This window comes from Pseudomonas sp., from assembly GCF_035277045.1.
GTDB lineage: Bacteria > Pseudomonadota > Gammaproteobacteria > Pseudomonadales > Pseudomonadaceae > Aquipseudomonas.
This window is the reverse complement of record NZ_DATELE010000181.1, coordinates 1-53,748: the sequence shown is the minus strand read 5'-3', so window position 1 is coordinate 53,748 and position 53,748 is coordinate 1. Positions and strand designations below refer to the sequence as shown.

Sequence of the window (53,748 nt, the reverse complement as noted above, 5' to 3'; positions counted from 1 at the left end):
GATGGGCAGGCGATGCACCAGCACATTGAGAAAGCTGCCCACGAGCAGGCCGAACACCGCTGCCATCGACAGGAAGAACAGCGGCTGGTCGGCCAGTAGAGTCCACAGGTTCATTTCAGATCAGGTTACCCAGCTGGAAGATCGGCAGGTACATGGCGACCACCAGGCCGCCGACCACGATGCCAAGGACCAGCACAATCGCGGGTTCCAGCAGGCTGGTCAACTGCTCCAGCGATTGGCTGACCTGATCCTCGTAATGGCTGGCCGCGCGCCCGAGCATGGTATCGAGCGTGCCGCTGCTCTCGCCGATCGCGCACATCTGCACCAACAGCGGGGTAAAGGCGCGGTCCTCGGCCATCGCCAGGCTCATGCCCTGGCCATTTCCCATGGCCTGGCGCAATCTCAGCACCGCCTGCTCGTGCAGCGCATTGCCGCTGGCAGCCGCAACCGTGGCCATGGCATCGAGCAAAGGCACGCCCGCCGCGTAAGCGGTCGCCAGGCTACGGGAAAAACGCGCCAGCGCGGCGTGGCAGAGCAGGGGTCCGAAGATGGGCACACTCATCACGCGGTGCAGCAGCCATAGACGGGCCGAGGGGTGACGCTGGTAGAGCCACCGCGTGCCGAACACCAGCACGGCGATGACCAGCAGCAGAGTCCCGGCGTGACGGCCCAAGGCGGCGGAGAGATCGATGACCCACTGGGTGAACGCCGGCAGCGCACTGCCAAAGCCTTCGAACAGCGACTGGAAGCGCGGCACCACTTCCAGCAGCAGCAACGCCGACACGCCGAGCCCTGTCAGCAACAGCAGCGCCGGATACATCATGGCCTTGCGCACCCGTTTGCGCAGCGCCTGGCGCTGCTCAAGCATGCCGGCGAGCTGTTCAAGCTGCAGGTCGAGCGTGCCCGACTGCTCGCCCACCCGCACCAGGTTGCAGTACAGCGTATCGAACCAGCGCGGCTCGCGTTGCATGGCATCGGCCAGGTTCTGCCCGGCGCCCACCTCGCGCTCCAAGTGCGCCAGCAGCCGCGCCGTGCTGGCGCTGCAGCCACTGCGGCGCATCACCTCGAAGGCCTGCAGCAACGGCACGCCGGCCCTGAGCAGCGTCGCCAACTGACGACTGAATCCCGCCGGATCGGCGGTTTCCCGGCCCAGCGTCAATCGCCAGGGCGTGCCGCTGGCAACCTCCAGCCGCGCCACCCGGATCCCCTGGCGCTGCAACCCCGCGCGCACGAGCGCCGACGTCCGCCCTTCGCTGCGACCCTTCACCCGCGCACCGCTGGCGTCTGTGCCTTGCCAGGCGTACTGGCGTGTTCCATTGCTCATGCAGAAATCCTTTCCGCCGATTGCGACAAGCCCCGTAACAGCTCCGACAGGGCGCATTTCCAAGCTGCTCACTAGAGTAGTTCCCGCGACGACGGCGCAGCGTCCGGCAGGGTGACAAAAGGTGTCTGTTCAGGCCTACTGCGCGCCTGCCGCCGGTGCGTCGCACATTGGCCCACGGCACACCCGTATCAACAAGGAAAGCGTGAATGAAAGGGCAACGCGGCATTACCCTGATCGAACTGATGATCGTCGTAGCGATCATCGGCATCCTGGCGACCATTGCCATCCCCATGTACACCGACAACCAGTCGCGCACCAAGGCCGCGGCTGCCCTGGTCGAGATCTCCGCGCTCAAGACCGCCATGGACCTGCGCCTGAACGAAGGCAAGGACGTGCCCGACGTCGCCGCCCTCGGCGGCAAGCCCGCCACCGCCCATTGCGCCACCACCGCCAGCGGCGTGGCCGCCAGTGGCACCGGCAGCATTGCCTGCACCCTCGTCGACGCCCCCGGCAACGTCCTCGGCAAGACCCTCACCCTGACCCGCGCCAGCACCGGCTGGACCTGCACCAGCAACCTCGAAGCAGACCTCGCCCCCGCAGGCTGCAAGGCGCCATGAGGCAGCGGTAATAGCTGTTAGGAAACAGGGGTTTGCGTAACGGCCACGGCAGTGGTACGTTTCGCAACACGCCGGTGTAGCTCAGTCGGTAGAGCAGCGCACTCGTAACGCGAAGGTCGCAGGTTCGATTCCTGTCTCCGGCACCATGCATAGCCAAAGCCCGCCTAGTGCGGGCTTTGTTGTTTCTGGCCGGTTCGTGGGATTTTCAAGCGTTTGGGGCCGCCAAGTGGGGCGTGAATTCGAGTTGGCGATCCGCCATTTTCGACTTAGGGTTGCGGGGGTTTAGAGATAGTGGTTATCTGGTGTTCAGCTTTTGTCCCGTGTTTACGGGGGGTAAAGCGGAAATTTTAGAGATAGTGTCTTTGCCCTTTAGAGATAATTTTGAGATGGCCACGTTTTCTCATCACGACCTCCAACTGCTGAACCCATCCTTCGATTCGCCCCTGGTCGACGTGTTGAGCGAGCTCGAATTTCTTCGCAGGTTGCGATTGGAAGGCGATAGCCCACCGCAGGTCTTTTTCCAGCTGAAGGCGATTTTCCACACGCTTGAAAGCCTGGGGTCTGCACGGATCGAGGGCAACCACACCACGCTCGCGGACTACATCGAGAGCAAGGTTGAAGGGAAGGCTGAAAGCACCGACCAGTTGCTCGAGGTTGCCAACATCGAGAAGGCAATGGACTACATCGAAGAGCTGATGAAGCCCGGCGTAGAGCTGACCGAACACACCATCCGGGAGCTGCACGCCATGACAGTGCTCGGGTTGCGCCGCGAAGGGGACAGAACTCCGGGTGCGTACCGTGAAGGGCCTGTCAGGATATCCCAGTCCGATCACGTCCCCCTTGACGCATTGCTGGTGCCCCAGTACATGCAGGAGCTCGTCAGCTTCATCAACCAGGACGATTCGCCTAAATACGCGCTGATGAAAGTCGCGCTGGCGCATCATCGTTTCGGGTGGATTCACCCATTCGGCAATGGGAATGGGCGAGTGGTGAGGCTGCTCACCTATGCGCTGCTGATGAAGTACGGCTTCAATGTGAACGTGGGTGGAAGAGTGCTGAACCCCACCGCAGTGTTCTGCAACGATCGAGAGAACTACTACGCCATGCTCGGGACGGCCGACACCGGTACGACCGCAGGACTGGAGGCATGGTGCATCTACGTCCTGGAAGGCATTCGCGACGAGCTTGAGAAGGTGGATAAGCTCACCAAATATGGCTATCTCACGGAATGTATCCTGTCGCCTGCGGTGACCTTTGCACGCAGTCGAGAGTGGATCACCGAGGCCGAGGAGCAGATCCTGGCCTGCGTGATAAAGCTGAAGGTGGTGAAATCAAGTGATATTGCCCAGGTGGTTCCCAAGCTCACGCCCAGCCAGCGTACTTACCAGATCAAGAAGCTGCTGGACCAAGGGATGCTTCTTCCGGTGAGCGCGGGATCGCGGCAATACACGATAGGGTTCTCCAACAACTACCTGATACGCGGAGTGATCAAGGCATTGCGAGAGCAAGGGTTCATCCCCGAGCCGCTTGATAAGCCGTAAGTAGGCATTTTTGGTTCAGCCTGTGCAGGTCTGCCCCACCATCCTCATCTACCTACGACCCTCCAGCCGCATGACTCCGGAACCCCGCACACATTCCTGTGGGAGCTGGCTTGTCCTGCGATGGGCCGCGCGGAGCGGCCCCTTGATCAGGCACTGCGGTGTGTCTGATTCAACTCCGTCGTACCTGATATCGCGGAGCCCATCGCAGGACAAACCGGCTCCTACAAAGCCCATCGCCGGCGCCCCGGCAGGCCCGCAAGGGCGCCGCCCGATGACTCCCCCGGTGATGGATGCTCTCTAATTTCATGGACCTCGTGCGCCAGCTGCACCGTACCTCGCTGTCCTGCAGCAACCTATCCGCTTGGCCAAATTTTGCGCCAACCTACGCCCGTCTTTTTTTTCTGGAAAGAGACGGGCACTTCTACCACTGCTGCAGCCCTTATCGCACAAGGCTTTGCGGCATTCCCCCTCGTGACAATCGGCGTGACAAACGCCGATGTCACCAGCAACAGCCATGTAGATGATGGTGCCGCAGACCAAGGAATGGACTGCACCTGACTGACAGTCAGGCATGCCCCGGTCATCGCATTGCTGCGTTCACCCGGCTCAGGATCTTCAGGCGCTGGTTTAGTCAGCCAGCACTGCCTCCACCCGCCCACCGGTAACGGTGTTCAGGAGGCCAGATCATGAGATGCCCTTGCTCCCGGACGTAAGGAGCCGCCAGTCCCGCGTAGTGGACATTCCCCACAGGTCGCAGGGGCCTTGATCCCTGATAACACTCAACATTCTTGGCGGGATGACGTGGGGCGAGGATCGGAGATCGGATGATGAGGTGACTGACATGGCATTGGTGGGTAGACGCGATGGCCGCAATTTCGGTTACGGCAGGCAATTGAGCTACGCAGGGCCGCAAGCGCTGAAAGACATGTTCGGTGGCGGTCATTACGGCACGGTCAAAGCGCACTGTGATCGGTGGCTGGCATTCGTTAGGTGGTGCCGGTCGCTCAGAGGCTTGGTATCAATGATGCGCGGCAGGGAGGTTAGATGAAAATTGCTATCTGAATTGCCTAAGTAGGGTGCATCGAAGGGGAAATATAGATAATGGCTTTTAAAAGCTTCGCTGTTTATTTTATACGCTTGAGATATTGATCGGCTGCAACTCTACAATGGTAGTATTTTATAAGCATAGCTTAAGTGAGTCTGCGATTGCCAATATCGAAAAATCAAAGTAATATGGTCGAGATGGCTAAAGAGGTGTCTCGCACATGGAAGATTCAAGGGCAAAATATATTACTGTTGATGGTGATGATATAGGCCAAAAAATAGCTAGTGCCTACATTAAGAATGACTCGTCAGAATTGGTCAGGATTAATGAGTTGGTTTGTGAGGCAACAAGTAGGATCTCTGATTTTTTGACCGTCCACGGTTTTGTAATATTATTTTGCGCTGCAGATGGTGTTGCGGGATTTTGTAATGAAAAAGCACCATCAGATGAATTTATTTTTGAATCCATAAAGTCCTTGGTTGGCTCCGAACTAAAATTTTCAGCCGGAGTCGGCAAAGACCTGCGGGAGTCATACGTGGCTCTGCTTTCAGCCAAAAGCAGCGGAAAAGGCCGCTTGCATAATTTCGAGAAGCTAGATCTATATGTTTAAAGTCATAAGCTTCTCTCGTCTAATTAAATATGTTGCTATTCTTACCACATTTATTAGTCTAGGTGTCTATGAGTGTGCTCGGGAATATTGGAAGGATGATCTTGCGATAGTAAAGATTCTCAGTATCGCACCATGGGTTGTTCTGCTAATAATACTATCGATAACCACTGAATTTGTTTCGCGAAAGTTATGGAAGATTTCTCGATGGTTCAATAAGTCTCTCTTCCCCGATATAAACGGAATGTGGAAGGGGGAAATAGTAACCGAGTCGGGGGGTAAGATACCCGCTAGGGCAAGAATTACTCAGACTTTACTTTATACCCGTATAGATTTACATACAGACACGTCTAGGTCAATTACTCTTGAAACTACGCCGGCGTTTGAGGGTGGGCAATATATGCTTTACTACCTATATAGAGCCATCCCTCAAGACTTGACTCGTCCCCCATATACTGGGTCGACAGTGTTTTATGTTCGTGTTAAAGATACGTGGAATGAAAAATATCTTGAGCTGTCCGGACATTATTTTACTGATAGGAAAACCATTGGAAGGATTCGATTAAGACAGGAGTCGGATAGTACTAAAGATGATGGGTCGTTCTATTAGCGGTGTAGTGAAAGTACACTCATCAGTAAGATTTTTTCGATAGAGCTCTTGAGTAGGCCAGCCATGCATTGAGCACGCGTTAGATAACTTGGATTAGGCATTCCTGATGACCGACGCCAAGGCTTTCTAAGCGGTGCGTTGAGGTTCTAGGAAGCCTGATAAGTAGCTGGTACGGCGCAGCTTGGAGATCCTCAGATTGACGTTGCCCTAGTGGTTTCGCCAGAGACAATTACGGTAGCTGTCACAGAATTTTTTTATTTGGCTTCTGAAATCGAATTGCATCATGCGAATGGTGACAAAAGCCTAAGTACACACCCATGAGTTATTACGTAGCACTGCAGTCAGAGTAAGGTGCATTCTTTGAGAATATGCACTCTAGACTCAATCAGTATCCCGAAATAAAACGTTTGGATACCTCCAATAATCACAATTAAAGGCGCATTGTGGATTTTTGAAAGTCTCTTCCAATCGCCTACGTCGATACTTGATGGGGTTGGGTGGTTTTCAGGATGGGTATGCCACTCACCGATGTAGTTCTCCTCACCGTTGGAAGATTTGAGTCGATTTTCTGCAATTTCTTGATGACCATTGGGATGCCGCGTGAATCTACAACGGCTCCGAATATCCTTAATTTGAGGGGCAGTCGCAAAGGTGATTTCAAAATGCTCCCCTCTGCGTTTTCCCATGAGGATACCTCCTGCTTCACAATCATCTCGACCCGACTGGCGATAGCTGGATATTAGGGACAAGACCTCTTCGGTCACCAATACCAGGCGCTTAGAGTTTGGTTCAATTAGTGATTTGTGGCGCATGCGGGGCACTTAAGGTTAGGCGTCGGTGAGATGGGTTTGACGGTTTTTCCACCCTCATAGTCCAGTGTGATGCTCCTAAAGCGTGGGTTAGGCTTACCCTTGGCCCACCCAACCGCTAAATCGGTTGCTAAGGCCGCAGCATGCATAGCAGCTGTTGCAGAAAATGGCACAAGCCAGTCCCCACAGCTTCCGGCGGAGTTCTTAAGGGTCATCTCATACTCTTTCCGCATTACAGAAGAGGCGCCGCCTGGGACGTTATAATCCAAGCAATTTAGGCATGCATACTTGCTGTTTGAAAAAAGGTAGGCTTGCGCACCGCAGCCTGCACCTGCTACCCAGGCAAATACAATTGGGGCATTAAATTTTTCTTTTAGCTTGAGCTCGTTCAAATATAACGAAAGCGCTTGGTTTCCTGTAGCGTCAATCACCAGATCTATCCCCGCCATCCCTGCTCTGATCACATCTTGGTCTGTAACCTCTGCAAGTTTTATTCTTGGGTAGCAGCTGATTAGTTGCTGCTTCAGAGCACTGGTTTTTTTACGCTCCAGGTCGCCGAAGCCTAATACGTGACGGCCGATGTTTCCCACTGACAGTGTATCTGGGTCAGAAAGCATCAGTGTTCCGCCTAGAAAGCCAGCGCCACTCTTTGCGAGGAGATCGGCCAGGTGACCACCGATTGCACCACATCCGATCAAAAGCACAGTCTTACCTGCAAGACCGGATTTTGAGTCAGGCATGTTGCGCGTTAGCCATGATCCTGGGTCAGCAGGAATTGGCTCAAGTCTGGTAACTGTGGCGTTGTCAGCCTTGGACCTAATCGCTTTCTTCCCAGCTTGATCAGTTTTTTCTGAAGATCTAAAAACTGAACGCATGAAGTCAGCTGCATTTCGGCACGGTAGCATTCTTCTGACATATTCAATGTCGATTAGAACGCAGCAACTCGTGTTTGGAGCTCGAATGAGTAGCAGAAGCTTGTCTAATTTTTGCTCGAAAGCGTCTTTGACGGAATCATAAAGGCCCTTGACCGCAGAGTTTTTGTCACTAAGCAGCCATGTTTTGAGATCGGTTAGTGTCTTGGGAGGCCACATCGAGGCCATGGCGCCGAGCGGTTTGTCAGAATCAACTACCCTCATCTTCAAGGAAGGCCTTGCAATCTCGAATCCCCAGCGAGAGTACAAACTAAGAAGTTCGGAAGCGTCTCGGCCTAGCAAGAACAAACTGTCGCTTTCAGGGGTTTTGGGGCGCTCTAGCAGAGCAACGTCCGTGAGGAGGCCGGGTTTTGTCTCCTCTGAGATATCGATAAGGAGCGGGGTTCCGGACCAGTAAACCGGAAATTCGTCCTGAAAGTCTGTTAACGCGCTACCATTTGCGAGTCTTTCCAATAGCTGTTCAGCAACTTCTAGGCAGCCTAAAACGGCGCCCCCAAGGTTGTGTCGAGGAAGGTAGGCTTGGTCGTCGCGCAGGTAGCACAGATAGCCTTTATGATTAATATGAGCACAGACCTGCGGTATTTCGGTAGGGCGTTCAAGCAGTTGAATGGCAGGCAGTTGCTTGAAGCTCTTGTCAAAGATAACAAGGTGAATTGGGATCCGCCGTCCTTTAAAGGAGATGGTCCCGGCATACCGAGGGCCAAGGGGGCTTCTAACCTGCGTGAAGCCTCTTTCCGTCAGAGCCGAGTGAACGGAGCTTAAGTCTGTCATCAGCCCGCCGTAGCTTTCCCAAGCGGGGGAACTGCAGCGGTTTTCTGGGCAGGCTGGCTCTGAACTGTCGATTGCGTCACTCGCTCCGGATCATTTGGGACTCGATTTCCCAGTAGCTCGATCAAAATCTCACATGCTTTAGATGGAACACCACAGCTGTCGATCGCATATTCAAGCTGGTCGGCAAAGTGTTCGATTCTGGAGATGACGTCTTCTCTAATACCTTTATTGTCCAGCCGTTTCGCTAAATCTTCCTGCTCGTCCAGAGGTTTGTCTGTGGTGGCTGGGTTGATAACTTTCCCTCGAAGAATGTCCGGTAGCCTCTGGAGCACCTTCAGCAATGCAAGGTCATCCCTCTTGTCGATTGCGATATCGAAAGCAGCATCCGCGGCAACCATCAGCAGGATCGACTTCGGGTCATCCTTGTCCCATTTCTGGAAGTCACGCCAAGCCTTCAGATAGCGCATAACGCGACGAAGCTGTTCGCCCTTTAGCTCAACCTGCTCAACCACCCAGTCGCGTATGGGGCGAGGATCTGAATTTTGCCATCCGCGATTTTTGGTGGCCATCAGCACACCTTCAGTTGGCATTAGGTCCCAATCTTGCTCGTCAGCACGCTCTTCCGAGTCAGCGCTATCTAGGGCAAAACTCTCCATTCCGAAGCGATACATTTCCATGCTTGCTTTTACAAGTGTCTCGAACTCGCTATCGGAAATGCTGTAGACGGGAACATCGATATGCTTGTCGCTGTCGATGACCAAGCGGGTGCAATTGTCATTACTCGTGTCAATTTCCCACCCTTTATCATCCGCAAGCTCCGAGAGGACCTCCTCTACTGCCTCAAAGAGTAGCGCGCTCATCTGAGCCGGTGGCTGGCTTTCAATGTAGCTAAATGGTAGGTAGGCGCCGTCATCTAGGTCAGCCTGTTGAGGAGCGCGGCAAGGGGCATTGAGCGTTTTGTAAGCCCACGACCCTTGGGTGAAGAACCTGGGTTCAGGCACGTCAATTTGGCCCTGACCTGCGTCTTCCGCTTTCTTCTGGATCCGCTTTGGCAGTCGCGCTTTTAGACGCTGCCGGATGTCAGTGCGTGCACTGAGCATGAGCTTCCGTTCTTGAGGGTCAAGAGTCAGATTGTCGAGGAAGGCCACTCGGCCTTCGACCCGCGTATCAAGCAGGCTGTGCAGATTGAGGCTCGGCATCAGTGGCGCTCTCCCTAGAAAAGGTGCAATGTGCCATCATGATATAGGTCAAAATTTAAAGAGTTCAATAGCTTGCGAGGACTAAAATGTACGCTGTTTTCGGATTGAAAAAGGTTCTCATTTTCATCACCGGTCTCGTTGTCTTGGTGATCATAGGGCTCATGGTGAAGGAGTCCCCTACCAATTTTCTTGAATTTGGCAAGACAGCTTGGAAGGTTGCTTCTGGTGTTGTAACCGCTTTAATTATTGCTGGAAGTATTCCATTTATATATCGGAGAGTCTGGAGGCTCTACGAATTCGTTTTTAAAGATGCATATCCTGACCTGTCGGGTGAATGGAAAGGGACTATTGATTCAAATTATTCGGTGCACCGTGCCATCCAATCAGCAGCGTCATCGCCTAATGAGAGTTTGAATCCGCTGGATCCTGTGCAAATTGATGCTATACCACTTGAGGCTTTCGAGGCGAAGTTAACAATTAGAGCAAGTCTATTGAAGATAAATGTTTTAATGGAGGTGCAAGGTTTAACCGATAGGTCTGACTCTTACAGTATTGCCGCCACCCCAGTGGTGGCGAAAAATGATGAGCCGCACCGGCTTGTTTATATTTACAAATCTAAGCATTTCAAGAAGGCTGCTGACGACGAGTCGAATCATACAGGGGCCGCAGAAGTTCAGCTGAGGCGCAACTCCGATGGATCTATACAGATGATTGGCTACTACTGGACAGCAAGAAATTGGCGCCGGGCAGGTAACACTGCTGGAATTTTGAACTTTGTTCGGGTGGACTGAACCGGAGAGAGTCATTTTCGCTAATATAGTGTTCGGGGCGGGGCGCCGATTGACATATTTGGTACCGGGTTTTTGATTGCTCAGCGATGCTCTATTGCGCAGAAGATGTACAAATGACTACCCTCATAAATATTAGCGCATTCGCCGCAGCTGTTTTCTAGATAAAGAATTCAGATGGCAGATACGTTATCCGGAAGAAGTTGGTACAGGAGCTCGCAACAAGCAGCGAAGCTAAATTTTTGAGGTTGGGTAGCGCTGACCTTACGTCATTCAAGACATATATCAGCATGTGCTTAATTTTCTAATTTTGGATAAAAGGCCTTAAGAAAGGAGCAGATTGACCTGGCTTGTTTAACCGGAGCTGGTGAAGGCTAAACATTCGGATGAGGAGCAGACGTACCAATGTTGAGAGGTCGGATGCTTCTTGGGGGCTGTTGTCACGGGACAGGCCCACTTTTCCGTCGAAGGGTGTCTTCTGCTTTCCGCTCGAAGTGCTTGAGGGCGGCTGACGAGCCTGCGGCGGGGCCTTAGGCGACCTTTCATCATTCTGGTAGGAGTCCAAAAGCGCTCCGTCACCTTGCGATTGCCTGAGGATAATTTTAGAGATAAACGATCTTACCCTTAAAAATGATAAGCATTAAATTCAAAGACTTTAGCGTTGACTCGACTCCTGTCTCCGCACCATGCATAGCCAAAGCCCGCCTAGTGCGGGCTTTGTTGTTTCTGGGTTGTTCGTGGGATTTTCAAGCGTTTGGGGCCGCCAGGTGGGGCGTGAATTCGAGTTGGCGATCCGCCGTTTTCGACTTAAGGTTGCGGGGGTTTAGAGATAGTGGTTATCTGGTGTTCAGCTTTTGTCCCGTGTTTACGGGGGGTAAAGCGGAAATTTTAGAGATAGTGCCTTTGCCCTTGAGAGATGATTTTGAGATGGCCAAGTCTATTCTTGGGGCCTACCGCTCATTACGCTCCTGAGACACCGCTTCATGGCGGCGGTACGTGGGACACTCTTCTGTGTGCCGGGCTCCTTTCGTCCCGGTCGGCCAACCTGCGTACCGCTGCCGCCTGACATGATTTGCATTCGCTGACAGGTATCGCAAGCTTGCGCTCCTGCCCCCCACCCGCTAAATTGCCTCAGTCACTGTCAATCCAGTGACCGGGTGTAGGAACCCGTCGGACAACTTGGCGCACGTAGCGCCCCACCACGATTGCAGGCGCTTTTTTTGTGCCCGCAGTTTCGTGTCATGGCGGCTGTGTGTGGGCAGGCTTCGGCCTGGCCGGGTTCCAAGTTCCCGGTATTCCTACCCCATGCACAGCTGCCACCCAATCCCGTAGGAAGGATCGTGGCGGCTCCAACCAAACTTGGAGTTCCATGCATGTTTACCCTGATTCTGTCCGAAATCCGCGCATCCGCTCTCCGCCAGTTCTCTGGTCACGGGAGCTGCGCATGACTGACCATTACCAGCTCAACCGCCTTCGAAGCTATGTCTGCACCATGGAATTGCTGGCCGAATCCTTGGTAAACCACGACGAGCACCTCGAAAACGATCCCGAACCCCAACTCACCTTCCGCAGCACCGCAGGTATCCATCAAGCGATCCGAATCATCAGCCGTCTTGCAAGTGAACAATGCGGCAAACTCCTGGAGCGGGACGAGCAAGGCCGTTCAACCGGCGCTCCGAACACTCAGGCGCAGCGTCCGGAGGTATGAGCATGGATCATGAGCAGAGCCTGAAGTCACTGTTCCAGCACGACCCCAACCGCTGGCACCTCCTGGATCTGGTCTGCGCACTGGAGATCCCCGACTGCTGGATCGGTGCGGGCTTTGTACGCAATGCCGTCTGGGACCATCTGCACGGCAGGCCTCCGTCCGCACCCTCTGGCGACGTGGATGTGCTGTGGTTCGACCCTGATCAGGTGGACCCGGCCATAGACCGGCGTATGGAGTGGGTGCTGCAAGAATGGGCGCCCGGGATCAACTGGTCGGTGAAGAATCAGGCGCGTATGCATCTGCGTAATGGAGACGCGCCTTACACAAGCACTGCGGATGCCATGTGCCATTGGCCTGAAACGGCCACGGCGGTGGCGGTCAGACGCTCGGCGTCAACGCCGTGCGAAGTGTTGGCACCGCTGGGGTTGGAGGATTTGTTCGCCATGGTCATCAGACCGACCCGGCATTTCGCGTTGCACAAGCGGGAGGTCCATGAGGCGCGGGTCAGCAACAAAGGCTGGCTCGAACGCTGGCCGCTTTTACGCTGTGTTGATAACGACTGACGTCGCCTCTGACCGCTTCAAGAGGGTATCGGGGTGACACTCAGATGCACCGTTTTTTCGTACCTGAACGTTGCCGCCAGATCCTGGATCGACCACAGTCGTTACTGCGAACAGAAGCCGCCAAGCACGGTCGAAACGACACCTTCAATATTGGATGGATCCTGATCAATATCTGTTTGTATGGTAGCCCTGTCGTTGGCGATGCAGTTGGCTGGCTGCACCGAGTACCGCTACATCGACCCACAGACCCCGGAAGGCTTGGCCTGTAAGCACGAGCTCGATGCAAACGTGAGTGCGTGTGAAACCTGGTTCAAGGGGCAGCAGGAGGGGTTGAACAGCCTGCGTGAAACCCAGGCGAGCTTTGCGCAGCAGTGTGAACACTTCAACAAGAACAACACCCCCAATGCCTGCCCGCCAGCGCCGAGCCCCAGCACGGTAAGCAGCCCTTGCCGCAATGGCTATGCCGAGAAGTACAGGGCGTGCGGTGGCCGGATCGAGAAGGTCGAAAAGTAGGGCCACGCATCTTCCATCCTCTCGTCAGCCCTGAAATCGCCGAGTGGTTGCCTTTCCTGGCTTTGTGAAAGATGGAGGTCACTTTCCATAGGCGCGATAGCTTGGGAGCTGCGGTAGAACGGACAGTCAGAATTTCTCAGGAATGCGCCTGAGCGGAAAATCCGGCTCGTTATAACCACCTGGTTTCTGCCGCCTGGGCAATGTCACTTTCTCGCGGGGCACCGTCTTGTAGGGGATGCGGCTGAGCAGGTCGGAAATGATGTTCAGGCGTGTCCGTCGCTTGTCGTTCGAGTCCGCCACCAGCCACGGCCCATGCTCGGTGTCGCTCGCCTTGAACATCTCGTCACGGGCCCGCGAGTAGTCATACCAGCGCCCGTATGACTTGAGATCCATCGGCGACAGCTTCCAGATCTTGCGCCCATCCTCGATCCGCGCCGCGAGGCGCCGGGTCTGCTCTTGCTCGCTGACCTCCAGCCAGTACTTGAGCAGTATCACGCCTGACTCCACGATGGCGCGTTCCACCAAGGGGACTGATTCAAGAAACTTGTGCGCCTGTTTTTCCGTGCAGAACCCCATCACGCGTTCAACCCCGGCGCGGTTGTACCAGCTGCGATCGAAGATCACCACTTCGCCGGCCGCGGGCAGGTGCTTGAGATAGCGCTGCATGTACATCTGGGTTTTTTCGCGATCGGTGGGGGCGGGCAACGCCACCACGCGAAACACACGCGGGCTCACCCGTTCGGTCAGTGCCTTGATCGTGCCGCCCTTGCCCGCGCCGTCGCGGCCTTCGAAGATGACACAGACCTTGATGCCTTCCAGCTTGACCCATTCCTGCAGCTTGACCAGCTCGACATGCAGTCGGCGCAGCTCGGCCAGGTACTCTTTGTTTTTCAGCTTGGGACGGTCAGCGGAATCGTTGTCGAGGACGTTCTGCTTTTTCTTAGCCATGACGAACCTCACTGATTCAAGTGATCAGACTGAATGTTAGCTGCTCTGCAGCGGCGGCGCCGGATCGCCAATTCGCGCATGGCACATCCGAGCATGGTGGTGGTCCTCTGCGTGGTCAAAGGAGATAACCAAGGCAGCTGCTGGTCGAAGGCAGGAAGCAACCCGCAGCAATGCACGTGTTGCTTTGCGTGCTATTTTGCGTAATATAGAGCGTATTAAGACTGAGGGGCCGAAAAAGGTCTTTTTCTCAATATCTGGAAATAGGTTGGAAATGACGGAGGGTGACCAGTGACGGCATTATTAGCGCGCGCTGAGCAGGCGGTCTCTGCGACGGCGATGGCAAGAACGTTTGGTGCACGTCTGAAGGAGGTAACGAGCGGGGAAGCAACCCACCTCGTTATTTTTAAAGACAATGAGCCCGCGGCGGTGCTTGTAGGTGTCGAAGCTTACCAAGCCATGCAGGATGAGCTTGAGGACCTGCGTGCCGAGCGATTGGCGTCCGAGCGTTTGCTCACCTTGGACGAAGCAAACACTGTGAGTCTCGAGGATATGGAAGCTCGCTTCAGGTAAAAGCAGAATGGTCTGGACAGTCAGGTATCACCCCGAAGTAGAGCAAGATCTGTTGCAGTTAGGGCGTGCTGAAGCTCGAAGAGTTCTGAAGGTGGTCCGCGAGCGCATTGCCCAAGGAGAGCCTGACAAGCTTGGGAAGCCCTTGCGCGGTGTGCTGGCCGGCTGTCGGAGGATCCGTACGGGGGATGTGCGGATCGTCTATCGGATAAATGGCACCGAGATCATCCTGGTTATTTGTGTCGGAGCCCGACGTGACGATGAGGTCTATGAGGCTGCCAATCGGCGCGTTTGATTACATACCATCCCGCTCTGCACACCGCTCCCTCCCTCAATCCGCTACCATTGCGCCTCATTTCAAACGGGCATCCTTGCCCGGTCTGACAAGGAGGTTATGGATGTCTTCGCTTGAAACTGGGTATGCAGGTCTTCGTGCTGTATTCGCCTTGGTGGGCGCCGTCGCTCTGGCTGGCTGCACCGCGTTGCAGGGGGATCAATACCGGTTTCCGGAATCTGGCGAGCCTTCGGCAACGATCAGGATGACCTATGAAAAAGGCATAACCCTGCAGGCTTTGAGCTTCAGCGACTCAGGTTGCTATTCGGGCTGGACGGCGATTCCACGCAAGGGCGATCACTTCGAAGCGCCGGTGGTGCCGGGCAAGCCATTGGTGATTACCTTCTGGCAGGAGGCGGCTCGCCAGACTTGCAAGCTGCCCTTCAAGCTGACGCCGCAGGAAGGGGCGGTCTATACGTTGAAGTCGCGTTCGAGCATGACGGTCGAGAAGATTATTCCGCTGTATGACACCTACAGGTACGCGTGCGGGCTTGAGCTGGTCAAGCAGGAGAATGGGAAGGAAACCACTGAGGTGGTGAAGCCGTTGACGGTGAATACCGGGTTTGCTTGCATGCGGTTTGAGGGGTAAGGATGCGCGGCTTCTACCATGGCGGGCAACGCTAGCGCATGCAGCGTCTTAGTAGGCGCGCCGCTTTCGAGGTTTGAGCTGGAACTGTGAGAACTGGTTTGTCTAGGCGCCGATCCACAAAGGTCCTGGCCCAGCAGGGATCTAAAGCTGCAGGGTCGGGACGGGCCTCTTCACTGACCTTATGACAGTGAGCCGTGAGACCGGAGTTTACGTGGGGGATTCGTCACCCACGTTGTAACCCAAAGGGGAGATGTCTTCTTGAGCCCTTTCGAAGCGCCGCACGGTAATTAACTCACCGACCTTCACCTTGCGGCGTGGCTTTGCCTTGCCTACAAACTGCCTGGTACCGTCTTGAAAGACACGAACCAGGTTCCCGGCATCGACGCACAGTACACCCTGCGGGCTTACCGCAAGCGCTCGGCAGTGGGCGATGTGCGTAGCTATCAAGGCTTGAACCGGAATCTGGCTTTCCAAGGCATCCAGCTCAAGGTCTGAGACGGCGTCGGGCTTTACGATCATCAGGGATCTCGAGATTGGGTATTGCGCACTTGTGGCTCGATGATAGCGTCGATAGGGATTACCGCGGCATATCTCGGAGCTCCCAGGCTGCGAAATATTTCGGTTTCGCAACTTTGGGAAGTATCCTACAAGGAATGCTGAATTTTCCCGTTGCGGGGACAATGCTTCAGGGCTAACTTTTCCGGGTCGTCATCTTTGACGATCGGGTGTGAGAGCCCGTGTAGATGTTACAGCAGATGTTATGGCAGCTGTGCGCGGGCAGACTTCGGTCTGGCCGGGTTTCCTATATCTACCGGTCTCTCACCCCGCGTACGGCTGCCACCCTCATCCTGTGAGAGGGATTTGGGGGACAGCTCCTGTTAGATATAGGAGTTACGTCATGAAAAAGATCGTCCCCGATCCACCCCACCACATCATCACCACCCCGCACTACACTCTCCACAGCCACCTGACCCCTCACGACTCCCTCGTCTACGCCAGCGAACTCCTGCGCGGCGTTTACGAAACCACCGATGAATATTGCCGCGCGCACTTCAAGGAGCCCGGGCAGGGCATGCTGGTGAATGTGTTGCACTGTGCCGAAACCGCGCAGGCGTTGATCGAGCATGCGCTTGCCAAGATGCAGGCCGCCGAGCATCAGGAGGTGTCGGCATGAGCGAATCAGCGAAGACTGCGGGTGTTGCCAGTTTCATTACCACTGAGGATCCGCCGATGGATTTGTTTCGGATCAATCCGGGTGTGCCCTGCGATTATGCGCTGGAGCAGATTTCGACACTGTTGGGTTGTGTGAAGAAGCTGCTGCATGCGGGTATCGTCGATGGCGATGGCGACATGCTGTGTGCTGCGTATTACTTGAGCGAGTTTGCGAAGGCGATCATTGATGATGTGGAGGTAGGGAGGATGAGGAGCAGGGGGGCTTTGAAGGCTTAAGGGCTCCTGGATTGGACCGGCGTTGCGGGGGTTTACCCTCCAACGCCGGCGTTCCCTGCGTGCATCGTGTGCACTGATGCATTTGTGGACCGGCGAGGGCTTTGCCCTCGAATCGCGGCACAAGGCACGCTCCCACAGGGCCCGGCTATGCCGGGCCGAGAGGTGAGTAACCAGGTTGAAGACAGTTGCTCCCACAGGGTCCCGGCTATGCCGGGCCGGGAACCGAGTATTTCGGTAGAAGAGAGTTGCTCCCACAGCACGTCCTAGCCGTGGTGCCCGAGCGCCAGGCGCATCTTCTCCAGCCTGTCCTCTTGCCCACCTGGCAACACGCACGGCAACAGGTCTTCGACCCACGCAAACCCGACCTTGTCATACAAGGCCCGCGCCGCGTCGTTGGACTTGAGCACCGTCAGTTCGATCGCCTCGAACCCGAGCCGCTTCCCATGCTCGATCACGGCATGCAGCAGCAGGGCACCGTAACCACGACGGCGGTAGCCGTGCTTGACCTGCATTCCCAGTACCCCGACCAGCGGCCTCGCGCCCTTGCGGCAGAAGCTCTCCGGGTAGGCTTCGGCCGAAGCGATGATCATGCCGTCCTGTTCGATCACGTACAGCGGCCAGTCATGGGCGACCACCTGGCCCAGGGCGCGGGCGACGGCGTGCTTGGGTGGGGGCGTGGCGCGTGCCGAAAACAGCCCCTCGCCGTTAACCTCGCAAAACAGGTCGTAGAAACTCTCCAGGTCATGGAGGCTGATCGCGCGCACGTGCATGAGGGTTCACCGTTATCCGTAGCGGTCCGCCGAGAGTACCTGACCTGACGGACTGCGCAAAAGCGGGTAGCGCAACGGACGCGGCCCGCTACAGTAAAAACGTGCCATCCAACCGGAGCTGTCACCATGCGCAACCTGATCGCCATCGCCTTGCTGCTGGGCAGCACGGCCGTCGCCGCGGACCCCAAGTGCACCACTGCCGAGCGCAGCACCTGGCAAGACCAGGAGCAGTTCCAGGCAAAGCTCAAGGAACAGGGCTACCGCATCAACAAGTTCAAGGTCACCAAGGGCAACTGCTACGAGATCTACGGCTTCGACAAGGATGGCCGCAAGGTCGAGATCTACCATGACCCGGTCACCGGCAAGGCGGTCAAGACCGAGATCGAGGACTGATGCCCGGCGCCACGGTGCGCCTCTGGGACCCGCTGCTGCGTGTGTGCCATTGGTCCCTGGCGGTGGTGTTCTTCGCCAATTACTTCTTCAACGAAGAAGGGGATGACTGGCACCAGTGGCTGGGCTACTACGCCTGCGCCTGTGTGGCGCTGCGCGTGGCGTGGGGGTTTGTCGGCCCCCCGAGCGCGCGCTGGGCCGACTTCTGGCCGACCCCGGCGCGCCTGCTGGCGCACGGCCGGGCCGTGCTGCGCTGGCAGCCCTTCCACCGCATGGGTCACACACCGCTGGGGGCGCTGGTCATGGTGCTGATGATGAGCTGCGTGGCCGGGCTCGGCCTGACCGGCTGGCTGTCCCAGGAAGTCGACGCGCTGTGGGGCGCGGACTGGCCGATGGATATCCACAGCTTTCTGGCCAATGCCTTGCTGACGCTGGTGTGCATACATGTGCTGGCGGCCATCGTCGAAAGCGTGCGCCTGCGCGAGAACCTGCCGCTGTCGATGCTCACGGGGCGCCGTCGTCTGCGGGACAATGACCCCCATCCCTGAACGCCCCCGGCTTTTGAACCCCGCCATCAACCCGTAAGATGTGTCGGAAAGCGTGTGGGTGTAGTCTCACCTTCTACTCAACGGCACGCCGCCTGCCACGGCGCGTGTGCCATGCCTTAACACCTGAAGAGGTACAGACATTGGCCATCATTCATCCTAAAGTCCGCGGTTTCATCTGCACCACGACTCACCCGAAAGGCTGTGAGCTCAATGTCCGTGACCAGATCGAAGCCACCCGCAAACTGGGTGTGCGCGAGGATGGGCCGAAGAAGGTCCTGGTGATCGGTGCTTCCAGCGGCTACGGCCTGGCGGCGCGTATCACCGCAGCCTTCGGCTTCAAGGCCGACACCCTGGGCGTGTTCTTCGAAAAGCCTGGCACCGAGACCAAGTCCGGCACCGCCGGCTGGTACAACGCCGCGGCCTTCGACAAGTTCGCCAAGGCTGAAGGCCTGTACAGCAAGTCGATCAATGGCGACGCCTTCTCCGACGAAGCCCGCGCCAAGGTCATCGAACTGATCAAGAACGAAATGGGCGGTCAGGTCGACCTGGTCATCTATTCCCTGGCATCCCCGGTGCGCAAGCTGCCGCAGACCGGCGAACTGGTGCGCTCGGCGCTCAAGCCGATCGGCCAGCCGTACAAGTCGACCGCCATCGACACCAACAAGGACGGCATCATCGAGGCGTCGATCGAGCCTGCGTCCGAGCAGGAAATCGCCGACACCGTCACCGTCATGGGTGGCCAGGACTGGCAGCTGTGGATCGACGCCCTGGCCGACGCCGGCGTACTCGCTGAGCAGGCGCGCACCGTGGCCTTCAGCTACATCGGCACCGAGATCACCTGGCCGATCTACTGGCACGGCGCCCTGGGCAAGGCCAAGCAGGATCTGGACGAAACCGCCCAGCGCCTGGACAAGAAAGTCGGTGGCGGCGCCAACGTCGCGGTGCTCAAGTCGGTCGTGACCCAGGCCAGCTCGGCCATCCCGGTCATGCCGCTGTACCTGTCCATGGTCTTCAAGATCATGAAAGAGAAAGGCGTCCACGAAGGCACCGGCGACCAGCTCAACCGCCTGTTCCGCGAGCGCATGTACCGTGAAGACGGTGCGGCTGCCGACGTCGACGAAAAAGGCCGCCTGCGCCTGGACGACTGGGAACTGCGTGACGACGTCCAGGATGCGTGCAAGGCCCTGTGGCCTGATGTGACCACCGAAAACCTGTTCGAGCGGACCGATTACGCGTACTACAAGCACGAGTTCCTCAACTTGTTCGGATTCGAGCGTAAGGACGTGAACTACAACGACGACGTAGAAACCGACGTACGGTTTGATTGCATCGAGTTGTAAGCAAGTCCATGACCGTGCAGGCCTTTTTAGTGTCCGCACGGTCCACTTTAGCGGGTGTTAATCCTCTGTAACAATTTTTTCGCTGGCGCATTGCCATAAGGTTCATGCGCTGATCTATACCGCTCTTATTGGCTTGGCACTGTCGCCACGGCTTGGGAGGGCAGTATGGATAAACTGAAAAAAATAAAAGAAAGACTCAGGCAAAAAGGCCTGCGCCGCACGCTTGATACCCTGGTTGAACGTTATGTGTTCTTCCATTGGGAGCTGCTCTGGATGGAACGCGACCTGGTCACCCCGGTTGCACCGCACACCCTCAAGGACCATCCCCCGGTCCAGCGGGTCGAGATCACTACCCGCAACGCCGACGCCTTTGCCCGGCATTTCGGGGACCGCGTCGAGACCATGCGCGAACTCGCTGCCGAAGGCCACACCGGCCACATGTACCTGGACGAGCAGGGCGATGCCATTGCCTTCATCTGGGCCAGCGTGCGCGACTACCATGACCGCCATTACTACGGCTGCACCTTCCCGGTGAAGCCTGGCGAGTTCTTCGAGTTCGGTGGCGAGATGATCCGCCGCTACTTTGGCAGCCGGCTGTCGGCCGATGCGCAGGTTGCCCTGTGGAATACCATGCACGCCAAAGGCTGCAACAAGGTCGTGGATGTGGTCGAGACGCACAACGTCCCGGCGATGAAACTGCACTTGCGCATGGGGTACCACGAGCAAGGCCGGGTAACCCACGTGTATGGACTGTTCGGGCGCTGGAAGTTCTTCCGCGAAACCCGCTATCAGGGCTCACGGCTGGACGTGCTGCGAAAGGAGCGCGCACTGCGGGTCGTGCCCACCCCTGAAGGGGCGGCCTGAGCACACCCCTCACTTCATTTCGCCAACGTACCGCCGATGACCGGAGCCTCGGCGGGTCCGATGGTCTCTCAGCCAAGCCGCTTGAGCGGCTGCTCCGCGAATTTCACCCCGGCGAGCCCATGCGCGATCAGCGCGCGGATATTGCCGTGGTCAGTCCCTTCAGGCGTCGCCACCACGCTGCGGTAGTGCTCGCCAAATGCCTGCAGGGCTTGCTGATCGCTCAACCCTTCGAGCAGGGCCAGGCCCAGGGTCTTGCAGGACCCTTCGTTCTGTCCGGCGGCATTCTCCACGCCGCCATTGCTGAACGCTTGCGGCTGGTAGCTGTAGTGAGCGGCGACAAACGCCAGGGTGTCGGCAAAGGCATGTTCGCCGCTGGCGAGGCTGTTACGCAGGGTATCGAGATCAGACACGAGGTTTTCCTTGGTCGAACGCCGCTTGCTGCTCGGCGCTGGCTTCTTTCTGGTATTGGGCTTTCCACTCGGCGTAAGGCATGCCGTACACCACTTCGCGGGCGTCATCCAGGCTTACGTCGATCTGCCGGTCATCCGCCGCGGCCTTGTACCACTTGGACAGGCAGTTGCGGCAGAAACCGGAGAGGTTCATCAGCTCGATGTTCTGCACGTCCGTGCGGCCGCGCAGATGGTCGACCAGGCGCCGGAACGCGGCGGCTTCGAGTTCAAGCTGTTCTTGAGGGGTCATGGGGTTCTCTCTCAGGCAATGCGGTTCTTCAGGTGGCGGCCACCGTTGATGACCACCTGGCTGCCGGTGCTGTACTGGCTGTCGAGCAGGAACCTCACCGCTTCGATCAGCGGGCGGGCGCCTGGCTCGAATTCCAGCAGGGCTTTTTTCAACGCCTGTTCGCGGTACGCCTGGTCGCCGTCTTCCTTGAACATCAGCAAGCCGGGGAGGATACCGTTGACGCGCACCGTGGGGGCGTATTTTTCGGCGAACGACAGCACCATGTTCTGCAGCGCGGCCTTGGTCGCCGCATAGCCGATATGGCTTTTGCTGCCGCGTGACGAGGTCTCGTCGCAGATATGGATGATGTCGGCCTTTTCCACCCGCGCCAGCTGCTCGCCGAGCGCCAGGTTTAGGTGGTAGGGCGCCTCGACGTGCAGGCGGAACATCGTCTCGAGGTTGCCTGGCGCGTCGTCCAGCCACAGCGAGGCGTTGTGGATGATCGCGCGCAGGCCATCGTAGTTGCGTTGCAGGTGTTCGATCAGGGCCAGCCGGTCGGCCTCAACGCACAGGTCGGCCTGGAACGGGATGATGTTCGGGTGCGGCGTTTGCGTGCAGATGCTGCGGCTGGCACTGACCACCGTATGGCCGGCCTGTGCCAGTTCGAGGGCCAGGGCCAGCCCGACACGCTGGCTGGCTCCGGTAACGAGAATTGGGCTGTTCATGTTCGGGCGGTCGACTTCTACGGCTGGGCGTGAATGCCCAAAGCATACCCGAACTCCAGCGCCTTGCGCGCCCTTGCTCAGCGGCTGCGCAACCCGCGCGCGCGGTCTTCGGCGGCGACCGGCGTAGCGTTGAGCCACGAGGCCAGCAGGCGCGTAGACAGCGGGATGAACAGGTACACCATCACCGGCGTCAGCCCCAGGGTACTGAGCAGGATGCGCGGCACCAGCTCGAGCGCGCCCAGCCAGTGGCCGAACACCAGGTTGAACAGCAACGACACCGGAAAGAACGCCAGCCAGATCGCCACGGCCTGTTTCCAGCGCGGCGGGCGCTGCACCAGCGGCGTGCCGAACCAGCCGTTCATGCTGCTGACCCGCTGCTCGTGGGGGCGCTCGAACAGGCCGTTGCCGCGTTGCAGCCAGGTGCGCCGTGACGCCGAGTGTTCCCAGGCGTGCAGCGTTTGTTCGCTGGTGAAGCGGAAGATGATCTGGAACTCGTCGCCGCCGGTGGGCGGGGCGAGGATGCCCGAGCCGAGGTAGCCGGGAAAGTCGGTGGCCAGCTGTTCGCCTTCATGCAGCCAGGCCAGCAGGTCCTGGTAGCGGCCGTGCGCGGCGCGGCGCGAAACCATCATGGTAACGGGTGGGGTAGACATCGTGTATCTCCTGGCAACGGAGGCATGGCGGGTAGCCGGCCTCGTGTACGCCGCCCGGGGTGATGGGCGACGCAAGCATGCATGCAAGAATCGGGCGCGGAGTATGCCGTGGATTTCGTGTGCCGTCAGTGCCAGCGGATGAACGCACCGACCGCTGCCATGCCCCCTGGCTGGATAAGCGCGTAGAATGCCGTTTCCGTACACAGACAACACGGGTTTCTGGCAATGAACGAACAGGCAACCGTCTCACTCGTCGTCAGTGATCTTGACCATGCGTTGCTGTTTCCGATCCGCGAGGTCTCTCGGCTCACGGGCGTCAACCCGGTCACGCTGCGCGCCTGGGAGCGCCGTTATGGGCTGATCCAGCCAAAACGCACCGAAAGCGGGCACAGGCTTTACTCGCAGGCCGACGTCGACGACGTGCACAGCATTCTTGGCTGGCTCGACCGCGGGATTGCAGTGAGCAAGGTCGGCCGCATCCTCGCGCGCGACCGTGCCACCCTGGTGGCCGGCTCGAGCGCCGCAGGTCCCGAACAGCACGCACGCTGCCAGGCCCAGGTACGCGAAGCGGTACGCGCGTTCGACGGCGCGCGGCTGGATCAACTGTACGGCCAGGTGTTCGCCAGCTATGCGCTGGAGCAGGTCTTCGAGGCGGTGTTCATGCCCGTCTGGTTGACCCTGCGCCGGGAGCGCGGCGGCTTTGGGCTGACCAGCGAATGGCTGTTCCTCGACCACTTCCTGCGCGCCCGCGTGCTGCAGCGCTTGCACCTGGTGCGTGAGTCCCGGGGCCGGCGCGTGCTGCTGGCGCCGCTGGACGAACACGTGCCGGAGCTTGAACTGCTGATCGCCGGCCTGCTGCTGGGCAGCGATGATCTTGCGGTGACCGTGCTGGCGCCGGGGCAGCCGCTGGATGAGCTGTCGCTGGTCTGCGAGCGGTTGGCGCCCGAGGCGCTGGTGCTGTTTGCCAATCGGCCACCTACCCTGGGGCTGGGCAGGCGCCTGGGCCGGCTCGCGTCAGGGCTGGAGTGCCCGCTGCTATTGGCCGGCGAAACCGCCGAACTGGCCCAGGAAAGCCTGGCCGGCACCCAGGTGGCGTGCCTGGGCGCGGGCGCGGCGCACATGCGCCGTGGCCTGCAGCAAAGCCTGGCGGGTCACCTGGATACCTGAGTGTGCAGGTCCGGGTGCGCGCGGCGGTGGGCCTGGAGAATGTACTCACGCAGCCGCTCGGTCTGCACTGGCAGGCTGCGGCTCAGGTCGTAGGCTGCCAGGCGCGGCCCGATGCTGCGCCGCAGCGCCCCGCGAATGGCGATCGGCTGCACGCCCTCGGCGGCGAAGCGCAGGTTGAACTCCGGCGGCGCCTCGGCCAGGCCGCGTAGTTCCAGCAGCACGCCCTTGAAGGAAATATCGCGCACCCACAACCCGCTGGGCTGGTCTTGCCCGTCGAGCAGCTCCACCGGGCTGTCCAGCGAAAGCCGCCACGGACGCAACGTGGGGCCATCCTCGAAGATATCGGGTGAACCCAGGTGCAGGTGCAGGGCGTGGAACTCGTCCTCGACCAGTTGCAGGGGAAAACTCAGTTGCTGGTTGTTGTAGTGAGCCAGCAAGGTCACCTGCTGATCTGCCACCAGGCGGGTCAGCAGGTCCTTGAGCTTGCGGTCGCCATTGAGCAGCAAGCCCGACATCGGGTCGGACAGGTTCAGGTGCGGCGAATGCTGCATGTCCTGGATGAAGTCCAGTTCATCCTGGCTGAGGAGGGCGTCTGCTTGCATGCTGGAACTCTAGAAGGCTGGGCTTTTTTAGCGCGGCGGATGCGATGAAGGAGAAGGGCCGGAGGCGTCCTGCAATGCCGCGAGCTGAGTACGCAATTGCGCCAGCTCACGTTCCAGTTCCACCTGCCGGGTCACGTCCTTCTGGATACCGATGAAATAGGTGCGCTGGTCGGCAGCATGCCGGACGGGGGTGATCGACAGTTCGTTCCAGAAGGCGCTGCCATCCTTGCGGTAGTTGCGCAGCACTTCCCGGCACGGCCTGCCATCGGCCAGGGCACGGCGAATACGCGCGCGGCTCAGCTGGTCACGGTCATCGCCCTGCAGGAAGCGGCAGTCCTGATAAAGGATCTCGCTGGCCGTGTAGCCGGTGAGGCGTTCGAAGGCTTCGTTGACATAGATGAGGATGGTGTCTTCACCTTCCTGCTCGGCGACCACGATGCCGTCGTTCGACGCATCGATCATGGATTGCAGCAATTGCGCGTTGATCATGTAGGGGCCATGCACGGAAGAGACGTTGGTATTAAAGACCACGGATGCGGCCTTTTGCCACTGACGGATGCTAGTATCCTACGTTTTCACTCCGTTTCGGAATTCTCTGATGAAAGTCGTCATTCTTTCAGGCTCGGTGTATGGCACGGCCGAAGAAGTTGCCCGTCATGCCGAGTCCCTCCTCAAGGCCGCGGGCTTCGAAGCCTGGCATGCCACCCGCGCTACCCTGCAAGACCTGCAAGGCTTCGCCCCGCAAGCTTTCCTGGCCGTGACCTCGACCACCGGCATGGGTGAACTGCCCGACAACCTCATGCCGTTGTACAGCGCCATCCGCGACGTATTGCCAGCCGAGTGGCGCGGCCTGCCGGGCGCGGTGATCGCCCTGGGTGATTCCAGCTATGGCGACACCTACTGCGGCGGCGGCGAGCAACTGCGCGAGCTGTTCGCCGAGCTGGGCCTGAAGGAGGTGCAGCCAATACTGCGCCTGGACGCCAGCGAAACCGTCACCCCTGAAACCGACGCCGAGCCTTGGCTGGCCGGGTTTGCCAGCGCGCTGAAGGGCTGATCAGGCCGCGCCACGGCGTGGCTACGGGCCGGCGCGCAGGGCACAATGCGACCGCCCTATGCCGCCTGACCCACAAGGTCATCAAGCTGGCTGCCAATGCACTCCTCCCTCACGTGACAGCTGTCTAGACTGAAGCACCAAGAGAGAGCACATAGATGTGCCAGGGTGAGTGCAATGACCGCAGCCACAGCCTTGCGTGATTCCTTCGATGACACACTACCGGGACGACTCTGATGCCTTTGGCCGAAATTCCATTGTGCGTCTGGCGTACCCGGGGGCAGAATTTTTCTTTCCGGGGCCAGAGCATCCGCTACTGGACCGCAGGGCAGGGCGAACCTCTGCTGCTGATCCATGGCTTTCCGACCGCCAGCTGGGACTGGCATTACCTGTGGGCACCGCTGGCCCAGCGCTTTCGGGTCATTGCGTGTGACATGCTCGGCTTCGGCGACTCGGCCAAGCCCCTCGATCATCAGTACAGCCTGCTGGAGCAGGCCGACGTGCAGCAGGCGTTGCTTGCGCACCTTGGCGTGCACGAGCCGGTGCATCTGCTGGCCCATGATTACGGCGACAGTGTCGCCCAGGAACTGCTGGCGCGGCATCACGAGGGGCTGGCCGACGTGGCCAGTTGCGTCTTCCTAAATGGTGGCCTGTTTCCCGAGAGTTCACAGCTGCTGCTGATCCAGAAGCTGCTGCTCAGTCCCTTGGGTTGGCTGGTCGGGCGCACGTTTGGACGGGATGATGTGGTGCGCAACATTATCCAGTTGTACGGCCCATGCACGCGCCCGAGCGAGAGCGCGCTGGATGACTACTGGAGCCTGGTGGTGTCCAACCGGGGCACGCGGGTGCTGCACAAGCTGATCGGCTATCTGCCGGAACGGGTGAAGCACCGTGATCGCTGGGTGGGCGCCTTGCAGCAGGCAGGTATACCGTTGCGCCTGATCAACGGAGCGGTCGATCCGCATTCAGGCGCGCACATGGCCGAGCGCTATGAGCAGCTGGTGCCAAAGCCCGATACGGTGCAGTTGCCAGGTATCGGTCACTATCCGCACACCGAAGCGCCGGTGCAGGTGCTCAGGCACTATCTGGCGTTTCGTGAACAGCCGTTGAGTTACCTGCCGCAGAAGGTTGCCTGGTCCTGAGCTCGCACGGGACCCTAACGGTTTTCCACCGCCCATAAAAAAGGCCGCTGCAAACGCAGCGGCCAACTGAGACGTCAGATCAAGGAGCTTCAAAATCCACGTCGGTGAACCTTGCAGGCGCGAATGGCGGGGGGAGTGCCCTTCGTGCCGTGCCAGTGAGTTCAGAATAAGCGCTTGATCCAGCAGGAAAAATAGCCGGTTGTGACATTCACTTTTACCCGTCGGGTAACAGTGCCGTCAGGGCGTTTCGAAGCCCATACGCCAGCTGGTGGCCTGCGCTGCTGCCAGCAAGCGTTCCGCCGCGGGGCCTTGTTCGTCCGCATGGAAGATCGAGGTGGGCCCGACCACGGTCATCACCGCGGCCACCTGGCCCATGGCGTTGAAGACCGGCGCCGACAAGGCGTCCACCCCCGGCATCAGCAGGCCGTGCACATGGTGCAGGCCGCGCTCGCGAATGCCGGCGAGCAAGGGGGCGTAGTGCTCTGCCGTCTGTCCCAGGTGCGCCAGCTCACTGTCGCGCAGCTCCACGGTCTCGCGCTGCGGCAGGTAGGCGGCGAACACCAGGCCGGTGGATGAACTCAGCAGCGGCAGCACTGAACCGATCTGCGTCACCACCGTCACCGCGCGCACGGCCGGCTCTATGCTCACCACCGTGGCGCCCAGGTTGCCCCACACGGCGATGAAACAGGTCTCGTTGAGTTCATCACGCAGTTGCGACAACGGCAGCGCGCCCACTTTCAGCACGTCCATTCCACCCAACGCCGCCAGGCCGACCCGCAAGGCTTCGCGTCCCAGTGCGTAATGGTTGGTGGCCGGGTTCTGCTCGGCGAAACCGCTGGCGATCAGCGCCTGCAGGTAGCGGTGCACCTTGCTCGCCGGCATGTCGACGTGCTCGGCCAGGCGCGACAGCGAGGTGGAAGGCGATAGCTGCGCCAGGGCCTTGAGGATGTCGGTACCGACTTCCGCCGAGCGGACCTTCTGCTTGCCATTGTCGGCAGGGGGGCTGGCTTTGGTCATGGCCGGGGCATCCTGGTCATCGAGTGGGGGCGTCTTTGTAACTTGACGTGTATTGATAATCAAATTACGTTATTCGTAATCTGATTACGACAAAAACAACGCCGGCTTACCCCAAAGCCCGGAGGCGCAGATGACCCTCGACACCCTCCCTGACTACCTGTGCGGGTTTGGCAACGAATTCGCCAGCGAAGCCTTGCCTGGCGCCTTGCCGGTGGGGCAGAACTCGCCCCAGAAGGCGCCCTACGGCCTGTACGCCGAGCTGTTCTCCGGCACCGCCTTTACCATGGCCCGAAGTGAAGCGCGCCGTACCTGGCTATACCGCATCCGCCCTTCGGCGCTGCACCCGCGTTTCGAGCGACTCGAGCGTCAGCTGGCCGGTGGTCCGACAGGGGCTGCCACGCCTAACCGGTTGCGCTGGAACCCACAGCCATTGCCGACCGAACCCACCGATTTCATCGACGGCTGGGTGGCCATGGCGGCCAATTCGCCAGCGCAGACCCCGGCCGGAATAACCGTGCATGGTTACTGCGCCAATCGCTCGATGCAGCGCGTGTTCTTCAATGCCGACGGCGAGCTGCTGCTGGTACCGCAGCAGGGTCGCCTGCGCATCGTCACCGAGCTCGGCGTGCTGGAGATCGAGCCGCAGGAAATCGCCGTGCTGCCCCGCGGGCTCAAGTTCCGGGTGGAACTGCCCGATGGCGAGGCGCGTGGCTACATCGCCGAAAACCATGGCGCGCCGCTGCGCCTGCCCGAGCTCGGCCCCATCGGCAGCAATGGCCTCGCCAATGCCCGCGACTTCCTCACCCCCGTGGCCCGCTACGAGGAGCGCGGCGGTCCGGTGCGGCTGGTGCAGAAATTCCTCGGCGAGCTGTGGGGCTGCGAGTTGCAGCACTCGCCGCTGGATGTAGTGGCCTGGCACGGCAACAACGTGCCCTACAAGTACGATCTGCGCCGTTTCAACACGATCGGCACGGTCAGCTTCGACCACCCGGACCCGTCGATCTTCACCGTCCTGACTTCGCCGACCAGCGTCCCGGGCCTGGCCAACCTCGACTTCGTGATCTTCCCCCCACGCTGGATGGTGGCCGAGAACACCTTCCGCCCGCCGTGGTTCCACCGCAACCTGATGAACGAATTCATGGGCCTGATCCACGGTGCCTACGATGCCAAGGCCGAGGGCTTCCTGCCCGGCGGTGCTTCGCTGCACAGCTGCATGAGCGCTCATGGCCCGGACGCCGAAACCTGCACCCGCGCGATCGGCGCGCAGCTGGCGCCGCACAGGATAGACGACACCATGGCCTTCATGTTCGAGACCAGCCAGGTGCTGCGGCCCAGCCGCCATGCCCTTGAATGCCCGCAATTGCAGGCCGACTACGACAGCTGCTGGGCGACCCTGCCGAGCACCTTCAACCCGAACCGGAGCTGACCCATGAACCAGACCGCCATCGCCCGCAGCTGGGTCGAACACGCCAACGACCACGGTGATTTTCCGCTGCAGAATCTGCCGCTGGGCATTTTCAGCCGCCCTGGCGAAGCGCGGCGCTGCGGCGTGGCCATCGGTGACGCCATCCTCGATCTCGAAACCGTGCTGGCTGCCGGGCTGCTCGACGGCCCAGCCCGGACCGCGGTCGAAGCCACTCGTGGCGGCGCGCTGAATGACTTCTTTGCCCTTGGCCGCGGGCCGCGCATGGCCCTGCGTGAGCGGCTGCAAGTCCTGCTCGGGGAGCACAGCGAGCACCAGGCCGAACTCAAGGCCGCGCTGCATCCGGCCAGCGAGTGCCAGATGCACCTGCCCGCACGGGTCGGCGACTACACCGATTTCTACGTCGGCATCCAGCACGCCACCAATGTCGGCAAGCTGTTCCGCCCCGACAGCCCGCTGCTGCCCAACTACAAGTACGTACCGATTGGCTACCACGGCCGCGCCTCCACCCTGCGCCCATCGGGCACCGAAGTGCGCCGGCCCAACGGCCAGACCTTGCCCGCCGGCCACACCGAACCGGTGTTCGGGCCCTGCGCCAAGCTGGACTACGAACTTGAACTGGGCATCTGGATTGGCCAGGGCAACGAGATGGGCGACAGCATTCCCGTGGCCGAGGCGGGCGAGCATATCGCCGGGCTGTGCCTGCTGAACGACTGGTCGGCACGGGACATCCAGGCCTGGGAATACCAGCCGCTGGGGCCGTTCCTGTCCAAGAGTTTCATCACCAGCGTCTCGCCCTGGGTAGTGACGGCCGAGGCGCTGGCGCCGTTTCGCTGCGCCCAGCCCGCCCGCGCCGAAGGCGACCCTCAGCCGCTGGCCTATCTGTTCGATGCCGACGACCAGGCCAGCGGCGCCTTCGACATCGAGCTCGAGGTGCTGCTGTGGACCGCGCGCATGCGCGACGAGGGCCTGCCCGCCCATTGCCTGACGCTGAGCAACAGCCGCAGCATGTACTGGACCGCGGCCCAGCTGGTCGCCCACCACAGCGTCAACGGTTGCCAGCTGCAGCCCGGGGACCTGTTCGGCTCGGGCACGCTGTCAGGTGAGGGGCCAGGATCGTTCGGCAGCCTCCTGGAGATCACCGAGGGTGGCAAGCAACCTGTGCACCTTTCCAGCGGCGAGGTGCGCACCTTCCTGCAGGACGGTGACGAAATCATCCTGCGCGCCCGTTGCACGCGCGAGGGCGTGGCCAGCATCGGCTTCGGCGAATGCCGTGGCACCGTCCGCGCGGCACGTTAGGAGGGCAGGGCGATGGAGCTCTTCACCTATTACCGTTCCACCTCGTCCTACCGGGTGAGGATCGCCCTGGCACTCAAGGGCCTGGACTATCAGGCCGTGCCGGTCAATCTGCTCAAGGGCGAACAGCGCGCCGCCGCTTTTCTTGCGATCAATCCCCAGGGTCGGGTACCGGCGCTGCGCACCGACGACGGCCAGCTGCTGGTGCAGTCATCGGCCATCATCGAGTACCTGGATGAGGCGTATCCACACCCCTCGCTGCTGCCCAGTAGCGCGGAGCAGCGCGCCACGGTGCGCGGGGTGGCGGCGGTGATTGGGTGCGATATCCATCCGCTGCACAATGTCAGCGTGCTCAACCAGCTGCGCCAGCTCGGGCATGACGAAGCCCAGGTCACCCAGTGGATTGGCCATTGGATTGGCCAAGGCCTGGCGGCGGTGGAGCAGTTGATTGGCGATCGGGGGTTCAGCCTTGGTGGTACGCCAGGGTTGGCTGACCTTTACCTGGTGCCACAGGTATACGCGGCCGAGCGATTCAACGTCGACCTGAGCGGCTATCCACGCATCCTCAGGGTCGCGGCGCTGGCGGCGCAGCATCCGGCGTTTGTCCAGGCTCATCCCGCGCACCAGCCTGACACGCCGGTTCAGTGAATCGAGCGGGTCGGCGCCGGTAGCTGCCCCAGGCGTTCACTCAAGCGCAGCCGCTGGATCGGGTCTTCGGTCAACAGCAGGGCATGCTCCAGGTCGAAGCGCTCGGCCTGGGGGCAGTCCAGGTGCTGGTACAGAGTGGCGCGGGCCATGTAGTCGCTGACCACCGCCGGCCCAAGCTGCATCACCCGCTCGGCATCGACCAGTGCGGCCAGGTCGTTGTCGTTGCTCGAATGCAGCTGGCGCAGGTTGCGTGACAGGCGCTGGAGCATCTGCTTTGGGCTGGCCGTGCGCAGGTGCTCGGCGGTCAGCTGGATCTGCGGACCGAACTGCCGGCCGAGCAGATCGCGGCAGTCGGCCGGATAGAGCCGGCGTCCGCCGCAGGGGTCCAGCAGGTGGTCGGCGCCGGGTACCCGCAGCAGAAAATGGCCAGGAAAGTTCACCCCTTCCAGCGGGATCGACAAGCACCTGGCGAGCTCCATCACCAGAATCGCCAAGGCCAAAGGCTGGCCCCTGCGGCGTAGCAGCACCTTGTCCAGCAACGCGGCCTGGGGGCGCAGCGGATGGTACTCATCCTGCTGGAACCCCAGGGCGTTGAGCTGGCGCAGCAGCGGCTGGGCCAGCTCGGCGACGGGCAGCATCGGCAGGGCGGCGCTGATTTCCTGTCGCAAGGCCTGGACCCGGGCGAGATTGGCGGAGATATCGACGCTGCGATCATGCTCGGCAGCGATCCAGAGGGCAGCTTCCAGCAGGTTGACAGGCTCGCCTTCCAGGCAGGCCAGACAGGCTTGGCGTGGGTTCATGGGGATCTCCGCTCTAGCTTTTGTTGTAGCTTGGGCGCGGGTTTTCGTCCAGTGGTCCGTCAAGGCCGGGCGTCTTCCCGGGCCGTGCCTATACTGACAAGAGACTCATCGGGGGAGCCCGTCGATGTTCGCGCTCATGCAAAGCACCCGCACCCAATCCATTCACCTGTGGACAGACCCGCCCACCGGCCTGAAGGCCGTGGTGGCGATCCACAGTGAACACCTGGGCCCCGCCATGGGTGGCTGCCGCTACCTGCCCTACGCCGATGACGCCAGCGCCATGACCGATGCCATCAGCCTGGCCCAGGGCATGAGCTACAAGGCGGCGCTGGCCGGCCTCGCTTATGGCGGCGGCAAGGCGGTGATCATCCGCAACCCCCATGTCGAAAACCGCGCGGCGCTGTTCGAGGCCTTCGGGCGCTTTGTCGATACCTTGCAAGGGCGCTTCATCACCGCCGTGGACAGCGGCACCTCGACCGTGGACATGGACTGCATCGCCCAGTCCACCCAGCACGTCACCAGCACCACCGCCTCTGGCGACCCCTCGCCGCACGCGGCCATGGGCGTGTTCGCCGGCATCCGTGCCACGTCCATGGCGCGCCTGGGCAGTGACAACCTCGAAGGTTTGCGGGTGGCGGTTCAGGGCCTGGGCAATGTCGGCTACGCGCTGGCCGAGCAGCTGCACGCGGCAGGCGCGGAGCTGTTGGTCAGCGACCATGACCCCGGACGGGTACAACTGGCGATGCAGCAGTTCAACGCCCATCCGGTGGCCAACGAAGCGCTGATCAGTACCCCGTGCGACATCTTCGCGCCGTGCGGGGTAGGGCCGGTGCTCACCGGCCAGAGCGTGATGCAACTGCGCTGCGCGGCCGTGGCTGGCGCTGCCAACAACCAGCTGACCACGCTGCAGGTCGCCGACCAGCTGGAGAGCCGCGGCATCCTGTACGCGCCGGACTACGTGATCAACGCGGGCGGGCTCATCTATGTCGCGCTCAAGCACCGTGGCGAAGACATCGGCACCATCACCGCGCACCTGGCCCGCATCCCCCTGCGCCTCACCGAGGTGTTCGCCCACGCGCAAGCCGAACGGCGTTCGCCAGCCCGCGTGGCGCAGATGCTTGCCGAACGCCTGATCTACGGTTGAACCGCGTTACGAGTCCGAGCTGCCGTCGAGCAGTTCAGCCAAGGCATCGGGCTGGCTCTTGAAGGCCCGCGCGAATACATCGCGGTTCTTCGCCATGTAGATACCGGCTTCTTCCACCTGCTGTTCGCTCAGCGAAGGCACGGCCTTTTGCAATACCTCGGCCAGCCGTTCGGCCAGTTCGAGCATCTTGTCGTGACGGTCTGCTTCGGCCTTATCCATGAACAAGCGCTCCGGGTCGCGGCTGCTGCGGTATACCACTTCGACGGCCATTCATCACCTCATGTGCCTTTATGCTGGTTGATCAGTGTTTAGCTGTATTTATATACAGTATTCCGGATTCGTCCCCCGCCTGCAAGCCGCTGATGGCGATTTATCCACCGGCGGCCCCGTCATAGCGTAGCCGCGACGTGCCTTGCGGCAATCGGTCACCTTCTCAGGAACGGGGCCTGGCCCTTTAACTGCATGACACAAAAGCCGTCACCTGCGATGGCGCATCATCCTTCACGTCGTATCGGGAACCTGTAGAACATGAACATCAAATGGGCTGAAAAGCTGCGCAAGGGCCTGCACGGTTCGGCCGACTCGCTCGGCAACCTGTGCGTGGAGTCTTTCCATTACCTGGCCTTGTTCGGCATCGGCGGCATCACCGCCTGGGCCGCCGTGGTGACCTTCTTCGGCATGCTCGACAAGGGGAGCGTGAATGTCGATGACATCCTGCTGCTGTTCATCTACCTGGAGCTTGGTGCCATGGTCGGCATCTACTTCAAGACCAACCACATGCCCATCCGCTTCCTGCTCTACGTGGCGATCACCGCGCTCACCCGCCTGCTGATCGGCGACGTGTCGCACCACAAGGCGCCCGATGTGGGGCTGCTGTACCTGTGCGGCGGCATCCTGCTGCTGGCGTTCGCCATCCTGGTGGTGCGCTACGCGTCGTACCGCTACCCCTCGGCCAAGGTGATCGATGCCAGCGGACAGGAGCTCGAAGAGGGCAAATAAGCGGGGCGGTAGTTAGTTAGCGAACGTGAACGCGCGATGGGCAGTTCAATGGCCGGGCGTGCAAGGCCATGGATTCGCGGCGCGGCGCCGCGGGGGCTGTACGTTTTGGAAAGGACAACGACATGACTCAGACCGGAGCTTACGAGCAGTTCATCCACTCGGTTCGCCTGCGCCTGGCCGACAGCCTGCGACAGCACGGGCTGGACCCGGACCAGGTGTTCATCAATGAAATCGAAGACGTGGTCGGCCAGCAGGTCATCAACTCCAGGAGCCTGGTGCTGGAAGCCGTGGCCTGGGTCGAGCGGGGCGAGGAGCCCACGTATGATCCAGGGCTGTTCGGCGTGTTCAGCGCGCCGCACTCGTTCGAGCAGGAGCACCGGGTGGGTACCCTGCGCCTCTCGGACTTCGAAAGGATGATCCGCCTGATGCTGGACGCGCCGCCCGGCGCGTAGGGCTCAGGCAGGAGGCAGGGACCCGCAACGGGTTCCTGTTGAAGACCTGGCCAAGGACGCGAGCATTTCCACCGCGTTGTCGCCTTGCTCGATCGCCATGCCGAAGCGGATGCTCTCGATCAGCCGTTGCAGGCGGACCGGGTCGTTGCGCTGGGCTTCGGAAATCAGCCGTTTGGCCACCACGCCATCGTCGTTTGAAAGCGTCAGCACGATACTGCCATCCAGCCGCTCGATGCTGAGGTTGACGCGGTATTGCGGCGCGAAGGCATCGCTGATCATGTCGAAGGGATTGGTCATGGGAGGGGCCGGGTCGGTCAATGTATGTGCAGGAGTTGACCGGGTATCGGAGGATGGGTTCAGGCAGGGCGACGAGCTGTGGCGTGGTTTCAAGGAATCGCCGCGGTACTTGCCGGAAGCCGGCTTCAAAAAGGTCTTTTCAACGGGCCACGAAAAAGCCCGGTGCCTGGCACCGGGCTTTCTGGATCACTCTTCCAGTTCGCGCTCGGGCTCGCTGTGGGGCAACACGCTGCGCTTGCTGCGCAACTTGCCGTACAGGTGATCCAGCGCGTTGTTCAGTTTGGTGGCCGCGCCTTCGACCGCTTGTTCCAGCGAGGTGGCGGTGTGGTTCACGGACACCGGCTGATGCCCTTTGGGCCGCGCCTCCAGCTGGCAGCGCTTGTCGTGCGGACCGGGCTTGGCGCCGTTCTCGTCGCGCAAGTGAACCTCGATGCGGGTAAGGTCCTCTTCAAATCGTTCGAGCGTGCTTTCCACCGTGCTGCGAACCCACTCGTTCAGTCGTTCGTTGCCTTGGATATGGTTGTCGCTGTTGACCTGGATCTGCATGATTCAATCCTTATTCAGCTAGCTCGAAAGAGGCAGGCCACGGCTGTTGCAGCCTGTGGGAAAATTTGCCTCTTGACTCTAAGGTCAGGCAATCGACCGACGATTTCAACCCCTGGGCAAATATAAATTTCTTGTAGCAAAAACCCGGCGGATGCCGGGCTTTTGCTGTCGCACCTCAGAACGCGACTGATGTCTGCAGGTACAGCGTGCGTGGCTCGCCCACGTACTTGCCCTTGTTGTTGTCGTCGAAAGAGCGTGTGTAGTACTGGCGATTGAACAGGTTTTTCACGCCCACCGCGACGTTCAGGTTCGACAGCGCCGGGCCAAAATCGTAGGCCGCGCGGGTGCTGACCAGCATGTAGCCAGGGATGCGCCCGGTGCTGCCATCGGCGCTCTCGCCATGGGTATTGGCATTGTCGGCAAACTGGCTGCTCTGGAAGCTGCTGTCCAGGTCCAGCTTCCATGGACCGTCCGTGTAGCCCAGGCCCAGGGTGCCCTTGTGGCGGGACGAGAAGGGCACGCGGTTGCCCTTGTTCACCCCGTCCTCGCGAATGGTCGCGTCGACAAAGGCGTAGGTGGCATAGACGTCGAAGCCCGCCAGCGCGGGGCTCAGGCCATCAAGGGCGTATCTGATGCTGGTCTCGACGCCTTGATGGCGGGTTTCGCCACGGGCAATCACCGAGTCGTTGGTCTGGTTGCTCTCGTACTGATTGTCGAAGTTGATCAGGAAGGCCCCGATCTCTGCCTGCAGGTTGCCATTGTCGTAGCGGGTGCCGACTTCCCAGGTGCGCGCCTTTTCCGGTTTCACCTCGCCGCTGCTGACCCGGTTGGGCATCTGGCTGTACTGCACGCTGCCGAACGAGCCTTCGGTGTTGGCGTAGAGGTTCCAGTTTTCGGTGAGGTGGTACATCACGTTCAGCGCGGGCAGGGCGGTGTTGTAGTCGCCCTGGTAGCGCTGGCCGTTGAGCTTGTTGGTCTGCTCGGAGTCGATCATCTCGTAGCGGATGCCCGGGGTCAGCGTCCAGCGGCCGATGTCGATGCGGTCATCGAGGAAGATCGCATGCGCCTCGGTGCTGCCGCGGGTGTCGCGGTCGTTGGTGCTGCCGGTGGTGGGCAGTTGCCCGGTGCTGGTCGGCTCGCGGTACCTCAGCTCGTGGCCCGCTTCGCTCACGTAGCGATAGCCGATGCCCAGCTCATGCCAGCTGTCGCCCAGCGCCAGGCCCTGGGAGAAGCGGGTCTCGATACCGCGCACCCAGTATTCGCGAGGCGAGAGCGAGACGAAGTTGCCCTGGTCGAGGTAGCCGCTGCGCAGGGTCTTGGTGAAGAAGCTGTTGACGCTGAACTGGCGAGCGTCTTCCTTGTAGTCGTAGCCGACGTTGAACATGCTGCGGCGACCCCAGAACTTGTCGTTCAGACGGGTCGACTGATAAGGGTCGGCGGCGTAGTCGGCCACGTTCAGGCCGCCAGGCATCTGCGCCTCGCCGTCGTAGTACTGGGCCATGGCATGCAGGCTGTTGGCGTCGTCGAGTTGCAGCTTGCCCTTGAGGATCAGGTCATCGATGCGGGTGTCGCTGTGTTCACGCCAGTCCCCGCCACGGGTGCCGGAGTAGAGCAGGGCGCCGCCCAGGCCGTTGGCGTTGGTGCCGCCGACCAGCAGGTTGGCGCTGTTCTTGAAGCCATCGTGGCTCGACGAGGGGCTGATCTGGTTTTGCATGCCGGCCTTGAACGTCGCCTCCTCGGGGATCGCCCGGGTCACGAAGTTGACGATGCCGCCGACGTTCTGCGGACCATAGCGCACCGCGCCGCCGCCGCGCACCACGTCGACCGCGTCCATGTTGCCCATGCTGATCGGGGCGAACGACAACTGCGGCTGGCCATAGGGCGCGAACGGCACCGGGATGCCGTCCATCAGCACGGTCGAGCGCGACGCCAGGCGCGGGTTGAGGCCACGGATGCCGAAGTTCAGCGCCATGTCATGGCTGCCGGTGCCGTTGTTTTCCGGCGCGTTGACGCCGGGAACACGGTTGAGGACCTCGCGGGCCGTGGTGGCGCCACTGCGCTCGAAGGTCTCGCGGCGGATCACGTCACGCGCGCCGGGGTGCTCGAAGACATTGTCCTGCTGCGCCTCGCCCAGCCAGTCGCCCACCACGGTAGAGGCGCCGAGCTCGACCGCCGTCCCTGCCTCGCCCACTGGTTGCAGGCTGTAGGCGTTGTCCGCCTCGGCGCGCGCCGTCAGGCCGCTGCCGCGCAGCAGCGTGTCGAGCCCGTCGCGCGTATTGTACTGGCCGTCCAGACCGGGGCTGAGCAGGCCTTGGGTCAGTTGCGAGCCAAACGAAACCAGCACCCCGCTTTCCCGGCCGAACTGGTTCAGGGCGTCTTCCAGCGAACCGGCGGCGATGTGGTAGTGCTGCAAGGCCTGCTCGGCGGCCTGGGCGCAGGGCAGGGCGGCGGTGAGGCTGGTGGCGAGCAGCAAGGCATGGGCGAGGGGGCGCAGAAGCATGTACGGGGTCCTTGGGAAGGGGGTTCTGCCTTGTCTGTCACGCGAGAAGGGAAAAATGGCTCAGGGGATTGCAGAAAAATGTGTAGGACTGTCAGCTGCACCGCGCTCCTGAGCCAGGCAGGACCATCAGACCCGCGCCTCCACATTCACCCAATACCGCGTAAACCGCCGTACCCTCACCGGCAGCGCCACCTCCAGCATTTCGAGAATCCGTTCACTGTCAGCCAGCGGATAACTCCCGGAAATCCGCAACCCGGCCACCTGATCGCTACACCCAAGCTGCCCGCTGCGATATCGCGAGAGCTCCGCCAGAAAATCACCCAGGCGCATCTGCGAAGCGACCAGCATGCCGTCGACCCAGGCACCGGTGTTTCGATCCGCCGCCGCAATGCCCTGCCACCCGCCCTCGGCGAATCGCGCCTGCTGTCCGGCAATCAGCGCCTGCCCGGCAACGCTGGCCGTGCCGCTGTACACCGATACCCGGCTGAAACGCTCGAACTGGCGCACGTTGAATCGTCCGCTGCCCAGTTGCATGACGCCTTCAGCCGTACGCAAGGCCAGCGGCCTCAAACCATCCGCCACCTCCAGCAACAACTCTCCCTCGATCAGCCGCACCTGCCGCATCTGCCCATCGAACCGCACGTCGGCGGCGCTGCGGGTATTGAGGTCCAGCGTGCTGCCGTCGGCCAGGCGCATGCGCCGACGCTGCCCGACCGGGCTGCGGTAATCCGCCATCAGCCCCGGCAGCGGGTTGTGCTGTTGCAGGCCAAGGCCGGCCGCGCTGGCAAACCCCACCAGCAGCAATGCCTTGAGTGCCCGGCGGCGGGCAGGCGATGGGGGTGCCTGCAGGGTCGCGTGCACCACCGGCGAGACCACGCCGCGCAAGCGCTGGTTGACCTGCTGGATATGCGCCCACGCGCGCTGGTGCTCGCTGTCGGCTTGCAGCCACTGGGCCAGCGCCTGCTGATCGGACTGGCCGAACGCATCGCCCTGGGATTCGATCAGCCAGTGCACGGCCTGCTCGGCCACCTGGGGAGAAAACGAGGTGTTCACAGGGCGAAATAACAGCGCAGGGCCGCCTTGTTGAGGTAACGCTTGACCGTGGCCAGGGAAATACCGAGCTCGGCGCCGATCTGTGCATGGCCAAGGCCGTCGACCTGCGCCAGCAGGAAAGCGCGCTTGACCAGCAGGGGCAGGCCGTCGAGCAGCCGGTCGAGCTCCAGCAGGGTCTCGAAGATGATGGCCCGGTGCTCTTCCGAGGGCGCCAGGTCTTCAGGAACGCTGGCCAGCGCCTGCAGGTAGGCACGCTCCAGTTCCTGGCGGCGGAAGTGATTGCACATCACGCGCTTGGCGACGGTGGTGATGAACGCGCGCGGCTCGATCAGCTGCGGTGCCTCGCGCAATTGCAGCAACCGGACAAAAGTGTCCTGGGCCAGGTCCGCCGCGCTGTGTGGGCAACCCAGGCGGCGACGCAGCCACTGGGTCAGCCAGTTGTGATGGGCGTGATAAAGGCCTTCGACCGAGGAAGAAAGGGCACTGGGCACCGTAGGACACTCCGGCGCCTTCTAGCGCAACTGGAAGCAATAATTGTTCGCATTGTATTGGCGAACCTGGCGTCTCGGCAATCCTTCGGAGGGACAAGGCAGGCACACGTAATGTCACTTTGCTTATGCGAATTGAAATCATTACTATTGCACCCTCATTTTTCGGACCCCTTCGATGAAAAGCAAAAGTGCCGGGCTGCCCGTCAGCTATCGTCTGGCCGTGACCTCGCGCAGCCTCGCTGCGCTGCTGGGCGGCTACCTGCTGGCCTCGATGGCGAGCATCTGCATCGCCTTTCTGGCGCCGCTGCCAAAGGTCGATGCCGTGCTCACCGGCATGATGCTTTCGTTCGTGTTCTATCTGCTGGCCTTCATCTGGTGCTTCGCCTGCCGCAGCGCCTGGCGCGCATGGCTGGGCGTGCTGCTGCCGAGCCTGACGCTGGCGATGATCAACGGCCTGGCCTACTGGATGAAAACCCCATGAAAGAAGGCTTCCGCCAGGCGATGGCCTGGCTCCACACCTGGACCGGCCTGATTTTCGGCTGGCTGCTGTTCGCCATTTTCCTGACCGGGACGATGTCGTATTTCAAGGACGAGATCAGCCACTGGAGCCAGCCGGAGGTACGCAGCTATCCGCTCGACCCGGCGGCGAGCCTCGGGCTTGCCCAGCAGTACCTGCACGCCAATGCAGGCAAGGCCAGCGGCTGGTTCATCCGCCTGCCCAGCGAGCGCGAGCCGGCGCTGAATGTCGGCTGGAGCGAGGGCGGCGGTGGCCGCCGCGGTTTCACCAACAAGGAACTCGATGCCCGGAGCGGCCAGGTTGTCGAGGCACGCGACAGCCGCGGCGGCGACTTTTTCTACCGCTTCCATTTCCAGCTGGAGATGCCCCATCCCTGGGGCCGCTGGCTGTCGAGCTTCTGCGCGTTCATCATGCTGCTGGGGCTGGTGACCGGGATCATCACCCACAAGAAGATCTTCAAGGAGTTCTTCACTTTCCGCCCGGGCAAAGGCCAGCGCTCCTGGCTCGACGGACACAACGCCATCGGCGTGCTGGTGCTGCCCTTCCACCTGATGATCAGCTACAGCAGCCTGGTGCTGTTCATGTACATGGTCATGCCGGCCGGCATCATGGCCAGCTATGACAACCCGCGCAGCTATTTCAGCGAGCTGTTCGGCCAGTCCGAGGCGCCCAGGCCGGCAGGCATCGTCGCGCCGATGGCCTCCTTGCCCGCGCTCTATGCCAAGGTCCAGGAGCAGGCCCCTGGCGCGCGTCTGGGCTGGATCGAGGTACAGAACCCGGGCGACCAGAACGCACGGATCAACTTCACCCGTGGCGCGTCCGATGGCATCGCCTCCCGGGGCGGTAGCTGGAGTTTCGATGGCGTCACCGGTGAGCTGCTCAAAAGCAGTGCCGGGCAAAGCGCGGCGATGACCACCTCCTTCACCATCGGCGGCCTGCACATGGCCCACTTCGCCGGGCCCTGGCTGCGCTGGCTGTACTTCCTGTTCGGCGTGGCGGGCACGGCGGTGATCGGCACCGGCCTGGTGATGTGGCTGGGCAAGCGCCAGCTCAAGCATGCCAAGAGTGCAAGCCTGCCCACCGAGCTGCGCCTGGTCGAGGTGCTCAACATCGCCAGCATGAGCGGCCTGCTGCTGGGGGTGGCGGCGTTTTTCTGGACCAACCGCCTGCTGCCGGTGGCCATGCAGGGACGCGCCGACTGGGAGGTCAACAGCTTCCTGCTGGTGTGGGCGCTGTCGTTGCCGCACGCCATGCTGCGCCCGGGCCGCCGGGCCTGGGCCGAGCAGTTGGGGCTGGGCGCCCTGGCGTTCGCCCTGTTGCCGCTGCTCAATGCCCTGACCACCGGCCAGGGCCTTGACCACTCCCTCGCGGTGGGCGACTGGGCCATGGCCGGCTTCGACCTCACGGCGTTGGCGGTCGGCCTGTTCCTGGCCTGGGCGGCCAGCAAGATGTTGCGCGACCCGAAGCCGGCTGCCAAGCGCGTACCGCGCGCCGCCAAGCCCATCCCTGAAACCCTGGCCGAGCCCGAGGTGAATTGATGCTCAGCAGTGCCCTGATCGGTTTTGCCGGCTTTGCCGCCCTGTGCCTGGCCATGGAAAAGCACTTCAATGACCTGCTCAAGCGCAAGTCGACCTTGCCCCAGCGCCGGAGCCTGCGGGTTGCCGGCTGGGCGCTGTTGCTGCTGGCGCTGGTGCTGACCGTGCAGCAGCGCGGCTGGGGCCTGGGGCTTGTGGAGTGGATCGCGGTGCTGATGGCCGGGGTCACGCTGTGGGTGTTCCTGCTGCCCTACCAGCCGCGGCTGTTGCTGGGCCTGGCCGCCGTCAGCCTGGTGCTCGGGCCATTGCTGGCTGTGCTGCCTGGGTGAGCCGTTGAGCGAGCCGCGGTCCCTTCCCGAGCCTGGCCTGGATGCCGAGGGGGCAGGCGGCCGCGCGCTGTTCGTGCAAGTGTTCCTGGCGCAGCGGGCGCGGATGGAAGCGCTGGTCAGCCGACGCGTAGGTTGCCGTGCCACGGCATCCGACCTGGTGCAGGAGCTGTTCCTGCGTTTCTGGCGCCGCCCGCAAGTCAAGGTCGAAGCCCTGGACACCTACCTGCTGCGCTGCGCCGGTAACCTGGCCATCGATCACCTGCGCAGCGAAGGCAGCCGGGTACGCGCCGCCGAAGGGCTGCGGACACTGGACGCCGCCGCGGCGGTCCAGGCGCCGGAGCATGTCCTGGAAGTCGATCATGACTTGCAGCGAATCGAAGCCGCCTTGCTCGGATTGCCGGAGCGTACCCGGCAGATCTTTCTGCGCAACCGGATCCATGGCCATACCTACAGCGAGATCGCCGAGGCCCTGCAACTGTCCCGGAGCGCCGTCGAAAAGCATATGATGCGCGCCCTCCAGGCGTGCAAGACAAGCGTCGCCGAGCCCGCCTCATCACCGCGCCGGGCGCTGCGCTACGCGGCTGCCTGCCTGGTCCTGGTGCTGGCGTGGGGCACGGCGGCGGGTTGGCACCCTGGGTTCTGGCTGCAGGACCTGCAAGCCGACTACGTCAGCAACGAGCGCGTCCGGCAGGTCACCCTGGCCGACCGCTCCCAGCTCACCCTCGATGCAGGCACCGCGCTTGCGGTCGACTTCGAGCATGGCGAGCGGCGCGTGCGTCTCTTGCGCGGGGCTGCCTATTTCCAGGTCACCCACACGGGCGAACCGTTCCTGGTCGAGGCTGGCGGCGGCGAAGTGCGGGTGGTGGGCACCGCGTTCGAAGTCCGCGAGCAGGAGGATGGCGCCCAGGTCACGGTGCTCGGTGGCCGGGTGGCGGTCACGCCGTCCGCCGGGCAGGTGCCACGACTGCTCACCGCCAACCAGCAGATCGCCTATGCCCACGGCCAGGCCGGTGAAACGCTCACCGTCGACAGCGAGGCGCGGCTGGGCTGGCGCCAGGGGTGGCTGAACTACTACCAGGTGCCGCTGAAGACCGTGGTCGAGGATTTGCGGCGGTATTACCCAGGACGGATCCTGCTGCTCGATGCAGAGCTGGGCCAACGCAAGGTCAGTGGCAGCTTCCCGGTGGATGACCCGATGGCCGCGCTGGATTCGCTCGGCGCGGTGCTCGGGTTCGAGCGGCAGACGGTGTGGGGGCGGGTAACGGTGTTGCGGTAAGGCAGGCACCGCGCGAATGGTTTTTTTTCAATCCCCAGGTGAGGTACCTCACCTGCGCATCCGTGTAATGCACATCATCACCGTTCACAGGTCAGCGTTCATGAAGTCCCCCCTCTCAGCCGCGCGTTGCGTTTCTCTCCTGCTCGGCGTTTCGACCCTTGGCGCGTTGGCCTTGGCGCCCATGGCCAGCGCGGCGCAAGTCCACGACCAGCGGTTCAGCTTCGACCAGCCAGGCCAGCCGCTGGTCCAGGCGCTCAACGCCTTCAGCCATGTCACCGGCCAGAGCGTGGTCTACACCTTCGCGCTGCCAGGCCTTGAAGCGCCCGCATTGAGTGGCAGCCTCAGCGCCGAACAGGCCCTGCAGCGATTGCTGGGCAGCAGCGGCCTGACCTGGCAGCGCCTCGACGCCCGCACCTTGACCCTGCAGCCACGCGACGACTCGTCCGCCCTCAACCTGCAAGCCACCACCATCAGTTCCCAGCAGGACGCGGGCTACAGCTACCAGCCGCCGACCACCGCCTCGATCATGCGTGGGCAAGGCCCGAACCAGGACATCCCCCAGGCCATCAACGTGGTGCCCGCCCAGGTGATCCGCGACCAGGCCCCGCGCAACCTCGACGATGCACTGGCCAATGTCAGTGGCATCACCCAAGGCAACAACTTCGGCGGCACCTCCGACACGGTGATGAAACGCGGCTTTGGCGACAACCGTGACGGCTCGATCATGCGCGATGGCATGCCGATCGTGCAGGGCCGCGCGCTCAATGCCACCGCCGAGCGGGTCGAGGTGCTCAAGGGCCCGGCGTCGCTGCTGTACGGCATCCAGGACCCGGGCGGGGTCATCAACGTGGTCAGCAAGCGCCCGCAATTGCAGTCCTACAACGCCCTGACCCTGCGCGGTTCGAGCTATGGCAGCGGCAAGAACGGCAGCGGCGGCGGCTTCGACAGCACCGGCGCGATCGGCGACAGCTCGCTGGCCTACCGCCTGATCGTCGACCACGAAGACGAGGACTACTGGCGCAACTACGGCGTGCACCGCGAATCGCTGGTTGCCCCGTCGCTGGCCTGGTATGGCGAGGACACCCAGGTACTGCTGGCCTACGAGCACCGCGAATTCCTCTACCCGTTCGACCGGGGCACGGCGATCAGCAATGTCACCAACCACCCCCTCGACATTCCGTCCACCCGCCGCCTGGACGAGCCGTTCAACGACATGGAAGGGCGCTCCGACCTGTACCAGCTGGAAGTCGACCATCAGTTGGCCGATGACTGGAAACTGCACCTTGGCTACAGCTTCAACCGCGAAACCTATGATGCGAGCCAAGTGCGCGTAACTGGCGTCAACGATGCCCGTGGCACATTGAACCGCAGTATCGACGGCACCCATGGCGCCATCAGCACTGACCGCTTCGCCACGATCAATCTCGCCGGCACCCAGGAACTCGGCGGCATGCAGCATGACCTGCTGGTGGGCTACGACAACGAGTACCGCAAGGTCTACCGGGACGACCTGATCCGCCAGACCAGCCTTTCCACCTTCAGCTACCTCGATCCGGTGTATGGCCAGGAAGTCGAAGGCACCACGGTGCGGGCCAGCGACAGCGCCCAGACCGACAAGCTGCGCAGCGACTCGGTGTTCTTCCAGGATGCGATTCATCTGGATGAGCACTGGATTCTGGTGGCCGGTGCGCGTTTCCAGAAATACGACCAGCTTGCCGGACGCGGCCGCCCGTTCAACACCAATACCAACACCCATGACCAGGCCTGGGTGCCGCATGCGGGGCTGGTGTACAAGGTCGACGAGCAGCTGTCGTTCTATGGCAGCTACACCGAGTCGTTCAAGCCCAACTCCAGCATCGCGCCGCTCACCGGCGGGCTGGTGCTGGATTCGGCGATCGCGCCGGAAGAAGCCAAGTCGTGGGAGCTGGGCGCCAAGCTCGACATGCCCGGCGCGCTGACCGGCACGCTGGCGCTGTTCGATATCACCAAGCGCAACGTGCTGGTGTCCACCCTCGACAGCGCCAGCGGCGACACCCTTTACAGCAATGCGGGCGAAGTCCGTTCGCGCGGCGTGGAACTCGACCTGACCGGCCAGCTCAGCGAGCGCTGGAGCCTGATCGGCAGCTACGCCTTCACCGACGCCGAAGTGACCAAGGACCCGGATCTCAAGGGCAACCGCCTGCAGAACGTGGCCCGTCACAGCGGTTCGCTGTCGGCGGTGTACGACCTGGGCACGCTGTTCGGCGGCGACCGTCTGCGCCTCGGCGCCGGTGCCCGCTATGTCGGCGAGCGGGCTGGCAATTCGACCAACGACTTCGACCTGCCGGGCTACACCGTGGCTGATGCGTTCGCCAGCTACGAAACCCGCCTGGACGAGCACAAGGTGCGCCTGCAGCTCAACGTCAAGAACCTGTTCGACAAGACCTACTACAGCTCGGCGGTGAGTCGCTATGTGGTTGCCATCGGGGATGCGCGGCAGGTGAGCCTGTCCAGCACCTTCGAGTTCTAGTGGGCAAAGGCCGCGCGGTACTCGCCGGGGGTCGCGCCTAGCGCCTGGCGAAAGCGGTTGCTGAAGTGGCTGGCGCTGGCGAAGCCGCACGCCAGCGCCACCTCGCCCAGTGGCAGTCCGCCCAGGCGTAGCAGCTGGCAGGCCCGGTACAGGCGCCGGGCGAGCACGTACTGGTGGGGCGGCAGGCCGAAGCTTGCGCGGAACATGCGCGCGAAGTGGTATTCGGACAGGTTGCAGCGCTCGGCCAGCTCGCCCAGGGTGAGGGCCTGGTCCAGGTGCGCTTCGATGTACTCGCCAAGCTGGCGCCGCTGATGCGGGGCCAGCCCGCCCTTCAGGCGCAGCCCTTGGCGCAGACCCGCCTGGCTCAGCACCGCATGATCGACGATCGCGTGGGCCAGACTGCTGGCCAGCAGGCGTTCGCCAGGCTCGTTCCAGTCCAGGCCGATCAGCTGGCGAAAGCGCCGCGCCTGCTGGGCATCGTCGATGAAGGTCGCTTCGGTCAGCTGCATCTCCCGCGGTTCGCGATCGAGCAGGCGCACGCAGCCGAGGGCGAACTGCTCCTCGCTGATGTACAGGTGCGCCAGGCGGATTGCCCCGTTGACCACCCAGTTGGACTCATGGCCCGCGGGCATGATGCACAGCTTGTCAGGCCCGCCCTTGTCGGCGGGACGCTGGCGACGGAAGGTCCCGGTGCCATCGTCGATGTAGCACGACAGGGTGTGGTGGCTGGGCGCCTGATAGTCACGGGCGTCATCACGGTTGCGCCACAGCGCCGCGGCCAGGCCATCACCCAGTTGCGCGCTGTGCTCCAGCCGCGCGTGGGGCGAGGCGTGCATGGTGTTGAAGACTTGCAACTGGTGGAGTGAAGTCATGGGCGGGTCCTCTGGCGCCTATCCTACTGCGGTTGAGACGGGTGTGGAGGGGCAGGACGGGTAAAAGCGCAAGTTTGTGCAAGCGGGGTGGGTGAGGCCTGATGGAAAGTGGGGGCATCAGGAGCTGGGGCGCGAAGCGGCCCTGAAACAATCGAGCCACCCAGGAACCCTCCACCATGAACCTCTCCCTCTATCTCCTCACCGTGCTCATCTGGGGCACCACCTGGATCGCGCTCAAGCTGCAGCTGGGCGTGGTCGATATCCCGGTCTCGATCGTCTACCGCTTTGCCCTGGCCGGATTGATCCTGTTCGCCATCCTGCTGCTCACCCGGCGGCTGCAACCCATGGACCGGCGGGGCCACCTGATCTGCCTGGCCCAGGGCCTGTGCCTGTTCTGCGTGAACTTCATGTGTTTTCTGACCGCCAGCCAGTGGGTCGCCAGCGGCCTGATCGCCGTGGTGTTTTCCACCGCCACCTTGTGGAACGCGCTCAATGCCCGCGTGTTCTTCGGTCAGCGCATCGCGGCCAACGTGCTCGGCGGTGGCGCGCTGGGACTTGCGGGGCTTGGCCTGTTGTTCTGGCCGGAGCTCGCAGGCCACGGCGCCAGCCGCGAAACCCTGATCGGCCTGGGCCTGGCACTGCTCGGGACTCTGTGTTTCTCGGCCGGCAACATGCTCTCGAGCCTGCAGCAGAAAGCCGGCCTCAAGCCCATGACCACCAACGCCTGGGGCATGCTGTACGGCGCGGGCATGCTCGGCGTGTATTGCCTGGTGGCAGGCATTCCCTTTGCCATGGAATGGAACGCCCGCTACATCGGTTCGTTGATGTACCTGGTGATCCCGGGATCGGTGATCGGCTTCACGGCCTACCTGACGCTGGTCGGGCGCATGGGCCCGGAACGGGCGGCCTACTGCACGGTACTGTTTCCTTTGGTGGCGCTGAACGTTTCGGCCTTCGCGGAGGGCTACCAGTGGACAACGCCCGCCCTGACGGGGCTGGTGTTGGTAATGCTTGGCAACGTGCTGGTGTTCCGCAAGCCCGCGCCAAAGCACGCCAGGCCTGCGCGGGGTCCGCGCTGGGTCTGAACATTCGATGGTCGCCGCCGCATCGCTGTCTACACTTGCCGGGCACACTCAGCACGCAAGGGAACAGCCATGTCGACACCGGCACCGTGGGCCAGGCACCTGTCGCAGCGCGAGGTGCAGGTGCTGTGCCTGCTGGCGGTGGGCCTGCACCTGCTGCCGCTGCTGCTGGCCGACCATTTCTACATCGATGACAGCTGGCGCTCGCAGATGGCCGGCAACGGCTGGACCCAGGAAGGCCGGCTGCTGTCCGACTGGCTGTACGCCGGCCTGAGCTTCAGCGCCAGCGCGCCCAATCTGTTCCCGTTGCCGCTGCTGATGGCGGCCAGCGCCGTGGCCCTGGCCTTGGCTCGACTGGTCCGGCATTACTTTGTCGCGCCCCAGGCCAGTGCGGTGCTGGTGGTGCTGCCGCTGTGGTACAACCCGTTTTTCCTGCAGAACCTGTCCTACCAGTATGACGGCCCGGCCATGGCGCTGGCGATGGCGGCCGGGGTGCTGGCGATCACCCTTGAGCCGTCGCGCAGGCGCAACCTGGTCTACGGCGCGCTGTTGGTCGCGGCTTCCGTCAGTTTCTATCAGGTCACCATCAACCTGATCGGCGGCTTGTGCTGCCTGGAGGTCATGCGCCAGGTGGTGCAAGGTGCGGACGCGCGGCAGGTGGTCCGGCACGCGACAGGGCGCCTTGCCCAACTATTCGGCGGCTGCCTGCTGTATGTGCTCGGCGGTTTCCAGCTCATGTCACCCGTACGCACGCAACTCCTGGCGTTCGATCATCTGTGGCTTGCGGCGATCGGCCAGCGCCTCGGGCTGATCGCCGAACGGATCGGCCTGCTCGTCACCCCTGGCACGCTCTGGTTCAGCCTGGTGCTGCTGGTGCTGGCGGCGCTGGCGTTGACCGGCGAAATCACACGGGTAGTGCGCGGCGATCAGAGCCCTTTGTCCAGACTGGTCCTGTTGTCGGGCCTGTTGCTGCCCGCGCCGCTGGTCCTGCTCCTGATTCCGGGGCTCACCCTGCTGTTCGCCGACTTCAACGATGGGGCGCGCACCTTGATGGGGCTGGCCACGCCGATGGTGCTGGTGCTGCTGCTTGCCCATCGCCTGCTCGACAACTGGAGCCCGCGCCTGCCCGGGCTGCTGGTGGTGCCGCTGCTGTTCATGCTGTCGTTTTCGTTTGCCTACGGTCGGATCCTGCTGGTGCAGAAAGAATTGCAGCAGTCGCTGGCGTTCTCCCTGGCTCACGACATCAGCTCACGGCCGGCGCTGGCATCGGCGCCGCGGCTGTATCTGCTGGAGATCGGCTCGAGCGGCCAGTGGCTGCCGGCCGCGGCGGGTTCGTTCAAGGTCATGCCGGCGCTGAGGTACGTGCTCAATATCAACTTCCTGCTGCTGCCCGAGATGCTGCCCCGGGTGGGCCTGAGCAACTTCGCGTCACATGCGCCGCTGGATCGTCAGCAGGTTGAAGCGCGCAGCCCCACGCCGGTGATCGACAGCAAGTTCTACGCTATTCATCTGGTCGACGGCATCGGCTATGTGCTGATGAAAGTGCCGCGCGACCCGGAGACCTATCGATGGTGAGCTTGCGGCGTCGGCCTGATCGAAGGTCCGGTTCGCTGTGGGAGATTCCAGGGTCGAGTTCGATCCAGATCGGCGCGTGAACGCACGGTTTCCCATCGCTGTCATCCTTGGGACGAGGACGCCATGAACATTACCCTGATCGTGCCGGTGTACAACGAACAGGCCACCCTTGAACTGTTCTACCGCGCGGTGCGCGAGGAGCCCTCCCTGGTTGGCCTGGAGGTCGAGATCCTGTTCGTCAACGATGGCAGCAGTGACCGCAGCGAGGCCATCTGCGCCGAGCTTGCCGCGCGGGATGACAAGGTGGCGGTGGTCAACTTCTCGCGTAACTTCGGCAAGGAAGCGGCGCTGTTCGCTGGGCTGGAATACGCCGATGGCGATGCGGTGGTGCCGATCGATGTCGACCTGCAGGACCCGATCGCCGTTGTCGCGCAGATGGTCGAGCGTTGGCAGGATGGCGCCGACGTGGTCCTGGCCAAGCGCCGCGACCGCTCCGGCGACACCCGTTTCAAGCGCTGGACGGCCAGCCTTTACTACCGCCTGCACAACCGCATCGCCTCGACCCACATCGAGGAGAACGTGGGTGATTTCCGCCTGCTGGACCGCAAGGTGGTCGCCGCCATCCGCCAGTTGCCCGAGCAGCAGCTGTTCATGAAGGGCGTGTTGTCGTGGGTGGGTTTTCGCACCGAGATAATCGAGTTCAACCGGGCGCCGCGGGTCGCCGGGTCGAGCAAGTTCAACCTCTGGAGATTGTGGAACCTGGCGCTGGACGGGATTACCTCGTTCAGCACGGTGCCCTTGCGGCTATGGTCCTACATCGGTGGCCTGGTGTCGTTGTTCGCGCTCGGGTTCGCGGTGTACATGGTGATCGACAAGTTGCTGTTCGGCACGGATGTGCCGGGCTACCCGTCGCTGATGACGGCGATCCTGTTCCTGGGTGGGGTGCAGTTGATCGGGATCGGGATACTGGGCGAGTACGTCGGCCGTATCTACCAGGAGACCAAGCACCGGCCCCGGTATGTGGTGCGCAAGGTGCACGGGCTGCGGCGCAGGTTGAGATAGAGGTGATTGCCGACTGTCCACGGCGCAACCACTATCCTCCCACAGTGCCCGGCTGTGCCGGGCAGAAGCGGCCATGCGCCAAATAGGCTAGTTACTTCCACACCTGCGGATTCACCAGGTCCTGCGGCCGCTCGCCCAGCAGCGCCGCGCGCAGGTTGTCCACCGCGCGGCTGGCCATGGCCGCGCGGGTCTCGGCGGTGGCCGAGCCGATGTGCGGCAGGGTCAGGGCGTTGGGCAGCTGGAACAGCGGCGACTCGCGCAGCGGCTCTTTCTCGTACACATCAAGGCCCGCGCCGCGAATGGTGCCGCTGCGCAAAGCTTCGACCAGCGCGGCCTCATCCACCACCGGCCCGCGGGCAATATTGATCAGGAACGCGCTGGGCTTCATCAGCTGCAGTTCGCGGGTGCTGATCAGCTTGCGGGTGGCTTCGCTCAGCGGCACCACGATGACCACGAAATCGGCCTCGGCCAGCAGCTGGTCGAGGCTGCGGAACTGGGCACCGAGCTCCTGCTCAAGCTGCGGCTTGCGGCTGTTGCCGCTGTACACCACGGGCATGTTGAAGCCGAAACGGCCACGGCGGGCGATGGCCGCGCCGATATTGCCCAGGCCGACGATACCCAGCGTCTTGCCGTGCACGTCGCTGCCAAAGTGGCCGGGGGCGATGGTCGCCTGCCAGTTCCCGGCCTTGGTCCAGGCATCGAGCTCCGCGACGCGGCGGGCGCTGCCCATGACCAGCGAGAAGGCAAGGTCGGCGGTGCTTTCGGTCAGCACATCGGGGGTATTGGTCAGGGCGATGCCGCGCTCGTTGAAGTAGGCCAGGTCATAGTTGTCGTAGCCAACCGAGATGCTCGACACCACCTCAAGCTTGCCCGCGCCTTCGAGCTGGTCGCGGCCCAGCTTGCGGCCAACCCCGATCAGCCCGTGGGCCTCGGGCAAGGCTTCGTTGAACTGCGCGGCGATATCGCCTTGCCGGGCGTCAGGGACGATAACGTTGAAATCTTGCTGCAAGCGTTCGACGGTGGCCGGGGTGACGCGGCTGAAAGCGAGGACGTTCTTTTTCATCGGCAAGTTCTCTGCTGGGGCGAGGTCAATGAATAGCAACCTACCATTGACCCCAGCCCCCGTGCAGCAGCTTTTTCAGTTGGCGATCAGCAGCTCGTGGGTCTTCAGGTCCGCTTCATGGGCCGCCAGGATCTCTGGCAGCGAGTTGCGCAGGTACTCGACCCAGGTCTTGATCTTCGCATCCAGGTACTGCCTCGACGGGTAGATGGCGTACAGGTTCAGCTCCTGCAAACGGTAATCGGGCATCACCCGCACCAGGCTGCCGTCGCGCAGGCCGTCGATGGCCGAGTAGATCGGCAGGACGCCAACGCCCATGCCGCTGCGGATCGCGGTTTTCATGGCATCGGCCGAGTTGACCTGGAAAGGCGAGGACGTGATGGTGACCATTTCCTGCCCCTCCGGCCCGTTGAACATCCACTTTTCCAGCGGGATCACCGGGCTGACCATGCGCAGGCAGGCATGGCCCAGCAGGTCGGCCGGCTTGTGCGCGACGCCGTTGCGCGCCACATAGTCTGGCGAGGCGCAGACGATGCTGTAGGTAATCCCCAGGCGCTGCGAGACAAACCCCGAATCCGGCAGCTCGCTGGCGAGCACGATGGACACGTCGTAACCCTCGTCGAGCAGGTCGGGCACGCGGTTGGCCATGGTCAGGTCGAAGGTCACGTCCGGATGGGTCTCCCGGTAGCGGGAAATCGCATCGATGACAAAGTGCTGGCCGACGCCGGTCATCGAATGCACCTTCAATTGCCCTGCCGGACGGGCGTGGGCATCGCTGGCCTCGGCCTCGGCCTCCTCGACGTAGGTCAGGATCTGCTCGCAGCGCATCAGGTAGCGCTTGCCGGCCTCGGTCAGCGCGATGCGGCGGGTGGTGCGGTTGAGCAGGCGGGTTTGCAGATGGGCTTCGAGGTTGGAAACCGCCCGCGAAACGTTCGCGGTGGTCGTATCCAGTTGCGCGGCGGCGGCAGTGAAACTGCCCACCTGGGCTACGCAGCTAAAAGCACGCATGTTTTGCAGGGTGTCCATGGGTCGCTCTCAAGGTAGACGACAAAGTGTGACACGAAGTGACCGGAACGGTCTTTCGACTAAAGCCGGATTATCGCTGTTTTCGTAACAAAGATTCGCAGGAATACACGCTTATCGCGCGTCAGGCTGCCCCCTAGAATTGCGCTCTCCAAAGCGTCCTTCATTTTCTTCCTCGGGAATCTGCAGCTGTGCCGCGTCGCATCATCAGAGCGCTCAATGCGTTCAGTGCCTGTGCTCTTGGCTTGACCTTGAGCGGCTGTATCGGAACCTGGGGCATCGCCCCGCAAACCAAGACGCTGCAACCCGATTCCCTGACCCTTGATGCGGCCATTTCCGAGGCCGCCCAGGATGCCCACTGGCCCCGGCAGCAGTGGTGGCAGGCCTATGGCGATGCTCAGCTCGACCAGTGGGTGCAACTGGCCTTGGCCGGTAGCCCCAGCCTGGCGCTGGCCGCGGCGCGCGTGCGCGAGGCCAAGGCCATGGCCGGGGTGGTCGAGTCGGCTGAAAAGCTGCAGGGCACGGGCGATGCCGCGCTCAAGCGCCACAACTGGCCGGAGGATCAGTTCTACGGCCCCGGCGCGCTGTCGGGCGCCAACACCTGGGACAACAATGCCACCCTGGGCCTGAGCTACAACCTCGACCTGTGGGGCCGCGAGCGCAATGCCAGCGAACAGGCCGTGGACCGCGCGCACCTGAGCGCGGCCCTGGCCCGGCAGGCGCAGCTCGAACTGCAGAACAACGTGGTCAAGGTGTATATCCAGCTGGCGCTGCATTTTGCCCAGCGCGACATCGTGCAGGCCGAGCTGGCCCAGCAGGAACAGATCGTGGCCTTGGCCGAGCGCCGCCTGACCGGAGGCATCGGCACTCATTTCGAAGTCAGCCAGGCCCAGGCGCCGCTGCCTGAGACCCACCGCCAGCTCGACGCGCTGAATGAAGAAATCGCCCTGGCGCGAAACCAGCTGGCGGCGCTGGCCGGCCAAGGTCCGGGGGAGGGCGCGAAGCTCCAGCGCCCCAGCCTGACCCTGGGCGCGCCGCTGAAACTGCCCTCGACCTTGCCCGCCGAACTGGTCGGCCAACGCCCCGACGTGGTTGCCAGCCGCTGGCAGGTTGCCGCCCAGGCCCGCGGCATCGACGTCGCCCATGCCGGCTTCTTCCCCAACGTCAACCTGGTCGGTGGCCTGGGCTTCATGGCCACCGGCGGCGGCCCGCTGGAGTTTCTCACCGGGCGCAAGTTCAACTACAACGCAGGCCCGGCCATCAGCCTGCCGATTTTCGACGGCGGCCGCCTGCGCTCGCAGCTCGGCGTCGCCTCGGCCGGCTATGACGTTGCCGTGGCGCAGTACAACCAGACCGTGGTCGAGGCGCTCAAGGGCATCAGCGACCAGCTGATCCGCCGTG

Annotated in this window: 60 protein-coding genes, 1 tRNA gene and 1 pseudogene (1 of these 62 only partly in view); 37 read left to right on the top strand and 25 right to left on the bottom strand. The window is 61.8% G+C overall.

What is annotated here, in order from left to right:
• Positions 1–114, bottom strand: partial view of an A24 family peptidase gene (locus tag VJS90_RS09435; protein WP_324121301.1) — the 5' end (the start) only. The gene continues 756 nt to the left of window position 1, outside the view; only the first 114 of its 870 coding nucleotides appear in the window; its start codon is at positions 112–114; its stop codon lies beyond the left edge, outside the window.
• A 1-nt stretch (position 115) separates the two neighbouring features.
• On the bottom strand, positions 116–1,324 hold the full coding sequence (locus VJS90_RS09430) for a type II secretion system F family protein (protein WP_324121298.1): 1,209 nt from the start codon (positions 1,322–1,324) through the stop codon (positions 116–118).
• 206 nt (positions 1,325–1,530) lie between these two features.
• Here VJS90_RS09430 and VJS90_RS09425 point away from each other — a divergent pair, with 206 nt between their 5' ends.
• From VJS90_RS09425 to VJS90_RS09405, 6 genes and pseudogenes are all read left to right on the top strand, one after another.
• Positions 1,531–1,941 (top strand): pilin, encoded by a 411-nt coding sequence (locus VJS90_RS09425; protein ID WP_324121295.1) that lies wholly within the window; start codon positions 1,531–1,533, stop codon positions 1,939–1,941.
• Between the two features lie 70 nt (positions 1,942–2,011).
• Positions 2,012–2,087, top strand: a tRNA-Thr gene (locus tag VJS90_RS09420).
• Positions 2,088–2,327: 240 nt separating this feature from the next.
• Entirely contained in the window at positions 2,328–3,482 is a 1,155-nt protein-coding gene (locus VJS90_RS09415; RefSeq protein WP_324121351.1) for a Fic family protein, read from the top strand.
• 841 nt (positions 3,483–4,323) lie between these two features.
• Positions 4,324–4,517: pseudogene (locus VJS90_RS21865) on the top strand (integrase); the annotation flags it as partial.
• A gap of 230 nt (positions 4,518–4,747) precedes the next feature.
• On the top strand, positions 4,748–5,137 hold the full coding sequence (locus VJS90_RS09410) for a mCpol domain-containing protein (protein ID WP_324121293.1): 390 nt from the start codon (positions 4,748–4,750) through the stop codon (positions 5,135–5,137).
• Positions 5,130–5,744 carry a hypothetical protein gene (locus tag VJS90_RS09405; protein ID WP_324121291.1) on the top strand — a complete coding sequence of 205 codons (615 nt, stop codon included), beginning with the start codon at positions 5,130–5,132 and terminating at the stop codon, positions 5,742–5,744. The genes VJS90_RS09410 and VJS90_RS09405 overlap by 8 nt, the downstream gene beginning before the upstream one ends.
• Before the next feature lie 341 nt (positions 5,745–6,085).
• Here VJS90_RS09405 and VJS90_RS09400 read toward each other — a convergent pair whose 3' ends face one another.
• From VJS90_RS09400 to VJS90_RS09390, 3 genes are read right to left on the bottom strand one after another with little or no spacing between them, the layout of a single operon-like run.
• Positions 6,086–6,556 carry a Mov34/MPN/PAD-1 family protein gene (locus VJS90_RS09400; RefSeq protein WP_324121289.1) on the bottom strand — a complete coding sequence of 157 codons (471 nt, stop codon included), beginning with the start codon at positions 6,554–6,556 and terminating at the stop codon, positions 6,086–6,088.
• On the bottom strand, positions 6,538–8,256 hold the full coding sequence (locus tag VJS90_RS09395; RefSeq protein ID WP_324121287.1) for a ThiF family adenylyltransferase: 1,719 nt from the start codon (positions 8,254–8,256) through the stop codon (positions 6,538–6,540). Before VJS90_RS09395 ends, VJS90_RS09400 begins: the two co-directional genes overlap by 19 nt.
• Positions 8,256–9,455, bottom strand: coding sequence for a CBASS cGAMP synthase (locus VJS90_RS09390; protein WP_324121285.1), 1,200 nt, complete (start codon positions 9,453–9,455; stop codon positions 8,256–8,258). The genes VJS90_RS09395 and VJS90_RS09390 overlap by 1 nt, the downstream gene beginning before the upstream one ends.
• 86 nt (positions 9,456–9,541) lie before the next feature.
• Between VJS90_RS09390 and VJS90_RS09385 the strand changes: the two genes are divergently transcribed.
• The 4 genes from VJS90_RS09385 (at position 9,542) to VJS90_RS09370 (ending at position 13,027) form a co-directional block, all read left to right on the top strand.
• A complete protein-coding gene (locus tag VJS90_RS09385; protein WP_324121283.1) occupies positions 9,542–10,246 on the top strand; it encodes a hypothetical protein in 705 nt (234 codons plus the stop codon).
• A 1,441-nt stretch (positions 10,247–11,687) separates the two neighbouring features.
• Entirely contained in the window at positions 11,688–11,951 is a 264-nt protein-coding gene (locus VJS90_RS09380) for a hypothetical protein (RefSeq protein ID WP_324121281.1), read from the top strand.
• A 2-nt stretch (positions 11,952–11,953) separates the two neighbouring features.
• The gene (locus tag VJS90_RS09375; RefSeq protein ID WP_324121279.1) at positions 11,954–12,514 is read left to right on the top strand and encodes a nucleotidyltransferase family protein; all 561 of its coding nucleotides are present in this window, start codon (positions 11,954–11,956) and stop codon (positions 12,512–12,514) included.
• A 201-nt stretch (positions 12,515–12,715) separates the two neighbouring features.
• On the top strand, positions 12,716–13,027 hold the full coding sequence (locus VJS90_RS09370) for a hypothetical protein (protein ID WP_324121350.1): 312 nt from the start codon (positions 12,716–12,718) through the stop codon (positions 13,025–13,027).
• 126 nt (positions 13,028–13,153) lie between these two features.
• On the opposite strand, the gene ppk2 is transcribed toward VJS90_RS09370, so the two are convergent.
• Entirely contained in the window at positions 13,154–13,975 is an 822-nt protein-coding gene (gene ppk2 / locus VJS90_RS09365; protein WP_324121277.1) for a polyphosphate kinase 2, read from the bottom strand.
• A 336-nt stretch (positions 13,976–14,311) separates the two neighbouring features.
• Between ppk2 and VJS90_RS09360 the strand changes: the two genes are divergently transcribed.
• The 3 genes from VJS90_RS09360 to VJS90_RS09350 all read left to right on the top strand — a co-directional run bounded on the left by VJS90_RS09360 (position 14,312) and on the right by VJS90_RS09350 (position 15,465).
• On the top strand, positions 14,312–14,545 hold the full coding sequence (locus VJS90_RS09360; RefSeq protein WP_324121349.1) for a type II toxin-antitoxin system Phd/YefM family antitoxin: 234 nt from the start codon (positions 14,312–14,314) through the stop codon (positions 14,543–14,545).
• A 7-nt stretch (positions 14,546–14,552) separates the two neighbouring features.
• Complete coding sequence (locus tag VJS90_RS09355; protein ID WP_324121275.1) at positions 14,553–14,837, top strand: type II toxin-antitoxin system RelE/ParE family toxin; 285 nt, start codon at positions 14,553–14,555, stop codon at positions 14,835–14,837.
• A gap of 103 nt (positions 14,838–14,940) precedes the next feature.
• Positions 14,941–15,465 carry a hypothetical protein gene (locus tag VJS90_RS09350; RefSeq protein WP_324121273.1) on the top strand — a complete coding sequence of 175 codons (525 nt, stop codon included), beginning with the start codon at positions 14,941–14,943 and terminating at the stop codon, positions 15,463–15,465.
• 207 nt (positions 15,466–15,672) lie between these two features.
• Here VJS90_RS09350 and VJS90_RS09345 read toward each other — a convergent pair whose 3' ends face one another.
• Positions 15,673–15,984: a hypothetical protein gene (locus tag VJS90_RS09345; protein WP_324121271.1), complete on the bottom strand. Its 312-nt coding sequence runs from the start codon at positions 15,982–15,984 to the stop codon at positions 15,673–15,675.
• A gap of 379 nt (positions 15,985–16,363) precedes the next feature.
• Here VJS90_RS09345 and VJS90_RS09340 point away from each other — a divergent pair, with 379 nt between their 5' ends.
• Positions 16,364–16,639, top strand: coding sequence for a hypothetical protein (locus VJS90_RS09340; RefSeq protein WP_324121269.1), 276 nt, complete (start codon positions 16,364–16,366; stop codon positions 16,637–16,639).
• The gene (locus VJS90_RS09335) at positions 16,636–16,914 is read left to right on the top strand and encodes a DUF3077 domain-containing protein (protein ID WP_324121267.1); all 279 of its coding nucleotides are present in this window, start codon (positions 16,636–16,638) and stop codon (positions 16,912–16,914) included. The genes VJS90_RS09340 and VJS90_RS09335 overlap by 4 nt, the downstream gene beginning before the upstream one ends.
• Positions 16,915–17,177: 263 nt before the next feature.
• Here VJS90_RS09335 and VJS90_RS09330 read toward each other — a convergent pair whose 3' ends face one another.
• Positions 17,178–17,684: a GNAT family N-acetyltransferase gene (locus VJS90_RS09330; RefSeq protein WP_324121264.1), complete on the bottom strand. Its 507-nt coding sequence runs from the start codon at positions 17,682–17,684 to the stop codon at positions 17,178–17,180.
• 126 nt (positions 17,685–17,810) lie between these two features.
• On the opposite strand from VJS90_RS09330, the gene VJS90_RS09325 reads away from it, so the two are divergent.
• The 4 genes from VJS90_RS09325 (at position 17,811) to VJS90_RS09310 (ending at position 20,826) form a co-directional block, all read left to right on the top strand.
• Positions 17,811–18,077 (top strand): PepSY domain-containing protein, encoded by a 267-nt coding sequence (locus VJS90_RS09325; protein ID WP_324121262.1) that lies wholly within the window; start codon positions 17,811–17,813, stop codon positions 18,075–18,077.
• Positions 18,077–18,622, top strand: coding sequence for a cytochrome b/b6 domain-containing protein (locus VJS90_RS09320; RefSeq protein WP_324121260.1), 546 nt, complete (start codon positions 18,077–18,079; stop codon positions 18,620–18,622). Before VJS90_RS09325 ends, VJS90_RS09320 begins: the two co-directional genes overlap by 1 nt.
• Positions 18,623–18,762: 140 nt before the next feature.
• On the top strand, positions 18,763–19,962 hold the full coding sequence (gene fabV / locus VJS90_RS09315; RefSeq protein ID WP_324121258.1) for an enoyl-ACP reductase FabV: 1,200 nt from the start codon (positions 18,763–18,765) through the stop codon (positions 19,960–19,962).
• A gap of 165 nt (positions 19,963–20,127) precedes the next feature.
• Entirely contained in the window at positions 20,128–20,826 is a 699-nt protein-coding gene (locus VJS90_RS09310; RefSeq protein WP_324121256.1) for an N-acetyltransferase, read from the top strand.
• Between the two features lie 68 nt (positions 20,827–20,894).
• Here VJS90_RS09310 and VJS90_RS09305 read toward each other — a convergent pair whose 3' ends face one another.
• From VJS90_RS09305 to VJS90_RS09290, 4 genes are all read right to left on the bottom strand, one after another.
• The gene (locus VJS90_RS09305) at positions 20,895–21,236 is read right to left on the bottom strand and encodes a HopJ type III effector protein (RefSeq protein WP_324121254.1); all 342 of its coding nucleotides are present in this window, start codon (positions 21,234–21,236) and stop codon (positions 20,895–20,897) included.
• Positions 21,229–21,525, bottom strand: coding sequence for a DUF1244 domain-containing protein (locus VJS90_RS09300; RefSeq protein WP_324121252.1), 297 nt, complete (start codon positions 21,523–21,525; stop codon positions 21,229–21,231). Before VJS90_RS09300 ends, VJS90_RS09305 begins: the two co-directional genes overlap by 8 nt.
• 11 nt (positions 21,526–21,536) lie before the next feature.
• Positions 21,537–22,229, bottom strand: a complete 693-nt coding sequence (gene folM / locus VJS90_RS09295) for a dihydromonapterin reductase (protein ID WP_324121251.1) — start codon at positions 22,227–22,229, stop codon at positions 21,537–21,539.
• Positions 22,230–22,306: 77 nt separating this feature from the next.
• Positions 22,307–22,879 (bottom strand): antibiotic biosynthesis monooxygenase, encoded by a 573-nt coding sequence (locus tag VJS90_RS09290; RefSeq protein WP_324121249.1) that lies wholly within the window; start codon positions 22,877–22,879, stop codon positions 22,307–22,309.
• Between the two features lie 225 nt (positions 22,880–23,104).
• Here VJS90_RS09290 and VJS90_RS09285 point away from each other — a divergent pair, with 225 nt between their 5' ends.
• On the top strand, positions 23,105–24,046 hold the full coding sequence (locus tag VJS90_RS09285; RefSeq protein WP_324121247.1) for a MerR family transcriptional regulator: 942 nt from the start codon (positions 23,105–23,107) through the stop codon (positions 24,044–24,046).
• Here the strand turns inward: VJS90_RS09285 and VJS90_RS09280 are convergent.
• Entirely contained in the window at positions 24,031–24,648 is a 618-nt protein-coding gene (locus VJS90_RS09280) for a hypothetical protein (protein ID WP_324121245.1), read from the bottom strand. The two genes, VJS90_RS09285 and VJS90_RS09280, sit on opposite strands and share 16 nt — an antisense overlap.
• Before the next feature lie 27 nt (positions 24,649–24,675).
• Positions 24,676–25,137, bottom strand: coding sequence for a PAS domain S-box protein (locus VJS90_RS09275; protein ID WP_324121348.1), 462 nt, complete (start codon positions 25,135–25,137; stop codon positions 24,676–24,678).
• Positions 25,138–25,246: 109 nt separating this feature from the next.
• Here VJS90_RS09275 and VJS90_RS09270 point away from each other — a divergent pair, with 109 nt between their 5' ends.
• Together VJS90_RS09270 and VJS90_RS09265 are read left to right on the top strand one after the other, a co-directional pair.
• The gene (locus VJS90_RS09270) at positions 25,247–25,702 is read left to right on the top strand and encodes a flavodoxin (protein WP_324121243.1); all 456 of its coding nucleotides are present in this window, start codon (positions 25,247–25,249) and stop codon (positions 25,700–25,702) included.
• A 233-nt stretch (positions 25,703–25,935) separates the two neighbouring features.
• On the top strand, positions 25,936–26,841 hold the full coding sequence (locus tag VJS90_RS09265; protein ID WP_324121241.1) for an alpha/beta hydrolase: 906 nt from the start codon (positions 25,936–25,938) through the stop codon (positions 26,839–26,841).
• A gap of 237 nt (positions 26,842–27,078) precedes the next feature.
• On the opposite strand, the gene VJS90_RS09260 is transcribed toward VJS90_RS09265, so the two are convergent.
• On the bottom strand, positions 27,079–27,858 hold the full coding sequence (locus VJS90_RS09260; protein WP_324121240.1) for an IclR family transcriptional regulator: 780 nt from the start codon (positions 27,856–27,858) through the stop codon (positions 27,079–27,081).
• Between the two features lie 130 nt (positions 27,859–27,988).
• On the opposite strand from VJS90_RS09260, the gene hmgA reads away from it, so the two are divergent.
• The 3 genes from hmgA to maiA are packed head-to-tail and all read left to right on the top strand — an operon-like array spanning position 27,989 to position 31,225.
• Positions 27,989–29,284, top strand: a complete 1,296-nt coding sequence (hmgA, locus tag VJS90_RS09255; RefSeq protein ID WP_324121238.1) for a homogentisate 1,2-dioxygenase — start codon at positions 27,989–27,991, stop codon at positions 29,282–29,284.
• Positions 29,285–29,287: 3 nt separating this feature from the next.
• Complete coding sequence (gene fahA / locus VJS90_RS09250) at positions 29,288–30,580, top strand: fumarylacetoacetase (protein ID WP_324121236.1); 1,293 nt, start codon at positions 29,288–29,290, stop codon at positions 30,578–30,580.
• A gap of 12 nt (positions 30,581–30,592) precedes the next feature.
• Positions 30,593–31,225, top strand: coding sequence for a maleylacetoacetate isomerase (gene maiA / locus VJS90_RS09245; RefSeq protein WP_324121234.1), 633 nt, complete (start codon positions 30,593–30,595; stop codon positions 31,223–31,225).
• Here maiA and VJS90_RS09240 read toward each other — a convergent pair.
• Positions 31,219–32,025 (bottom strand): SirB1 family protein, encoded by an 807-nt coding sequence (locus tag VJS90_RS09240; RefSeq protein WP_324121232.1) that lies wholly within the window; start codon positions 32,023–32,025, stop codon positions 31,219–31,221. The genes maiA and VJS90_RS09240 overlap by 7 nt on opposite strands.
• A 124-nt stretch (positions 32,026–32,149) precedes the next feature.
• Here VJS90_RS09240 and VJS90_RS09235 point away from each other — a divergent pair, with 124 nt between their 5' ends.
• A complete protein-coding gene (locus tag VJS90_RS09235; RefSeq protein ID WP_324121230.1) occupies positions 32,150–33,169 on the top strand; it encodes a Leu/Phe/Val dehydrogenase in 1,020 nt (339 codons plus the stop codon).
• 6 nt (positions 33,170–33,175) lie between these two features.
• Here the strand turns inward: VJS90_RS09235 and VJS90_RS09230 are convergent, their stop codons facing one another.
• On the bottom strand, positions 33,176–33,439 hold the full coding sequence (locus tag VJS90_RS09230) for a YebG family protein (protein WP_324121228.1): 264 nt from the start codon (positions 33,437–33,439) through the stop codon (positions 33,176–33,178).
• A 258-nt stretch (positions 33,440–33,697) separates the two neighbouring features.
• On the opposite strand from VJS90_RS09230, the gene VJS90_RS09225 reads away from it, so the two are divergent.
• Positions 33,698–34,168, top strand: coding sequence for a phosphate-starvation-inducible protein PsiE (locus VJS90_RS09225; RefSeq protein ID WP_324121226.1), 471 nt, complete (start codon positions 33,698–33,700; stop codon positions 34,166–34,168).
• A gap of 122 nt (positions 34,169–34,290) precedes the next feature.
• Positions 34,291–34,620, top strand: a complete 330-nt coding sequence (locus VJS90_RS09220; protein ID WP_324121224.1) for a hypothetical protein — start codon at positions 34,291–34,293, stop codon at positions 34,618–34,620.
• A gap of 3 nt (positions 34,621–34,623) precedes the next feature.
• Here VJS90_RS09220 and VJS90_RS09215 read toward each other — a convergent pair whose 3' ends face one another.
• From VJS90_RS09215 to VJS90_RS09195, 5 genes are all read right to left on the bottom strand, one after another.
• Positions 34,624–34,917 (bottom strand): DUF3509 domain-containing protein, encoded by a 294-nt coding sequence (locus tag VJS90_RS09215; RefSeq protein WP_324121222.1) that lies wholly within the window; start codon positions 34,915–34,917, stop codon positions 34,624–34,626.
• A gap of 186 nt (positions 34,918–35,103) precedes the next feature.
• Entirely contained in the window at positions 35,104–35,463 is a 360-nt protein-coding gene (locus VJS90_RS09210; RefSeq protein ID WP_324121220.1) for an HPF/RaiA family ribosome-associated protein, read from the bottom strand.
• A 175-nt stretch (positions 35,464–35,638) separates the two neighbouring features.
• Complete coding sequence (gene fecA, locus VJS90_RS09205) at positions 35,639–37,963, bottom strand: TonB-dependent Fe(3+) dicitrate receptor FecA (RefSeq protein ID WP_324121218.1); 2,325 nt, start codon at positions 37,961–37,963, stop codon at positions 35,639–35,641.
• Between the two features lie 126 nt (positions 37,964–38,089).
• Positions 38,090–39,016 (bottom strand): FecR family protein, encoded by a 927-nt coding sequence (locus VJS90_RS09200; protein ID WP_324121216.1) that lies wholly within the window; start codon positions 39,014–39,016, stop codon positions 38,090–38,092.
• A complete protein-coding gene (locus VJS90_RS09195) occupies positions 39,013–39,507 on the bottom strand; it encodes a sigma-70 family RNA polymerase sigma factor (RefSeq protein ID WP_324121214.1) in 495 nt (164 codons plus the stop codon). The genes VJS90_RS09200 and VJS90_RS09195 overlap by 4 nt, the downstream gene beginning before the upstream one ends.
• 175 nt (positions 39,508–39,682) lie before the next feature.
• On the opposite strand from VJS90_RS09195, the gene VJS90_RS09190 reads away from it, so the two are divergent.
• From VJS90_RS09190 to VJS90_RS09170, 5 genes are all read left to right on the top strand, one after another.
• Positions 39,683–39,988: a DUF3649 domain-containing protein gene (locus tag VJS90_RS09190; RefSeq protein ID WP_324121212.1), complete on the top strand. Its 306-nt coding sequence runs from the start codon at positions 39,683–39,685 to the stop codon at positions 39,986–39,988.
• Positions 39,985–41,562: a PepSY-associated TM helix domain-containing protein gene (locus VJS90_RS09185; protein WP_324121210.1), complete on the top strand. Its 1,578-nt coding sequence runs from the start codon at positions 39,985–39,987 to the stop codon at positions 41,560–41,562. The genes VJS90_RS09190 and VJS90_RS09185 overlap by 4 nt, the downstream gene beginning before the upstream one ends.
• The gene (locus VJS90_RS09180; RefSeq protein WP_324121208.1) at positions 41,562–41,888 is read left to right on the top strand and encodes a DUF3325 domain-containing protein; all 327 of its coding nucleotides are present in this window, start codon (positions 41,562–41,564) and stop codon (positions 41,886–41,888) included. Before VJS90_RS09185 ends, VJS90_RS09180 begins: the two co-directional genes overlap by 1 nt.
• A gap of 103 nt (positions 41,889–41,991) precedes the next feature.
• Positions 41,992–43,164 carry a sigma-70 family RNA polymerase sigma factor gene (locus VJS90_RS09175; RefSeq protein WP_324121346.1) on the top strand — a complete coding sequence of 391 codons (1,173 nt, stop codon included), beginning with the start codon at positions 41,992–41,994 and terminating at the stop codon, positions 43,162–43,164.
• Between the two features lie 100 nt (positions 43,165–43,264).
• Positions 43,265–45,673 carry a TonB-dependent receptor gene (locus VJS90_RS09170; protein WP_324121206.1) on the top strand — a complete coding sequence of 803 codons (2,409 nt, stop codon included), beginning with the start codon at positions 43,265–43,267 and terminating at the stop codon, positions 45,671–45,673.
• Here VJS90_RS09170 and VJS90_RS09165 read toward each other — a convergent pair.
• Positions 45,670–46,545 (bottom strand): AraC family transcriptional regulator, encoded by an 876-nt coding sequence (locus VJS90_RS09165; protein WP_324121204.1) that lies wholly within the window; start codon positions 46,543–46,545, stop codon positions 45,670–45,672. The two genes, VJS90_RS09170 and VJS90_RS09165, sit on opposite strands and share 4 nt — an antisense overlap.
• 176 nt (positions 46,546–46,721) lie before the next feature.
• Here VJS90_RS09165 and VJS90_RS09160 point away from each other — a divergent pair, with 176 nt between their 5' ends.
• The 3 genes from VJS90_RS09160 (at position 46,722) to VJS90_RS09150 (ending at position 50,264) form a co-directional block, all read left to right on the top strand.
• Positions 46,722–47,630, top strand: coding sequence for a DMT family transporter (locus VJS90_RS09160; RefSeq protein WP_324121202.1), 909 nt, complete (start codon positions 46,722–46,724; stop codon positions 47,628–47,630).
• 69 nt (positions 47,631–47,699) lie between these two features.
• Positions 47,700–49,202: a glucosyltransferase domain-containing protein gene (locus VJS90_RS09155; RefSeq protein WP_324121201.1), complete on the top strand. Its 1,503-nt coding sequence runs from the start codon at positions 47,700–47,702 to the stop codon at positions 49,200–49,202.
• Positions 49,203–49,325: 123 nt separating this feature from the next.
• Positions 49,326–50,264, top strand: a complete 939-nt coding sequence (locus VJS90_RS09150; protein ID WP_324121199.1) for a glycosyltransferase family 2 protein — start codon at positions 49,326–49,328, stop codon at positions 50,262–50,264.
• A gap of 91 nt (positions 50,265–50,355) precedes the next feature.
• Here the strand turns inward: VJS90_RS09150 and VJS90_RS09145 are convergent, their stop codons facing one another.
• Positions 50,356–51,327: a D-glycerate dehydrogenase gene (locus VJS90_RS09145; RefSeq protein WP_324121197.1), complete on the bottom strand. Its 972-nt coding sequence runs from the start codon at positions 51,325–51,327 to the stop codon at positions 50,356–50,358.
• Positions 51,328–51,402: 75 nt separating this feature from the next.
• Entirely contained in the window at positions 51,403–52,350 is a 948-nt protein-coding gene (locus tag VJS90_RS09140; RefSeq protein ID WP_324121195.1) for a LysR family transcriptional regulator, read from the bottom strand.
• Positions 52,351–52,538: 188 nt separating this feature from the next.
• Here VJS90_RS09140 and VJS90_RS09135 point away from each other — a divergent pair.
• The coding region (locus VJS90_RS09135; RefSeq protein ID WP_324121193.1) for an efflux transporter outer membrane subunit at positions 52,539–53,748 on the top strand (1,210 nt) is incomplete at its 3' end.

Excerpts from the sequence above, each read along its gene's own strand:
- VJS90_RS09285 (WP_324121247.1), top strand. The coding sequence starts at position 23,105 with ATGAACGAACAGGCAACCGTCTCACTCGTCGTCAGTGATCTTGACCAT.
- VJS90_RS09360 (WP_324121349.1), top strand. The coding sequence starts at position 14,312 with ATGGCAAGAACGTTTGGTGCACGTCTGAAGGAGGTAACGAGCGGGGAA.
- VJS90_RS09335 (WP_324121267.1), top strand. The coding sequence starts at position 16,636 with ATGAGCGAATCAGCGAAGACTGCGGGTGTTGCCAGTTTCATTACCACT.
- VJS90_RS09350 (WP_324121273.1), top strand. The coding sequence starts at position 14,941 with ATGTCTTCGCTTGAAACTGGGTATGCAGGTCTTCGTGCTGTATTCGCC.
- VJS90_RS09385 (WP_324121283.1), top strand. The coding sequence starts at position 9,542 with ATGTACGCTGTTTTCGGATTGAAAAAGGTTCTCATTTTCATCACCGGT.
- VJS90_RS09415 (WP_324121351.1), top strand. The coding sequence starts at position 2,328 with ATGGCCACGTTTTCTCATCACGACCTCCAACTGCTGAACCCATCCTTC.
- maiA (WP_324121234.1), top strand. The coding sequence starts at position 30,593 with ATGGAGCTCTTCACCTATTACCGTTCCACCTCGTCCTACCGGGTGAGG.
- VJS90_RS09405 (WP_324121291.1), top strand. The coding sequence starts at position 5,130 with ATGTTTAAAGTCATAAGCTTCTCTCGTCTAATTAAATATGTTGCTATT.
- VJS90_RS09300 (WP_324121252.1), bottom strand. The coding sequence starts at position 21,525 with ATGACCCCTCAAGAACAGCTTGAACTCGAAGCCGCCGCGTTCCGGCGC.
- VJS90_RS09320 (WP_324121260.1), top strand. The coding sequence starts at position 18,077 with ATGCCCGGCGCCACGGTGCGCCTCTGGGACCCGCTGCTGCGTGTGTGC.
- VJS90_RS09150 (WP_324121199.1), top strand. The coding sequence starts at position 49,326 with ATGAACATTACCCTGATCGTGCCGGTGTACAACGAACAGGCCACCCTT.
- VJS90_RS09425 (WP_324121295.1), top strand. The coding sequence starts at position 1,531 with ATGAAAGGGCAACGCGGCATTACCCTGATCGAACTGATGATCGTCGTA.
- VJS90_RS09185 (WP_324121210.1), top strand. The coding sequence starts at position 39,985 with ATGAAAGAAGGCTTCCGCCAGGCGATGGCCTGGCTCCACACCTGGACC.
- VJS90_RS09230 (WP_324121228.1), bottom strand. The coding sequence starts at position 33,439 with ATGGCCGTCGAAGTGGTATACCGCAGCAGCCGCGACCCGGAGCGCTTG.
- VJS90_RS09400 (WP_324121289.1), bottom strand. The coding sequence starts at position 6,556 with ATGCGCCACAAATCACTAATTGAACCAAACTCTAAGCGCCTGGTATTG.
- VJS90_RS09190 (WP_324121212.1), top strand. The coding sequence starts at position 39,683 with ATGAAAAGCAAAAGTGCCGGGCTGCCCGTCAGCTATCGTCTGGCCGTG.
- VJS90_RS09330 (WP_324121264.1), bottom strand. The coding sequence starts at position 17,684 with ATGCACGTGCGCGCGATCAGCCTCCATGACCTGGAGAGTTTCTACGAC.
- VJS90_RS09380 (WP_324121281.1), top strand. The coding sequence starts at position 11,688 with ATGACTGACCATTACCAGCTCAACCGCCTTCGAAGCTATGTCTGCACC.
- VJS90_RS09270 (WP_324121243.1), top strand. The coding sequence starts at position 25,247 with ATGAAAGTCGTCATTCTTTCAGGCTCGGTGTATGGCACGGCCGAAGAA.
- VJS90_RS09240 (WP_324121232.1), bottom strand. The coding sequence starts at position 32,025 with ATGAACCCACGCCAAGCCTGTCTGGCCTGCCTGGAAGGCGAGCCTGTC.
- VJS90_RS09235 (WP_324121230.1), top strand. The coding sequence starts at position 32,150 with ATGTTCGCGCTCATGCAAAGCACCCGCACCCAATCCATTCACCTGTGG.
- VJS90_RS09375 (WP_324121279.1), top strand. The coding sequence starts at position 11,954 with ATGGATCATGAGCAGAGCCTGAAGTCACTGTTCCAGCACGACCCCAAC.
- folM (WP_324121251.1), bottom strand. The coding sequence starts at position 22,229 with ATGAACAGCCCAATTCTCGTTACCGGAGCCAGCCAGCGTGTCGGGCTG.
- VJS90_RS09310 (WP_324121256.1), top strand. The coding sequence starts at position 20,128 with ATGGATAAACTGAAAAAAATAAAAGAAAGACTCAGGCAAAAAGGCCTG.
- fecA (WP_324121218.1), bottom strand. The coding sequence starts at position 37,963 with ATGCTTCTGCGCCCCCTCGCCCATGCCTTGCTGCTCGCCACCAGCCTC.
- VJS90_RS09325 (WP_324121262.1), top strand. The coding sequence starts at position 17,811 with ATGCGCAACCTGATCGCCATCGCCTTGCTGCTGGGCAGCACGGCCGTC.
- VJS90_RS09220 (WP_324121224.1), top strand. The coding sequence starts at position 34,291 with ATGACTCAGACCGGAGCTTACGAGCAGTTCATCCACTCGGTTCGCCTG.
- VJS90_RS09410 (WP_324121293.1), top strand. The coding sequence starts at position 4,748 with ATGGAAGATTCAAGGGCAAAATATATTACTGTTGATGGTGATGATATA.
- VJS90_RS09180 (WP_324121208.1), top strand. The coding sequence starts at position 41,562 with ATGCTCAGCAGTGCCCTGATCGGTTTTGCCGGCTTTGCCGCCCTGTGC.
- VJS90_RS09355 (WP_324121275.1), top strand. The coding sequence starts at position 14,553 with ATGGTCTGGACAGTCAGGTATCACCCCGAAGTAGAGCAAGATCTGTTG.
- VJS90_RS09280 (WP_324121245.1), bottom strand. The coding sequence starts at position 24,648 with ATGCAAGCAGACGCCCTCCTCAGCCAGGATGAACTGGACTTCATCCAG.
- VJS90_RS09265 (WP_324121241.1), top strand. The coding sequence starts at position 25,936 with ATGCCTTTGGCCGAAATTCCATTGTGCGTCTGGCGTACCCGGGGGCAG.
- VJS90_RS09170 (WP_324121206.1), top strand. The coding sequence starts at position 43,265 with ATGAAGTCCCCCCTCTCAGCCGCGCGTTGCGTTTCTCTCCTGCTCGGC.
- VJS90_RS09225 (WP_324121226.1), top strand. The coding sequence starts at position 33,698 with ATGAACATCAAATGGGCTGAAAAGCTGCGCAAGGGCCTGCACGGTTCG.
- VJS90_RS09395 (WP_324121287.1), bottom strand. The coding sequence starts at position 8,256 with ATGACAGACTTAAGCTCCGTTCACTCGGCTCTGACGGAAAGAGGCTTC.
- VJS90_RS09210 (WP_324121220.1), bottom strand. The coding sequence starts at position 35,463 with ATGCAGATCCAGGTCAACAGCGACAACCATATCCAAGGCAACGAACGA.
- VJS90_RS09155 (WP_324121201.1), top strand. The coding sequence starts at position 47,700 with ATGTCGACACCGGCACCGTGGGCCAGGCACCTGTCGCAGCGCGAGGTG.
- VJS90_RS09160 (WP_324121202.1), top strand. The coding sequence starts at position 46,722 with ATGAACCTCTCCCTCTATCTCCTCACCGTGCTCATCTGGGGCACCACC.
- VJS90_RS09345 (WP_324121271.1), bottom strand. The coding sequence starts at position 15,984 with ATGATCGTAAAGCCCGACGCCGTCTCAGACCTTGAGCTGGATGCCTTG.
- VJS90_RS09175 (WP_324121346.1), top strand. The coding sequence starts at position 41,992 with ATGGAAGCGCTGGTCAGCCGACGCGTAGGTTGCCGTGCCACGGCATCC.
- VJS90_RS09165 (WP_324121204.1), bottom strand. The coding sequence starts at position 46,545 with ATGACTTCACTCCACCAGTTGCAAGTCTTCAACACCATGCACGCCTCG.
- VJS90_RS09140 (WP_324121195.1), bottom strand. The coding sequence starts at position 52,350 with ATGGACACCCTGCAAAACATGCGTGCTTTTAGCTGCGTAGCCCAGGTG.
- VJS90_RS09340 (WP_324121269.1), top strand. The coding sequence starts at position 16,364 with ATGAAAAAGATCGTCCCCGATCCACCCCACCACATCATCACCACCCCG.
- VJS90_RS09290 (WP_324121249.1), bottom strand. The coding sequence starts at position 22,879 with ATGTCTACCCCACCCGTTACCATGATGGTTTCGCGCCGCGCCGCGCAC.
- VJS90_RS09390 (WP_324121285.1), bottom strand. The coding sequence starts at position 9,455 with ATGCCGAGCCTCAATCTGCACAGCCTGCTTGATACGCGGGTCGAAGGC.
- VJS90_RS09275 (WP_324121348.1), bottom strand. The coding sequence starts at position 25,137 with ATGATCAACGCGCAATTGCTGCAATCCATGATCGATGCGTCGAACGAC.
- VJS90_RS09260 (WP_324121240.1), bottom strand. The coding sequence starts at position 27,858 with ATGACCAAAGCCAGCCCCCCTGCCGACAATGGCAAGCAGAAGGTCCGC.
- hmgA (WP_324121238.1), top strand. The coding sequence starts at position 27,989 with ATGACCCTCGACACCCTCCCTGACTACCTGTGCGGGTTTGGCAACGAA.
- VJS90_RS09145 (WP_324121197.1), bottom strand. The coding sequence starts at position 51,327 with ATGAAAAAGAACGTCCTCGCTTTCAGCCGCGTCACCCCGGCCACCGTC.
- fahA (WP_324121236.1), top strand. The coding sequence starts at position 29,288 with ATGAACCAGACCGCCATCGCCCGCAGCTGGGTCGAACACGCCAACGAC.
- VJS90_RS09430 (WP_324121298.1), bottom strand. The coding sequence starts at position 1,324 with ATGAGCAATGGAACACGCCAGTACGCCTGGCAAGGCACAGACGCCAGC.
- VJS90_RS09370 (WP_324121350.1), top strand. The coding sequence starts at position 12,716 with ATGCAGTTGGCTGGCTGCACCGAGTACCGCTACATCGACCCACAGACC.
- VJS90_RS09215 (WP_324121222.1), bottom strand. The coding sequence starts at position 34,917 with ATGACCAATCCCTTCGACATGATCAGCGATGCCTTCGCGCCGCAATAC.
- ppk2 (WP_324121277.1), bottom strand. The coding sequence starts at position 13,975 with ATGGCTAAGAAAAAGCAGAACGTCCTCGACAACGATTCCGCTGACCGT.